The 57,671-nt window shown below is 44.3% G+C and carries 57 protein-coding genes and 1 pseudogene (1 of these 58 running past the window's edge); 17 read left to right on the top strand and 41 right to left on the bottom strand.

All coding sequences use genetic code 11. The features are described from left to right. From AB6C75_RS05355 to AB6C75_RS05325, 7 genes are all read left to right on the top strand, one after another. A protein-coding gene (locus tag AB6C75_RS05355) for a phage tail protein (RefSeq protein ID WP_132982795.1) crosses the window boundary here: on the top strand, positions 1-299 show its 3' portion. Its footprint begins 100 nt before the window's first position; the window shows 299 of its 399 coding nt (coding positions 101-399); the start codon falls outside the window, past its left edge; it ends in the stop codon at positions 297-299. Beyond that, the gene (locus AB6C75_RS05350; RefSeq protein ID WP_048666292.1) at positions 296-514 is read left to right on the top strand and encodes a tail protein X; all 219 of its coding nucleotides are present in this window, start codon (positions 296-298) and stop codon (positions 512-514) included. The genes AB6C75_RS05355 and AB6C75_RS05350 overlap by 4 nt, the downstream gene beginning before the upstream one ends. A gap of 86 nt (positions 515-600) precedes the next feature. Beyond that, positions 601-1,536, top strand: a complete 936-nt coding sequence (locus AB6C75_RS05345; RefSeq protein WP_372107188.1) for a phage late control D family protein — start codon at positions 601-603, stop codon at positions 1,534-1,536. 1 nt (position 1,537) lies between these two features. Further along, positions 1,538-2,719 (top strand): baseplate J/gp47 family protein, encoded by a 1,182-nt coding sequence (locus tag AB6C75_RS05340; RefSeq protein WP_372107186.1) that lies wholly within the window; start codon positions 1,538-1,540, stop codon positions 2,717-2,719. Beyond that, positions 2,703-3,242 (top strand): lysozyme, encoded by a 540-nt coding sequence (locus tag AB6C75_RS05335; protein ID WP_048666288.1) that lies wholly within the window; start codon positions 2,703-2,705, stop codon positions 3,240-3,242. The genes AB6C75_RS05340 and AB6C75_RS05335 overlap by 17 nt, the downstream gene beginning before the upstream one ends. A gap of 73 nt (positions 3,243-3,315) precedes the next feature. Then, entirely contained in the window at positions 3,316-3,606 is a 291-nt protein-coding gene (locus AB6C75_RS05330) for a hypothetical protein (protein ID WP_372107184.1), read from the top strand. Further along, positions 3,548-3,880: a hypothetical protein gene (locus AB6C75_RS05325; protein WP_372107183.1), complete on the top strand. Its 333-nt coding sequence runs from the start codon at positions 3,548-3,550 to the stop codon at positions 3,878-3,880. Before AB6C75_RS05330 ends, AB6C75_RS05325 begins: the two co-directional genes overlap by 59 nt. A 134-nt stretch (positions 3,881-4,014) precedes the next feature. On the opposite strand, the gene AB6C75_RS05320 is transcribed toward AB6C75_RS05325, so the two are convergent. From AB6C75_RS05320 to AB6C75_RS05310, 3 genes are read right to left on the bottom strand one after another with little or no spacing between them, the layout of a single operon-like run. Then, positions 4,015-4,290, bottom strand: coding sequence for a hypothetical protein (locus AB6C75_RS05320; RefSeq protein WP_057620491.1), 276 nt, complete (start codon positions 4,288-4,290; stop codon positions 4,015-4,017). Then, a complete protein-coding gene (locus tag AB6C75_RS05315; protein ID WP_237299271.1) occupies positions 4,275-4,736 on the bottom strand; it encodes a regulatory protein GemA in 462 nt (153 codons plus the stop codon). Before AB6C75_RS05315 ends, AB6C75_RS05320 begins: the two co-directional genes overlap by 16 nt. Beyond that, on the bottom strand, positions 4,733-5,008 hold the full coding sequence (locus tag AB6C75_RS05310; protein WP_372107181.1) for a hypothetical protein: 276 nt from the start codon (positions 5,006-5,008) through the stop codon (positions 4,733-4,735). Before AB6C75_RS05310 ends, AB6C75_RS05315 begins: the two co-directional genes overlap by 4 nt. A gap of 401 nt (positions 5,009-5,409) precedes the next feature. Here AB6C75_RS05310 and def point away from each other — a divergent pair, with 401 nt between their 5' ends. Continuing rightward, on the top strand, positions 5,410-5,913 hold the full coding sequence (gene def / locus AB6C75_RS05305; RefSeq protein ID WP_016785410.1) for a peptide deformylase: 504 nt from the start codon (positions 5,410-5,412) through the stop codon (positions 5,911-5,913). Positions 5,914-6,365: 452 nt separating this feature from the next. Here the strand turns inward: def and AB6C75_RS05300 are convergent, their stop codons facing one another. From AB6C75_RS05300 to AB6C75_RS05250, 11 genes are all read right to left on the bottom strand, one after another. Further along, positions 6,366-6,986 (bottom strand): hypothetical protein, encoded by a 621-nt coding sequence (locus AB6C75_RS05300; protein ID WP_372107179.1) that lies wholly within the window; start codon positions 6,984-6,986, stop codon positions 6,366-6,368. Continuing rightward, complete coding sequence (locus AB6C75_RS05295; RefSeq protein ID WP_372107177.1) at positions 6,949-7,878, bottom strand: FAD/NAD(P)-binding protein; 930 nt, start codon at positions 7,876-7,878, stop codon at positions 6,949-6,951. Before AB6C75_RS05295 ends, AB6C75_RS05300 begins: the two co-directional genes overlap by 38 nt. Continuing rightward, the gene (locus AB6C75_RS05290) at positions 7,871-8,704 is read right to left on the bottom strand and encodes an aspartyl/asparaginyl beta-hydroxylase domain-containing protein (RefSeq protein ID WP_094501463.1); all 834 of its coding nucleotides are present in this window, start codon (positions 8,702-8,704) and stop codon (positions 7,871-7,873) included. Before AB6C75_RS05290 ends, AB6C75_RS05295 begins: the two co-directional genes overlap by 8 nt. A gap of 505 nt (positions 8,705-9,209) precedes the next feature. Continuing rightward, positions 9,210-9,377 carry a hypothetical protein gene (locus tag AB6C75_RS05285; RefSeq protein WP_372107175.1) on the bottom strand — a complete coding sequence of 56 codons (168 nt, stop codon included), beginning with the start codon at positions 9,375-9,377 and terminating at the stop codon, positions 9,210-9,212. Positions 9,378-9,448: 71 nt separating this feature from the next. Further along, positions 9,449-10,090 (bottom strand): DUF3164 family protein, encoded by a 642-nt coding sequence (locus AB6C75_RS05280; RefSeq protein ID WP_372107173.1) that lies wholly within the window; start codon positions 10,088-10,090, stop codon positions 9,449-9,451. Continuing rightward, a complete protein-coding gene (locus tag AB6C75_RS05275; RefSeq protein ID WP_372107171.1) occupies positions 10,087-10,338 on the bottom strand; it encodes a hypothetical protein in 252 nt (83 codons plus the stop codon). The genes AB6C75_RS05280 and AB6C75_RS05275 overlap by 4 nt, the downstream gene beginning before the upstream one ends. After that, the gene (locus AB6C75_RS05270) at positions 10,338-10,556 is read right to left on the bottom strand and encodes a hypothetical protein (protein WP_048666278.1); all 219 of its coding nucleotides are present in this window, start codon (positions 10,554-10,556) and stop codon (positions 10,338-10,340) included. The genes AB6C75_RS05275 and AB6C75_RS05270 overlap by 1 nt, the downstream gene beginning before the upstream one ends. Then, entirely contained in the window at positions 10,553-10,957 is a 405-nt protein-coding gene (locus AB6C75_RS05265) for a BlaI/MecI/CopY family transcriptional regulator (protein ID WP_372107169.1), read from the bottom strand. Before AB6C75_RS05265 ends, AB6C75_RS05270 begins: the two co-directional genes overlap by 4 nt. 2 nt (positions 10,958-10,959) lie before the next feature. Next, complete coding sequence (locus tag AB6C75_RS05260) at positions 10,960-11,892, bottom strand: AAA family ATPase (protein WP_372107167.1); 933 nt, start codon at positions 11,890-11,892, stop codon at positions 10,960-10,962. Continuing rightward, positions 11,889-13,895, bottom strand: a complete 2,007-nt coding sequence (locus AB6C75_RS05255; RefSeq protein ID WP_372107165.1) for a transposase domain-containing protein — start codon at positions 13,893-13,895, stop codon at positions 11,889-11,891. The genes AB6C75_RS05260 and AB6C75_RS05255 overlap by 4 nt, the downstream gene beginning before the upstream one ends. Positions 13,896-13,935: 40 nt before the next feature. Continuing rightward, positions 13,936-14,163 carry a helix-turn-helix transcriptional regulator gene (locus tag AB6C75_RS05250; RefSeq protein WP_048615410.1) on the bottom strand — a complete coding sequence of 76 codons (228 nt, stop codon included), beginning with the start codon at positions 14,161-14,163 and terminating at the stop codon, positions 13,936-13,938. 212 nt (positions 14,164-14,375) lie between these two features. Between AB6C75_RS05250 and AB6C75_RS05245 the strand changes: the two genes are divergently transcribed. Next, positions 14,376-15,080, top strand: a complete 705-nt coding sequence (locus AB6C75_RS05245; protein ID WP_136985805.1) for a S24 family peptidase — start codon at positions 14,376-14,378, stop codon at positions 15,078-15,080. A 368-nt stretch (positions 15,081-15,448) separates the two neighbouring features. Here AB6C75_RS05245 and AB6C75_RS05240 read toward each other — a convergent pair whose 3' ends face one another. The 9 genes and pseudogenes from AB6C75_RS05240 to AB6C75_RS05200 all read right to left on the bottom strand — a co-directional run bounded on the left by AB6C75_RS05240 (position 15,449) and on the right by AB6C75_RS05200 (position 27,732). Continuing rightward, positions 15,449-17,332 carry a methyl-accepting chemotaxis protein gene (locus AB6C75_RS05240; protein ID WP_012604296.1) on the bottom strand — a complete coding sequence of 628 codons (1,884 nt, stop codon included), beginning with the start codon at positions 17,330-17,332 and terminating at the stop codon, positions 15,449-15,451. A gap of 297 nt (positions 17,333-17,629) precedes the next feature. Next, the gene (locus AB6C75_RS05235; RefSeq protein WP_009847132.1) at positions 17,630-19,201 is read right to left on the bottom strand and encodes a BCCT family transporter; all 1,572 of its coding nucleotides are present in this window, start codon (positions 19,199-19,201) and stop codon (positions 17,630-17,632) included. Between the two features lie 272 nt (positions 19,202-19,473). Continuing rightward, positions 19,474-21,072 (bottom strand): annotated as a pseudogene (locus tag AB6C75_RS05230) (BCCT family transporter). Between the two features lie 169 nt (positions 21,073-21,241). Continuing rightward, positions 21,242-21,880 (bottom strand): response regulator, encoded by a 639-nt coding sequence (locus AB6C75_RS05225; RefSeq protein WP_372107162.1) that lies wholly within the window; start codon positions 21,878-21,880, stop codon positions 21,242-21,244. Next, the gene (locus tag AB6C75_RS05220; RefSeq protein ID WP_372107160.1) at positions 21,873-23,228 is read right to left on the bottom strand and encodes a cache domain-containing protein; all 1,356 of its coding nucleotides are present in this window, start codon (positions 23,226-23,228) and stop codon (positions 21,873-21,875) included. The genes AB6C75_RS05225 and AB6C75_RS05220 overlap by 8 nt, the downstream gene beginning before the upstream one ends. A gap of 104 nt (positions 23,229-23,332) precedes the next feature. Beyond that, positions 23,333-24,616 (bottom strand): TRAP transporter large permease subunit, encoded by a 1,284-nt coding sequence (locus tag AB6C75_RS05215; protein ID WP_009847136.1) that lies wholly within the window; start codon positions 24,614-24,616, stop codon positions 23,333-23,335. 9 nt (positions 24,617-24,625) lie between these two features. Continuing rightward, the gene (locus tag AB6C75_RS05210) at positions 24,626-25,198 is read right to left on the bottom strand and encodes a TRAP transporter small permease subunit (RefSeq protein ID WP_049779139.1); all 573 of its coding nucleotides are present in this window, start codon (positions 25,196-25,198) and stop codon (positions 24,626-24,628) included. A 482-nt stretch (positions 25,199-25,680) separates the two neighbouring features. Then, on the bottom strand, positions 25,681-26,775 hold the full coding sequence (locus AB6C75_RS05205; protein WP_009847138.1) for a TRAP transporter substrate-binding protein: 1,095 nt from the start codon (positions 26,773-26,775) through the stop codon (positions 25,681-25,683). A gap of 564 nt (positions 26,776-27,339) precedes the next feature. Beyond that, complete coding sequence (locus AB6C75_RS05200) at positions 27,340-27,732, bottom strand: hypothetical protein (protein ID WP_012604302.1); 393 nt, start codon at positions 27,730-27,732, stop codon at positions 27,340-27,342. Between the two features lie 220 nt (positions 27,733-27,952). Here AB6C75_RS05200 and AB6C75_RS05195 point away from each other — a divergent pair, with 220 nt between their 5' ends. After that, positions 27,953-28,753: a DUF2982 domain-containing protein gene (locus tag AB6C75_RS05195; protein ID WP_372107157.1), complete on the top strand. Its 801-nt coding sequence runs from the start codon at positions 27,953-27,955 to the stop codon at positions 28,751-28,753. Between the two features lie 107 nt (positions 28,754-28,860). Here AB6C75_RS05195 and AB6C75_RS05190 read toward each other — a convergent pair whose 3' ends face one another. The 15 genes from AB6C75_RS05190 to nrfB all read right to left on the bottom strand — a co-directional run bounded on the left by AB6C75_RS05190 (position 28,861) and on the right by nrfB (position 43,621). Further along, positions 28,861-29,514, bottom strand: coding sequence for an MBL fold metallo-hydrolase (locus AB6C75_RS05190; RefSeq protein WP_029223976.1), 654 nt, complete (start codon positions 29,512-29,514; stop codon positions 28,861-28,863). A gap of 99 nt (positions 29,515-29,613) precedes the next feature. Beyond that, positions 29,614-30,162 (bottom strand): YcbK family protein, encoded by a 549-nt coding sequence (locus tag AB6C75_RS05185; RefSeq protein ID WP_009848830.1) that lies wholly within the window; start codon positions 30,160-30,162, stop codon positions 29,614-29,616. 199 nt (positions 30,163-30,361) lie between these two features. Further along, entirely contained in the window at positions 30,362-31,900 is a 1,539-nt protein-coding gene (locus AB6C75_RS05180) for a murein L,D-transpeptidase (protein ID WP_372107154.1), read from the bottom strand. An 81-nt stretch (positions 31,901-31,981) separates the two neighbouring features. Continuing rightward, on the bottom strand, positions 31,982-33,070 hold the full coding sequence (locus tag AB6C75_RS05175) for a DUF1513 domain-containing protein (RefSeq protein WP_009848832.1): 1,089 nt from the start codon (positions 33,068-33,070) through the stop codon (positions 31,982-31,984). Continuing rightward, positions 33,060-34,121: an imelysin family protein gene (locus AB6C75_RS05170; RefSeq protein ID WP_135384493.1), complete on the bottom strand. Its 1,062-nt coding sequence runs from the start codon at positions 34,119-34,121 to the stop codon at positions 33,060-33,062. Before AB6C75_RS05170 ends, AB6C75_RS05175 begins: the two co-directional genes overlap by 11 nt. Positions 34,122-34,263: 142 nt before the next feature. Then, positions 34,264-35,652, bottom strand: coding sequence for a di-heme oxidoredictase family protein (locus tag AB6C75_RS05165; RefSeq protein WP_372107152.1), 1,389 nt, complete (start codon positions 35,650-35,652; stop codon positions 34,264-34,266). Between the two features lie 112 nt (positions 35,653-35,764). After that, positions 35,765-37,024 (bottom strand): imelysin family protein, encoded by a 1,260-nt coding sequence (locus tag AB6C75_RS05160; RefSeq protein WP_372107150.1) that lies wholly within the window; start codon positions 37,022-37,024, stop codon positions 35,765-35,767. Positions 37,025-37,201: 177 nt separating this feature from the next. Next, positions 37,202-37,798 carry a GTP cyclohydrolase II gene (gene ribA / locus AB6C75_RS05155; protein WP_009848836.1) on the bottom strand — a complete coding sequence of 199 codons (597 nt, stop codon included), beginning with the start codon at positions 37,796-37,798 and terminating at the stop codon, positions 37,202-37,204. A gap of 249 nt (positions 37,799-38,047) precedes the next feature. Then, positions 38,048-38,224, bottom strand: a complete 177-nt coding sequence (locus tag AB6C75_RS05150) for a hypothetical protein (protein WP_009848837.1) — start codon at positions 38,222-38,224, stop codon at positions 38,048-38,050. Between the two features lie 89 nt (positions 38,225-38,313). Beyond that, entirely contained in the window at positions 38,314-38,754 is a 441-nt protein-coding gene (locus AB6C75_RS05145) for a cytochrome c-type biogenesis protein CcmH (RefSeq protein ID WP_372107148.1), read from the bottom strand. Next, positions 38,751-39,338, bottom strand: a complete 588-nt coding sequence (locus tag AB6C75_RS05140) for a DsbE family thiol:disulfide interchange protein (protein ID WP_372107146.1) — start codon at positions 39,336-39,338, stop codon at positions 38,751-38,753. The genes AB6C75_RS05145 and AB6C75_RS05140 overlap by 4 nt, the downstream gene beginning before the upstream one ends. Continuing rightward, positions 39,319-41,241 carry a heme lyase CcmF/NrfE family subunit gene (locus AB6C75_RS05135; protein ID WP_372107144.1) on the bottom strand — a complete coding sequence of 641 codons (1,923 nt, stop codon included), beginning with the start codon at positions 41,239-41,241 and terminating at the stop codon, positions 39,319-39,321. Before AB6C75_RS05135 ends, AB6C75_RS05140 begins: the two co-directional genes overlap by 20 nt. Before the next feature lie 128 nt (positions 41,242-41,369). Then, complete coding sequence (gene nrfD, locus AB6C75_RS05130; RefSeq protein WP_029222996.1) at positions 41,370-42,344, bottom strand: cytochrome c nitrite reductase subunit NrfD; 975 nt, start codon at positions 42,342-42,344, stop codon at positions 41,370-41,372. A gap of 2 nt (positions 42,345-42,346) precedes the next feature. Further along, a complete protein-coding gene (nrfC, locus tag AB6C75_RS05125) occupies positions 42,347-43,033 on the bottom strand; it encodes a cytochrome c nitrite reductase Fe-S protein (protein WP_372107141.1) in 687 nt (228 codons plus the stop codon). Positions 43,034-43,036: 3 nt separating this feature from the next. Next, complete coding sequence (nrfB, locus tag AB6C75_RS05120) at positions 43,037-43,621, bottom strand: cytochrome c nitrite reductase pentaheme subunit (RefSeq protein WP_372107139.1); 585 nt, start codon at positions 43,619-43,621, stop codon at positions 43,037-43,039. Positions 43,622-44,102: 481 nt separating this feature from the next. Here nrfB and nrfA point away from each other — a divergent pair, with 481 nt between their 5' ends. Both nrfA and AB6C75_RS05110 read left to right on the top strand, forming a co-directional pair. Beyond that, positions 44,103-45,533, top strand: a complete 1,431-nt coding sequence (gene nrfA, locus AB6C75_RS05115) for an ammonia-forming nitrite reductase cytochrome c552 subunit (protein WP_017101428.1) — start codon at positions 44,103-44,105, stop codon at positions 45,531-45,533. Between the two features lie 127 nt (positions 45,534-45,660). Further along, entirely contained in the window at positions 45,661-46,005 is a 345-nt protein-coding gene (locus AB6C75_RS05110; RefSeq protein ID WP_009848845.1) for a rhodanese-like domain-containing protein, read from the top strand. 51 nt (positions 46,006-46,056) lie between these two features. On the opposite strand, the gene AB6C75_RS05105 is transcribed toward AB6C75_RS05110, so the two are convergent. Continuing rightward, the gene (locus tag AB6C75_RS05105) at positions 46,057-46,686 is read right to left on the bottom strand and encodes a tetratricopeptide repeat protein (RefSeq protein ID WP_012604320.1); all 630 of its coding nucleotides are present in this window, start codon (positions 46,684-46,686) and stop codon (positions 46,057-46,059) included. A 249-nt stretch (positions 46,687-46,935) separates the two neighbouring features. Beyond that, complete coding sequence (gene gyrA / locus AB6C75_RS05100; protein ID WP_135384498.1) at positions 46,936-49,608, bottom strand: DNA topoisomerase (ATP-hydrolyzing) subunit A; 2,673 nt, start codon at positions 49,606-49,608, stop codon at positions 46,936-46,938. A 258-nt stretch (positions 49,609-49,866) separates the two neighbouring features. Here gyrA and ubiG point away from each other — a divergent pair, with 258 nt between their 5' ends. The 4 genes from ubiG to yfaE all read left to right on the top strand — a co-directional run bounded on the left by ubiG (position 49,867) and on the right by yfaE (position 54,915). After that, positions 49,867-50,613: a bifunctional 2-polyprenyl-6-hydroxyphenol methylase/3-demethylubiquinol 3-O-methyltransferase UbiG gene (gene ubiG / locus AB6C75_RS05095; RefSeq protein WP_065680458.1), complete on the top strand. Its 747-nt coding sequence runs from the start codon at positions 49,867-49,869 to the stop codon at positions 50,611-50,613. Between the two features lie 504 nt (positions 50,614-51,117). Continuing rightward, positions 51,118-53,400: a class 1a ribonucleoside-diphosphate reductase subunit alpha gene (gene nrdA, locus AB6C75_RS05090; RefSeq protein WP_009848849.1), complete on the top strand. Its 2,283-nt coding sequence runs from the start codon at positions 51,118-51,120 to the stop codon at positions 53,398-53,400. 103 nt (positions 53,401-53,503) lie between these two features. After that, the gene (gene nrdB, locus AB6C75_RS05085) at positions 53,504-54,637 is read left to right on the top strand and encodes a class Ia ribonucleoside-diphosphate reductase subunit beta (RefSeq protein ID WP_004733365.1); all 1,134 of its coding nucleotides are present in this window, start codon (positions 53,504-53,506) and stop codon (positions 54,635-54,637) included. Next, positions 54,637-54,915 carry a class I ribonucleotide reductase maintenance protein YfaE gene (gene yfaE / locus AB6C75_RS05080; RefSeq protein WP_009848850.1) on the top strand — a complete coding sequence of 93 codons (279 nt, stop codon included), beginning with the start codon at positions 54,637-54,639 and terminating at the stop codon, positions 54,913-54,915. Before nrdB ends, yfaE begins: the two co-directional genes overlap by 1 nt. Positions 54,916-55,182: 267 nt before the next feature. On the opposite strand, the gene AB6C75_RS05075 is transcribed toward yfaE, so the two are convergent. Beyond that, positions 55,183-56,418 carry a CinA family nicotinamide mononucleotide deamidase-related protein gene (locus tag AB6C75_RS05075; RefSeq protein ID WP_029223972.1) on the bottom strand — a complete coding sequence of 412 codons (1,236 nt, stop codon included), beginning with the start codon at positions 56,416-56,418 and terminating at the stop codon, positions 55,183-55,185. A 208-nt stretch (positions 56,419-56,626) separates the two neighbouring features. Here AB6C75_RS05075 and AB6C75_RS05070 point away from each other — a divergent pair, with 208 nt between their 5' ends. Beyond that, positions 56,627-57,538: a DUF3943 domain-containing protein gene (locus AB6C75_RS05070; RefSeq protein ID WP_135442602.1), complete on the top strand. Its 912-nt coding sequence runs from the start codon at positions 56,627-56,629 to the stop codon at positions 57,536-57,538. Positions 57,539-57,671 lie beyond the last annotated feature (133 nt).

The raw sequence follows: 57,671 nt of genomic DNA, 5'->3' as shown, positions 1-57,671 counted from the left end.
TTAAGATCAACAAACAAGACCTCATTAACGGTTATCCCGCGCACCAGAATATGGGTGAAGATGAGCACACCGCCTTATTGGATCTGACCTTTAATAATCACTTTGTCGACATCACAAAGATGACCAAGCGGCTCGAATTAATGGGCGAAAATGGCGTGCCTCGCGCTTTGGTCGTGGGCTCAGTGGTGCATGGGCAGTTTTGTATTCGTAAAATCACCCGCACCAATATTCAAACGCTGCCTAGTGGCGTGGTGACCAGTGTGGACTATCAACTGGACATCGTGGAAGTGCGTTCATGAATACCTTAATTGCACGCCAGAGCGAGCGCTGGGAGCAGATTTGTTATCGCGCCTATAGCGTCACCAATCAAACCTTAGTCGATGCGCTATTTGATGCCAACCGTGAGCTGACCCGAGCCATGACCAGCTTTACCTTTAGCGGAGGGGAAACCGTCAACATCCCTGCGGTGAAAGTGGTGAACACAGTCACTGTGGAGACGCCACCATGGGCATAACCGCAACAGGGCTTATCCGTCCATTCGCCATTTTGCACTGGGCGGGAAAGGATGTGACCGCTGAGCTCAGTCGCTATGTCAAGTCCATGACCTATACCGATGTGATGGAAAGCAAACAAACCGGTACAGATACCTTGTCTCTCACTTTGTTTAACAAAGACCGCCGTTTTTGTCAGGCCTGGTATCCCACCAAAGGGGACACCTTAACGCCAGGCATTGGCTGGTTAGATGAAAGCGGTCAGCGTCACGAGTGGTTGTGGGGAGAGTTCAGTATTGAGGAAGTGTCCTTCAAGATTGGGCCTGATGATGTGATGGTCGGTGCAAACGCCAAACCGCCCACCATCAAGCGAGGTTTTATCGACAATCAGCAGTGCTTGGTACAAGAGAATGTCACGTTTGAGCGCGTTGCACAGTCTTGGGCAAAAGAGAGCGGCCTATCGTTTATCAAAGCGCCTGATACGCCTGACTTTCAATTTGCTCGCATTGAGCAGCGAGATGAAACCACCCCCGCATTCTTAACTCGATTGTCAGAGCAAACCAGTGTGCCGATGGCCATCAAAGGCAAGAACCTTGTGATGGGCAACTTTAAAGACGACGTGATTCAAATTGACACCTTAAACCGAGACATTCTCACCGCTCTCAATTTACCCGATAGCGCTCGTTCAAAGTACGTAGCGGTCGAAGTCAATGGTTATGACCAGCAAGCCCAGCAGCTTTTTAGCTATCGCGCAGGGGATGCCACCGCGACGGGCGATCGAGTGAAGATGCTGCACAACATCGACAACGTGAAATCCATGGCAGACGCCAGAGCTTACGCCGAGTCCTATTTACAAAACGGCGCAGACGGGAAACAAGGCGCGAAAGGACGCATGTCAGTGACCAATATCATGTTAACCACCGCGCATTTGATTGAATTTTTAAACTTTGGCAACGTGCCAAACCGCTGGAAACCCACCACCGTGACGACCTCCATTAGTGGACGTTCGTGGACCGCCAGCGCGCAACTAGCAAGAGCGAACTGATATGACCAATCGATTCCCTAATATCCCAGAGCCGCAACTGGTCGAGGTGAATTATAACGCCGACCTTGTCACCCTCAAGCAGCGTTACCAACTAGGCACAGGGCACTATCCTGGCATCAACGACCCAGAAACGTTTCATCTTGAGCAAATCGCGTATGAGAAGAACGAGCTCAAAGCGCTCATTAACTATGAAAGCAAACAGAACTTGCTGCCGTTTGCAGAAAAAGAGCGTTTAGACAACCTTGGACTGCTCACTGAAACCGAACGGTTGCCCGCCTCAAAGGCCCGTACGGTAATGGCTTTTACCTTTACCCCTCATACTGGCTTTGTCATTGCTAAGGGCTATCAAGTGATTGCCGTGGATAACCAAACTCTGTTTGAAACATTGGAAGAGGTGGTGGTCAGTGCGGGCACACAGAGCATTCAGACGAGCGTAGAGTGCATCGAAACTGGCCTTCAGGGAAATGGCTTTTTAGCCGGACAAATCCATCAAGCTGTTACGCCATTGGATGCCCTTGAACGTGTGGCCAATACCGAGACCACACAAGGTGGCTCTGAGATTGAGGGTGATGATGATTTTGCCTATCGAATCTATATTTCGCCGTCAAAGTTCAGTGTGGCTGGGCCGTACGAGGCGTATGAGTACTTTGCTCGCTCAAGCAGTTCATCAATTAAGAACGTGTCGGTTTGGACTCCGGCCCCGAATGAAATTGAAATCAGTGCCATTTTGCAAGATGGCTCGCTTCCTAACCAAGCCATCAAAGACTTGATTAAGTCAGAGTGCTCAGGGGATAAGCGAGTGCCTATGGGGGATTTGGTGCGCGTGGTGGATGCAACGGATGTCAGGGCAACGGCCAGCTTTCACCTGCAGATCTTCAGTGACTACGCCTCATTGGCTGAGTCCATTCAAATGACGGCAAAAACCAACATTGAAGCCGTCATTAATACGTGGAAGACGCAGCACGGACGCGACATAGTGCCTGCAGCCTTAACGTCGCTGGCCCAACGTATTGAAGGGGTGTACCTAGCTAAAGGGGCGGTGACTGGCAGCGATGGTCAAGTCATTACAGAGACGAAACCGGTGACCCAAAAACAAAGGCCGCTTATCACCCTAACGGCCGTCACCTTTGAGATCATGGCACCCAAATGGAGTCGGAGGAAAGCTCATGAGTTTGAAAACTAAAGCAACGAAAGCCTTGGTGTGCTCCATCATGGCCGTATTGGCCATCGTGTTTAATATCGACGACGCATTGAGTGTCAGTGAACGTGGTCTGCGTCATATTGCGAATGAAGAAGGTTGCCGCGCTCAAGCCTACCAATGCAGTGCCAATACTTGGACTCTCGGTCTTGGGCATACCCAAGGGGTGAAGCAAGGTGACACGGCAACGAATGAGCAAATCGCCCATGACTTTGTTAAGGATGTGGCCAGTGCTGAGAGCGTGGTGAAGCAGCATATCACACGAACGCCGAGCCAAGCGGAATACGACATGATGGTGAGTTTTGTGTTCAACCTCGGCGCGGGCAACTTTGCTCGTTCGACCTTACTCAAGACATTTAATCAAGGAGACCATCGCGCGGCCTGCTTGCAATATCCGCGTTGGGTCTATGTTAATAAGAAAGACTGCCGTATTAAAGGCAGTGGTTGCGAAGGTATCCCCAAACGGCGAGATAAAGAGATGGCGATTTGTTTGAACGGATGGCAATAACATGGGTGTTCTAAGCCATCTCAAACGCACGGCTTTCTGGTTAGGCTGCGCGATACTCATCGTAAGTTTATTGGTGAACTACAAGCTCTTCCACTACACCAGTGAGCTAAAGGCCAGTAACCAAGTGCTAGGCGAGACCATTACCAGCCAGGAAACCACCAACCACTTACTGGCTGATCGCATTACCACATTAACCACCCAAAGGCGTGAAGCGCAGAAAATCGCGGACGAGGCGTCGAGTCGAGAGCGCAAGGCTCGACATCAGCTAAAAACACGAGTCGAAGAATTGGAAAAGGAGCTTGAACATGAAATATGCGCCGCTGAGCCTATCGCTTATCCTGTTGGCTGGGTGTCAGGATACTAAGATTGTCACTCAGTATGAATACCAAGATATTATCCAATCACCACCTGTGGGTGACTTGGTGGAGTGTGAGCGGCCGTTTGACCAAAAGCCGCTAACTTATGGCGAAGCGGCCAGCCGTGATGCTGTCTGGCTTACGTACTTTCGATTGTGCGCCTGTAAGATAGAGCGCAATCGAACGTTCTACGGTTACACCAATAAAAATGACGCTTGCTCCAAACTGGATGCAAGCGCCATTCAAACTCTTTCATTACCGTCCACTACCCAAACAGACTGAGCTGCTCCTTAGGTTTGCCATTAGCGGTTTCGCCTTTATCTTTGACAAACACAAACCAAGTTTGCAGTTTGGAGGCAAAGAAATAGCCATCTCGCACGTGGTTGCGCTGGGTGCGAGTGCAGCTATTAAACACCTCATAGGCTGGAAGCATACGGATCGGTTTCGATGGCATGATAATTACTCCTTCTCCATAGGTACTCAGCCAGCTCTTTAGGGGTGTACCAATTACGAATACCCAAATCACTTTTGATGATCGCTTTATCAATCTGATTGAGGGTAGCCTGAAACTCGATAGCTGCGATGCGGTTATCCGGATACATTTCAAGTAATAGTGCCTCGAGCTCTTCTTGAGTTCGAGGGTTAAGCACCTCATAGCGAGGCTCGGCCCGAAACTTTACTCGCCTCGACATGACCCCTCCTTTTGAGCAAGCCAACGCTCAAGCCCTACGATAACAGAGCGAATATTGTCACGAGTTAGCCAGCGAGCACGTTCGACTTTCACTGTGCGCTTTACAAAGCTATCCAATGCTGGGTCATCCAATCCTTGCCAGCCCATTGACTTTGCCAAAGCCGCAAGTTTAGCCCACTGTTTACTGGATGGGTGGCGGGCTGAGCTGCCACCCAAGCGTTTTTTAAACTTGAGCGAGTCCTCTAAATAGCCTTGCTGCTTTAATTCTTCTACCAACTGGCGTAATGCACCATCACTCAAGTTCTTACAGCTTGTTTGGCCCGTTTGAATACCTAAATAGTTGCGATACTCATCGTCATCATAAAACCCCAGACGGTCATTCAGCAGCGCTTTCACGCCCTTGTGCACCAAACCATAGTAAGCATGACGATTTATCTTCATTTTCATAGCGCCTCCTCAATAGGTAAGGTGAAAGATTTGCCGAGCCAATTCTTGTTGGCGACACGAAGCAGCAAAGCCGCAAAAAACTCGGATTTTTCTTTGGCGGAGAAGCCAGCGTCTCGACGCAGCGTATCAAACAAATCCACACTGTAGGCATCGAGGATGAATTTACGCTCGACTCGACCTAGCGCCTTGTTGCGCATGCGACTATCGCGGGTTCTATCGGCCTGAGATTTGGGGTTATCGACTTTAGGTCGCCCGATACGAGCGGAAGACATGACCATAAACGTTACTCACTCACAATAAGTTATTGTTCATAGTTTATGCATCTGGAAGCGTTTGTAAGAAAAAGTTGGCGTTAGTTAACGAAATATAGCTGAAGGAGAGTAAGGAATGGTACAAACATGGCTGGATTTAGTTCATGCAGTGTGATTTTTAACTCAAAAATGCCCCATTGTAATCTAGACCTTTTACTCATTCACAATCTGTTCATGAGCTTTTCCCCTACGAAAGGTTATCTGAAGCAATGTGTTGTCAAAGTTATATGCAAAGGCTATTTACCCCGTCATATCTGTTGGTATTGTTGAAGGTTAAAAAGAAAGAAGGCATTATTGGCCCATAAAATACGGACAGTCGACATATAGAAAGCGTTATGAGCTTCCAAGAATAGAAGGAAAATATGGCAGTTTTAGAAATTCTGACTGCACCAGATCCAAGGCTTAAGGTCAAAGCGGAAAAGGTGCAAGATCTCTCCACGGTACAAACATTAATAGACGACATGTTGGAAACGTTATATGCGACTGACAATGGTATTGGTTTGGCTTCAACTCAAGTTGGTCGTAAAGAGGCCGTTGTTATTATTGACCTTTCCGAAAGTCGAGATGAACCATTAGTTTTGGTTAACCCTGAAGTGGTTAGCGGCTCGGATAAAACATTGGGTCAAGAGGGTTGTTTATCAGTTCCTGACTATTATGCCGACGTAGAGCGTTTTACTTCAGTTGTTGTGTCTGCTTTAGATCGCGAAGGTAAACCAATGACCATCGAAAGTGATGAGTTTCTAGCTATCGTAATGCAGCACGAAATAGATCATTTGTCGGGTAACTTGTTTATTGACTATCTTTCACCACTTAAGCGTCAAATGGCTATGAAAAAGGTTAAAAAGTACGTTAAAGCGCACTCTTAACTTCCGCCTATCAATATAGGTAATTACATCCTGTTGGCTGCGTGAGTAGCCAATGCTTTTCGAACAACAAAGTTATCTGCTTCGCTTTGTCATTTCGGTCATTAAACATTGCTTACGACAAACACATATAGAAGATCTCTTATTGTGGTCTCTCCGCAGCCAACCACTATTGGCTAGGCCATTAGACATTTATCGGTTGATAATTACGGTACGACAGAATCGCTTGGTGATCACACGAGCTAGCCATCGTGACTAACTCAGAGCTGCCCCTTTCTGCCTTAGACCTGTTACTCTCAAGATTCTTCACTATCGAAATTTGACCTGATTTTTCTAATGTAACACGATATGTTTAGTTGATTAATGTTCTGACTGACCTTGGATAATCAACTTGGGTTCAGACCACTCTATAAAGAGAAAAAAGAGACATCATATTGATGTCTCTATAGTTTTGACTAAGCTCTCACCGATACCGATTTGGTTCGAGTTTTTATAATGTCTGATATTGAAAACCAGACTATCAAGGCCACCGAACTGCTTATCAACATTACCTCTAGGATCGAAGGCTCCGAATATAGCGCCGACTCGAACAAGTAAGAGATCGCAGGAATCACAGATAGCATACAGACCGTAAGTACAGGCTTGGTAACCTCCATTCCTTTCTGAAGCAAAAAGAACGGTAGCACAAAACCAAAAACAGAAAGCCCGAACACCTCTGCCAGACCTACTTCCCCACCAAGGCTTGCACCCGTTGAGAAGGCCACGCCCGTGGCGACAACACCTGACAATAGAAAACGAAATGCCAAGATCTCATCAATAGACAAATCACCCATAAACTTTGCGTTCGACTTTAATGAAATTAGTGCAGCACCGATTCCGGCCAATGCAGCCAAAACCAAGCCCAGCAGCAACGCTGCATCCATCACGTTTGCCTTAACTGCAAACAATAGAGTTAGCAAAGCGATGGTGAAAGCCTGCGCCAACCTGCCTAAAGTTTCACGAGTAATCACAGACACTACAACCACGGCTACTGCCGACTCAAATAGAGCCGCGCTGGATGCTGGGATATAAGTCAAAGCCAAATGAAACGAGAAGAATGTATCTTTTAACGACTTGAGGAGCCAGAGCAAGCAAGCGCTCTAAATAAGGCGAACCGTTATTCATGATCTCCTGCAACCCGCAACCAATAAGATCTTGCCACTGATTGCTTTCTGAATCCGAGATGTCTTTGTTTAGCTTCTCAGCAACACTCAGGTTAGCGTAACTCTTATCTTTAGATTCTTTCGACACCTGCCTTACCAGCTCCTCTATCGATGAGCCGCTAGGGGCACTTTCATGCAGCCGAGACCTAACATTAGGTAACTCACCAGATGGCGAAACCATCTCAACCTTGATCCCCTTTGAGCAAAGGAAGATTGCCAAATCGATAGCCGACAATTTGCTGCCAAAGATGGTTGCGCTTTTAATCTCCGGTAAAGAGTCTGACTCTATACCGTAGCCGGATGGTCGAGTTGGCCCAAGACAAATAATGCAGTTCCCAAAGATATGATGCCCACTTTCTTTTGTAAGCACCTCTTTATCTACATAATCAATCGCCACAGCCTTGTCTTTAACAAACTCAATACAGCCACCACGACTTTCGAACAACCCTAAGTATTCTTCGAACTTAGATACCACGTACTCAAGAAAGAGGCTTCTTGGAGCGAAATCTTCCTTTTTGTGAGGGTGCCCCATCCGGATGCAATATTGGTAAAAGTCCAACAAGTTGTTGCCATCAACAGAGTTTAGGTTAACCGGAGTATTGCAAAGCATTTTGTCCGAGAATGTCGAAAAGCCACTACCCTTGCAGACCCCCAGAGGGTCTATGATGGTGATATGGTCGAAATCTTCACTTTGTACCGCAGAAATGAAGGCGCTAACCCCTGAAACGCCAGCCCCTACTACAATTAGGTGCTTTTGTTTATTCATGATGCCCACTCTTTATCATCACGTCTTTTATGGCAAGGTATTCTTGACGGTTATCCTCATTGACCTCATGGACAAACACAGAATCTAATACGTCATAGAAGGCAGTGTGCGGGAGCTTTCCTTTAAAGCACATGTGATTGAGCATCGCCATGATCTCTTTAACCTGATGACTCCCTGAATGCTTATTTAATGTAAGGAAAGCATTGATTATCGAATCCTCTAAAGCCAAATCTCTAACAACAGGCTCTTGATGCAAAGGTATATCTAATACACCACCTCTGGTAAATAAATCACCTAACGGAATATTAGGCTCAAAATCGATCATCAAGTTTAACTTACCTTTCTGACTAACAGATGTGGCACTATGAAGCATATTTCCATCTAAAAACCAGACTTCTCCAGCTTTCATCTGATAAACAATGCCGTTCTCTGAGTTTAAGCATGTCTCGTCTATATCAAGCACCACATGAATACGAGTAAATCCTTTCTCGAACTCCAAATAGTCTTTGTGCGGTAATATCATCCCACCTTTGCATGATCTTAACAGGCGAACAGATTTGATTAGAGAACAATCAAAATTATCTTCAATGAGCTTATTTATATTCGTTAGTTTTTCACCAATCGTATTTTTCTTTGCCGCTCCGTGGTATTCCTTCGAAATAGCATTCCCATCAGTACCTTCTTTATTCCATATAGAAAGCGTTTCCCAAACCCCAAAAGCGTACTCTTGGTAAGCAATATCGAATGATAATGACTGAATGAATTCTAAGTCCCTTTGGCTAAGGTACTGATCTAAATGGATGTTATACAACTTTCTTGATGACATGGATTTCCCTCTCAATTATAAATCTTGGTGCAGTAAAACATATTTCAGTGCATCTATTTAAAGGGAAGCTGTAACTAAATATTGCCTTACGTCAATAGTATTTAACAACCCTTACCTTTTATCAACATGTTGCGTATTTCTACAGGACTAGATAAAGAACTGGTGTTTGGGTCTGCAATATCCGTTAGTTATCGACTCTCATACCAAACTCAAGTGACAAAAACGTTGGGACTAGTACATAAAATCCTCAATTAGTTATGGAAATATCACTTTATTGTTGTAATAGATGAATAAATTTGGCCACTAGATTAGAGATTTTTCGATACCCAAGATAATCCGTTAAATACTAATTTAGTGAAGGATGTAACTCAGAATTGTCCAGAACATTCGTAGTTAGAATTTTTACCCGTTGCAAGCTAGCTAATGGCGGATTCACCAAATTCAGGCAAAGAGATGCCAAAGCGGGGTCGCCTAGAGCGCCGCTTGCCTGTATTTAATTAGTTGGTTATTGGGTTGATTTACTCGTTGCGAGTAACTGTTTATCGGCTTTACGAGCGATGGTTCTTAGCATAGAGATACGAGTCATGTTTCCGCATCCAACACTAGGGCGACCAAGGCCATCTAATACTTTCCGAGCTAACTCTTTTGCTTCTTGAGGATTACGTGTAAGCATGCATTCTAGTGAGTTTAGTATCAGCGACACTAGTCCCAATTTAAGTGGTCATTTTATCCATGATGGCTCCCTCACAATTTGCTGAAGTTTAAGTGAACCTGTTGGTATTCGCCTTCATCATCGCGTTCGTAGAAGTTGAAGTACGACTTACTGCCAATAACTAACAGTGAATCTTTTGCAGCTTCTTGAGCCTTGCGTAAGCTTGGGTCTTGAAAGTCTTTACCAATAAAGCTAATAGTGTTCGCAATAGAGGCATCATTCACAAAAAAGTCTTGAACCGCGATTAATACATCATGTGGTAGTTTGTCTTTTTGGCTGTTGTAATAGTCACGAGCGAGCTGACGAGCCGCATCATGCTCTGGGCCAAGGGTTTTGAGTTTGGCAGTTTTGTAAGTGATTTTGTACTTACCATCAAAACTGAACATTCCCACGTTCAAGCCATTCCCACGGGTATGCAGTTTCGTACCGTAGCTCTCCAACATTTCAATTCGAAATTCTTCAAAAGCTTTCACTAGGTTTTCTTTGAAGGCTCGAAGATGTTTTTGATGCGTTTTTACTTGCTTAACCAAACTGGTGACGAACGCATCTTTACGCAGCTCATGAGCGGGAATGTTGCATTGGGCAATCAGATTACCTTCAGCGTTATAGACAAAACCTTCCGGTGCGGTTGGGCGAGTCGGCTTTACTTCTGGTTGTTGAGTCGTTTTATTCATTGTGGTGCTCCTGTTTTAACAAAATGGTCAGCTTGAATAAGCTCGTTCTGTTGTTTTAAAAATTGGCTGACGGCTTGGTAAGCCGTGTCTTTTGCGCCGTAAGCAGCGATGGCTGTGTTTGATTCCAATTGGGTCAATGCTTCTGCTCGATAGTCTACGATAGAGAACTCTCCGATACCGTTTTGGTTATTTGGGTCAAAGCGAACAATCACTTCGAGCTTAATGTCTTGATTGGATTGCTGTCCCATTACGCCTCCCAATAAATAATGCTGTGGTTAAGCTTAACGGCTTGCATGTGTCGTTCGATGCCTTGACAGTTCATGTTGATATCGAATTTTGCCATGTCGGCATCAGCAATTAATAAAGGTCTATCACTCATCACCAATTCACCTTTGCCTTTTGGTTTACGGCTGGCGACTCGACCGCCACGCAACCAAACAAATTCATCCGTTTCTCTGCGACTCATATTGCCTCCCAAGGACGTAGAACTTGGTTTAATAACTGGTAAGCAGGAGAGAGTAAAAATTGAAACTCAGCATCCAGCTGGGGGTTGTTGCCTTTGCCTCTTTTGGGCCTGCAATGCTTACAATGACCATTGTGTAAGTGCCATTTCAGAGTCTTCCCTCGGCAAGTAAGACATGGGGAGTAAGGTGAGGCCCCTGTCAGTTGATAGAGGTATGCATTCCCTTCTTGCCCACCAACCGTAACTGCGCCATGTGCTTTTAAACGCATCAACAGGTTCTTAATGGTGGTGAGCGCAAGGCGGTCACGTCCAACTTGTTGTTGCCAAAGAACCTTACACGTGCAGGGCTGGTGCTTAGTCAACAAGGCCATTACGGTCTCGGTGGTGTTGGGGAGCAGTGTCATGGTTACACTCCTATGCTTTCTTTTAAGTAGTGGTGAGCAGCGGCCAAGTGCTTCGGTGTCAGCGGCTCATGGTTTCGGGATGCTGACGAACTGGCTAACATAATCATGTCTGCGAGTGTTCTGAGTTGCCCTGTGGTTTTCGGCACAATGGCGTAGGCCGCTTTAAACAACTCTTGGTCTTGAATACCCCAAGCCTGCATGTAGCTTTTGATGTCACCATTTGACGTTACCTTTATGCAGGTTGGACGTATCATTCGGCTCCAAATCGGGTTCATGTTGACTTGAGAGCGAGCCGCGCTCATACGAGTACGCACGACATCATTGCCAAGAAGGAACACGCCGCACTTGCGCTCAGCTAAGATGCGTAAGCCATTCAATACATCATCTGAAAGGTATTGCGCTTCATCGATAATAATGAGTCCGTTTGAGCCATCTAGTTCTTGCGCTATTGCTTTTTGCATGAGGTAGACTGTCATGTTGGATGCCTTAATATTCATGCGCTCACAAAGCTCAGAGAGGATGGCCCGCGCCGATTTACACAAGTTTGAAGCAGTGACAATCCAGACGTTGTTGTGTTTGCGTTGATATTCTTCGGCGGTGACGGTTTTACCAATGCCTGAGCCTTCGTAAACCATCGACCAGCGGCGCATCGTGCGAGCCAAGTCCATCAGTTTCCAAATCGTTTCCGAGGTTGGCAGCATCAAAAAGTCAGGCTCTTGAAATGACGTCTCTGCTAACTCTTCAACTTGGGTACACCGTGTATTCAACCAGGTTTCAAGTTTATGGAGCTGAGTTTCGGTGTCGCCCGTATAAGGTTTGTTATTAAGCAACTTACTTAGAATGCCTTCACCAATATCAGACTCTTTGGCAATCTTACGATTACTGAGATTTTCACTGACTTTCACGGCAAGGACTTGTTGAATAATGTTGTTCATTTTGCTTTCCCGTACTGCTGCATTAATGCGTCTAAATCCATAGTGGGTTCAAAATCCGCACCCACCGCTTTCTTCTCAAGTAAGCCTTCAAACTCACTCGGGTTCATTTGATGCTGCTCTGGCGCTCTTGCTAACTCGGGTGTCATTTCAGTAAGGCTCGGCACCATACCGCCCAATGGCTCGGGCTTCTCATTGCTGCGCGTTAACTGGGCAAGGTCGTCGTTAGTTAATCCGACCATTTGCTCCTTTAACCACGCGGCTCGATTAATATATTCACTTTGGTGTAGGCTCTGACGGCGTGCCGCGCCTAAATCGTCATAAGCCGCATCAGCAAACAATGGAACCTCGCCGATGAACTCTCCACGCTCACTGTAGGCATACACACAGCCTGTTAAGTCATAAGGGTTGAAGCGAAGATGAACACTTTGACCGATGTATTCGAACAACAGTGGGCTGCGGTAACGATTCGATAAATGCTTGCTGTAACGCCCTGCGTTTAATTCAACGAGGCCGCCACCATGAACCTTCACACTTTTTCGTGTCCGGTGCAGACACAGGCGCAACTGTGTTGCGGTGGGTTTACGTACTTGTATTTGGGTGTAACTTTGCTCAAACACTTGCTTATAGCTGTGAATGCCGCGTGCCATTTCACTGCGACGGCCTTCCAGGCTATTCCAATCGGTCACCCACTCGGCAAATAGCTCAACCACTAACTCAACAGGTACTGTGGCTTCACCGTAGTTCGCGGGTTTGCTGGTGGCTGATTCACCTGCGTAGGCTCCTGCAAAAGCTGGATGGCGCTCAAACTGACCGATACCACCTTTAGAATGGAACAAACGCTCAACAGGTTTGGCTCGCGCGTTACCTTGACGGCCTACGTTGTCATCTTCAACGCGAGTCCAGTTTACTTTTGAGCCTAGAGCCGTAATCGCGCCTTCAATCTCAGCGTTATCAAACTTTTTATGCTCTAACTTGCCTTTGCCCGTTGCTTTAGGGCGTGAGGTTCGCCCTGTCATTGCTTCACTTAACGCCACGGAGCCTCGGTCAAGGTCGAACATTTCAGGGATACCAAAGTTTAAAACCATGTTGAAAAGAGCAATGCCTAACATTTCAGTGTTCTCTGTAATATCAATGGCGTAGCCCACAATCATGGAGCTATAGACATCTTGGAACACCCAAACGGTAGGACGAAGCACCGTGCCATCTTCCAGGTGACAGCGAAGACGAAACTCATGACCATCACCCGATACGCGCTGCATAGCATGCATACCGACTCGTGTGCGACGCTGCGCAGGGACTAAGGTTTGCTTGGCTGCAAACAAACCACCTCGGCAGTACACTTGAAGTTCATAGGGGATGTCACTCGTTACTCGGCTACGAATGGTATGCAGACAAGGGACATTCCAACCTTTACGCTCTGCTGCTTTAAGCATCCGGTTATAACACTCGGTCACGGTTGGTTTTTCAGGGCGTAAATAATCAGCCTGAAACATAGACCACGCTTCTGGTGATAAGACTGCGGTACGCTTACCGTGAGAGCCAATTCTATCGAGAAGGGCTGGTAACCAGTCTTCCACAGGGATCTTATTAGTTTGCAACCCTGGGATGTTGTAAAACCAGCTCACAATTTTGGAATAGGTTCTTCCAGACTCTTCCGCCACGCGCTTCATTGATTTACGCATGCTAATACCTGATTCAACATACGCCTTAACTCGCATACACAATTCATAGCGCTGCTTGGTTGAAGCTTTCTTGCTTTCGGTAGCTTCTTCGTACTCAAGCCATAGTTCATCGGAATCAGGAGTTACAACTTGACGAACATGGCGGCTGTCTTCAGCTTGTAGAGTTTGCTGCTTAGCTACGTCACGCAAGAGGTGCAAACGAGTTTCTTCTGGTAAGCAATCGAGATGGTACTCAAAGGCTTTAGAGCCTTGGCGTTTACGCTTTCGAACAACACCTAGTTGGTTTAGCTTGTATCTCACACCTTGAGGTGTGCCTGCCATGCCTGGTCTATTCAATAATTGCGATACATCAACCCACATCTCACACCGCCTTGTTTTGTCTGTATCGACTAGGCCAAATCTCTTTAGGGTGTTTGTTTAAGGCGTCAGCAATAATTCGTTCACCTTTAGGCCATGGACGAGATAAGGTGTTAGACAACGTTGTAGCAGCAAGACCTGCCTTTATAGACAAGCCTTTTAGCGTTAGTCCTTTCTTATGTAATGCTGCAACTATATCGATTCTGTGCATGTCTTTTCTTTCAATAGACATAATGATCCCCTAACTAAAAACTGATATGCTAATTAGTCGCTAAACTAACTATCGCTAATTAGTTTGCAAACTTAATCAAGTTAGTTAAGTTTTGATCACATTATTGAACAAATCAAGCGCAAAGTTGAACTTTCTTTTCGTATTTTGTTCGCATTTTGGTTTTCCTAGTTATTATTCCATATAAATCAATAAGTTGAGTTAAAAGAAAGACTATGCGTAATAATGAAAAATTACTTTCTTTAGATGAAAGTACATTAGAAAGTGTACATAACCGTATTGAAAGCCTGATGAATGGTAGGGTTGGTCGAGAATGCGCACAGGATTGGGATGTGCCGCATAGCACTTTAGTGACGCTATTACATCGAAGAAGCGATCCGAAACTATCTATGCTATTAAAAATAGCTAACGCAGAAGACGTGACCATTGATTGGCTTGCTACTGGTAAAGACTCATCAGCACAATTTGTAGAAGTTCCCGTTAGAAAAGACAACGTTGTTGAGGTAGTTCAATATAACTTTCAAGCTAGTGCTGGGGCTGGCTGTCTAGTTGTTTCAGAAAACCCTGTAGCCAGATTTGAGTTTTCAAAGGAATGGCTTATCCGCCAAGGACTGAACGGGAAGGAATTAACTATTGTTCCTGTACGTGGGGACTCTATGGAGCCAACATTGATGGATGAAGATCTAATGCTGGTGGAAGTGGTAAAAGATCCTAAACAGGCCCGTGATGGCGTGTGTGTGTTTAGAATCGATGATGAAGTGTTGGTAAAGCGTGTTCAGTATGATTTTGCTAGCGGTGGCTACCATGTAACAAGTGACAATACTGCATATAAGCCATTTTTTATTGGAGAAGAGTTTGAAGGCCGATTCCAATTACTTGGTCGCATGGTAAGAGTGTTACAGAGAGCAAAGAAAGCATAACTAAAAGATCATTTTACGCACAATATCATCTGTTTTAACTCTTAACCATGAGCTCTTCATTAAAGTCCTAAAATCTTCAATAATTCACTTTAGAGCTAAAACTCATCTTTTATTTCTTATTTTCAATGCGTTACCAGCGTATAACTCACTTTCTCTTTTGTATTAACTTTTAATTCTCTCTATCATCACGCTCGGGCTGTTTAACCTTCAATAAACAATAGCCCAGCATGATTAGATCACGACATTTTGCTTCTTCTAAAAAGCGAACATAAAAAAGCCCCAACCTAAGTTGGGGCTTCGTTCTATCTATCTATCTATCTATCTATCTATCTAACTATCTAACTATCTAACTATCTAACTATCTATAATTACAGCTTAAAACGGCTGATTTCATTTTCTAGTTCATTAGACAGTTCAGAAAGCTGAGCAGCTTGTTCTGCAGCTTGGTGCGCTTCACCTGCTAGCTCGTTAGATACGTCACGGATTCCTTCAGTGTTACGAGTAATCTCAGACGTTACTGACGCTTGCTCTTCTGCAGCAGAAGCGATTTGAGTCGCCATATCACTGATACGTTCAACAGCAGCATGAATTTGCGTTAAGCTAGCGGCCGCTGAGTTTGAGTCATCAACACTGGTTTCAGCAAGCGTTCGGCTATCGTTCATGATACTTACCGCTTTGCCCGTTGTACCTTGCAGTAATTCAATCGTTTGTTGAATTTCTTGAGTTGAACCGTGTGTACGTTGGCTCAAAACTCTCACTTCATCAGCAACAACCGCAAAACCGCGACCTTGTTCGCCAGCACGGGCAGCTTCAATCGCCGCGTTAAGTGCAAGTAAGTTAGTTTGTTCAGCAATGCCTTGAATGTTAGACAAGATAGCGTTGATGCTATTGCCGTGCTCTTCTAGCTCAAGAATCACGTTCGTTGCAACTTGAACTTCTTGTGCAAGGTTTTGGATTGAGCTTTGAGTCTGTGTAACTTGACCCGTACCGTGCTCACACGCGCCAACGGCCTCAGATGAATTCTGTGCAGTTTGATCAGCGTTACCCGCAATCTCTTGTGTTGCTGCAGCCATTTCGTTCACGGCTGTTGCTACCATATTGATTTCGTCTTGTTGCATCTGAATGCGAGCACTACGCTCTTCAGCTTGAGAAGCTGTTTGACGTGCTTGGTTACCCAATGCAGCAGACACTTCACTTAGCTTGAGTACCATGGTGTGCATGTTGCCCACAAAATGATTGAAATTTGCCGCAAGTTTACCAATTTCGTCATCACTTTTAAGCTCAAGACGTTGGGTCAAGTCGCCCTCGCCTGAAGCAATTTCTTCAAGTGCCGCTGAAACGCGGTTTAAGTCGCGGAATAGGAAACTAACCAACATAGAAACCAACACGATAACGATCAGAGTAATTACAACCGCTGTAGTAATGAGTTGCGTAAGAAGTATTGAGTGATTCGCTTCTTCTGTTGCTTTGTCCATCTGAACTGCGAAAATCCAGTTCGTGTTAGGCACATTAGTGAAGTAAAGCAGCTTCTCAGCACCGCGCTCTTTGATGATCTCGATGCTACCCGTACGCACTGCGTTTTCGATGATAGGCATAGAAATGTCGTTTGAAAGCTGGCTTACAGGCTTAAGGCTCAGTGCTGAGTCTGGGTGTGCTAGGAATGTGCCGTCAGAGGCATCAATGAGCATTGCGTAAGCGTTGTCACCAACATCTAAGCTGATAACATCGTTGACTAGTTGATCAATAAGTACATCCGCACCAACAACACCAACAAGCTTACCGTTATGACGAACAGGTTCAGCAATCGTAACTAGAAGCGCTTGGGTAATCGCATCTTGATAAGCGGTTGTAATAATTTGCTTACCGGCTGCGTTTGCTTCCTGGTACCAAGGGCGTTGACGAGGGTCGTAATCTGCACGATTACGTTCAGGGTGTGAACGGTACATTCCGCCTTCTGGAGTACCTAAAAAGATATCGTCAAAGCCACCCGCTACACGAGCTTGCTTAAGGAAAGGAACAACATCATCCTCTCGTGAAAAGTCATTAAATGCTGATGCGATATCCGTGCGAATATCAATCCAGTTTTTAATACCTTCAGATGCTGCTTCAGATACGCTTTCAGCTCGTTGGTATACACCATTACGAGTCTCTTCAAATAATTGGTTTGCTGATAACCAAGTCAAGGCTGTTGCCATGACGATAACAGCAGATAGGCTAGCACCTATCAACTTCTGCTTAAGTGTTAATTTCATTAGTAAGTTTCACGAGTGGTGGATAATCTAGCGAATACTACCCAATTTAAGCAAACGATTCGAGCTATTTCACAGTTTTACATCACATTATATTTGCAATAAAACCAAAAACTTAGCTTTCGCCAATTACTTGGCTTTTCGCCAAATTCAAGGCGCCATTTCAACGACGATTTCTACGATATATACAGTTTTACAGGCTGTAAAATGGATAAAAAAAGGCAGGAGAGTTTCCTCTTCTGCCTTTTGTTTTACTTTGTATTCGACATCAAAAAGATGAAAAATCGAATAGTACGTAGTCTATCTTTTCTCTGTTCGCATACCCATTAGTAGGCTCACACACATCAACAATAGAATGATGGTGAATGGCAATGCTGTTGAGATTGCACCCGCTTGCAGAGCTTGAACGGCTTCAGTACCGCCAACCCACAATAGAGCTACTGCAATCGCACCTTCAAGGAACGCCCAGAATACGCGTTGAGGCACTGGCGTATCAACTTTACCACCAGCGGTAATACTGTCGATGACTAAAGAGCCCGAGTCAGACGATGTAATAAAGAATACGAGAACCAATACAACCGCAATGATTGAAAGCAGAGTACCAAACGGCAATACATCAAACATTTGGAACATTGCCAGTGATACATCAGTTAAGCCATTTTGACCTAGGGTACCAACCTTATTCACGATTTGATCAATTGCCATACCACCGAACACTGACATCCAAATGATAGTCACTGTCGTTGGAACAATCAGTACCGCTGTAATGAACTCACGAACAGTACGACCTTTAGAAACACGCGCGATAAACATACCGACAAATGGAGACCATGAGATCCACCAGGCCCAGTAGAATACAGTCCAACCATGTAACCAAGCTTCATCTTCACGACCGTGAGGGTTGCTCAACGGAATGATGTTCTCGATGTATGCCATCAATGTTGTAGGGATTGAACCTAGAGTCACTGCGTAGCCGATTAGAGCTACTAGGATAAGCAGTAGGAAAGCAACCAACATGTTGATGTTACTGATAACTTTAACGCCACCATCAATACCACGAAGTACGGATACGACCGCTAGCAAAGTTACTACGGTAATAACAATGACTTGTAACCCTAAGCCTGCCTCAATGCCGAATACATGCTGAATACCACTTGCCGCTTGTTGCGCACCAAGGCCAAGCGATGTCGCCAAACCAAACAGGGTTGCAAGTACAGCAAGAATATCAACGATGTGACCAGCCCAGCCCCACGCTCTATCACCTAAAATTGGGTAGAAGATAGAACGAATTGAAAGCGGTAATCCCTTGTTGTAAGAGAAGAAAGCCAGTGAAAGCGCCACAACACCATAAATAGCCCAAGGGTGAAGCCCCCAGTGATACATGGTTGCACCGAGTGCTAGTTTTGCAGCTTCTGGTGTATTTGCCTCTACGCCAAGTGGCGTTTCATACCAACCTGTGTAGTAAGCCGCAGGTTCTGCAACACTCCAGAACATCAAGCCAATACCCATACCTGCAGCAAACAGCATCGATAACCAAGACATGAATGAGTAATCTGCCGTTGCATCAACACCACCAAGGCGGATTTTACCAAACGGAGAAACAATCAAGCCTAAGCAAAAAATAACGAAAATATTACCGGACCAAATGAACAACCAATCAAATGAATTGATAATTTGCCATTTAACACCATCCAATGCTGACTTTGCTGAAGCGGTATCTGTAAGCAGCACACCGATCAAGAACAAAGTGATGAGTCCCGCACTGATACCAAACACTGGGTTATGAACGTCAAAACCCCATTTTTGGACGTTATCTTGACCAACAGTGTAATCCGTACTGTCGATACTGTATTTATCTATACCTTTAGTCATTATTCCTCTCTACGGAATACTTATAAGGTCTGTTGACCTCATATCCCTTACTTTCCTGTGACTGAATCACAAACTCGAACATACGATCCAAGTAGTACAAGCTGTTGTCACAATAATTCAAATACTTGGATGTCTGAAGTTTAGCAGGTTAACTTATTGTTTTCAGTAAACCAGAATCAGTTCGATGGATTTTCAAACAAAATATAGGTAATCACTTATGTTTGCGGCGAAAAAAAGGCCGACTAAGTCGGCCTCTATTTGAAAAAATACTTTTAGCTCAAAGCACTTTGCTGCTTAACCAATTGATTCTCTGTACGTAAACCAAGAAACAAACTTAGGCACATAAGCAATAATATGAAGGCAAATGGTAATGCCATTGAGACTGTTCCAGCTTGTAATGCCTGAATAGATTCAGTACCACCAACCCACAGTAGGACCGCCGCAATCGCGCCGCCCATCAATGCCCAAAATACACGCTGTGGAACAGGTGCATCGACTTTTCCGCCAGAAGTAATGCTATCAATAACCAATGAACCTGAATCTGATGAAGTGATGAAAAACACCATAATCAAACCAATCGATACCACGGAAAGCACTGAGCTCATTGGCAGCGCATCATAAGTGTGGAATAGAGAAAGTGTAATATCTTGCAGACCATTTATACCAATCTCACCCACTTTATTCGCCACCTGGTCAATCGCAATACCACCGAAAATAGCCATCCAAATGATAATGACAGACGTCGGGATAAATAAGACTGCAACGATGAATTCACGAATTGTACGACCTTTAGAGATACGAGCGATGAACATGCCTACGAATGGTGACCATGAAATCCACCAAGCCCAGTAAAATACCGTCCAACCTTGCATCCATGTTTCATCATCACGACCATGAGGGTTACTAAGAGGAATAAAGTTCTCAATGTAGCCCATTAGCGCGGTTGGTATCGCCTTAATACCCGCCATGCCACCCGCGATAGTTACGAAGATCAGCAAGCCTAATGCAACAACCATGTTGACGTTGCTGAGAACCTTAACACCACCGTTAATACCGCGAATCACCGACATTGTTGCCAACAGTGTTACCACTGCAATAACAATAAGCTGCATACCAATACCGCCATCGGTACCAAATACATGGTTAATACCGCTTGCGGCTTGCTGTGCACCTAGGCCAAGTGATGTTGCAAGGCCAAACAATGTTGCAAGTACTGCGACAATATCAACGATATGACCAAACCACCCCCAAGTTCTGTCACCGAGTAGCGGGTAAAAGATTGAGCGAATAGAAAGCGGTAAGCCTTTATTGAAAGTAAAGAAGGCAAGAGACAAAGCAACAACGGCGTAGATTGCCCAACCGTGCAAGCCCCAGTTGTAGATGGTTGCACCTAGTGCCAACTTAGCCGCTTCAGGAGAATACGCTTCAACACCGAGCGGTGTTTCATACCAACCGGTAAAGTAAGCTACTGGCTCTGCCACACCTCAGAACATGAGGCCAATACCCATTCCCGCGGCGAATAACATCGACATCCAAGATAGGTTAGAGTGCTCTGCTTTAGCATCATCGCCACCTATACGTATCTTTCCGTACGGGGAGATAATGAGGACAAAACAGAAAAATACGAAAAGGTTCGCAGCCCACATAAAGAAACCATCGAAGTTACCGATGACTTTCCACTTAACGCCATCAAGTGCCGCTTTAGCTGTTTCAGGTTCTGCAACCAAAAGCGCAATCAGGAAAGCAATTATCGCCCCAGCACTGATTCCAAATACAGGGTTATGAACATCAAAACCCCATTTCTGAACATTATCTTGTCCTACGGTATAATCAGTATTATCAATACTAAACCTATCCTTTACAGGCTCCATGCATCCTCTCTAATTAGTAGCGCACAATTTGCAACATTGCATTTGGCACTTAAATTTCGAAGGGAAGAATAACAACTCGTCGCAAAAATACTAAAAAAACCATCAAAAAACGGGTGTAAACGGCACGTTTGGTAATTAAATTACACATTCACTGTAATTTAGCGTAACATCACTCAACAAGCCCAGAGCTAACAGCATACTTGGCAAGCTCTGCCGTAGAGTGAATGTCGAGCTTATGCTTGATATTTTGTCTATGGGTTTCAACCGTTCGGTAACTGATATTTAATCCCTTCGCGATCTCTTTACTGCTCTCCCCTTTAGCCACTAATTTCAACACAGCTTCCTCACGCCTACTCAATGGGTTCTTCACAGATTGTGTGGGAGTAATAGGCTGAGTAAACAAGTTCTGAGTCACTTTTTCACAGAAATAGGTTGAGCCTTGATTGACCGTCTTGATTGCCTGCACCATTTTTTCAGCCGAAATTTCTTTCAACATATAGCCGACAGCACCCGATTGCATCATCTTCATGATGTATTCACGGTTGTTATGCATGGTCAGCATCAGCACCTTAGCTTGAGGATCTTCCTCTTTAATCAGGTGAGTGGCATCAATACCATTCATGATAGGCATGCTGATATCCATCAACACCACATCAGGGCGCAGGTCTTTAACCACTTCAACGGCTTCTAATCCATTGCTGGCTGTACCTATCACGCTAATATCAGGCTCGAGTTCTAATCTCGCCATAAAGCCATCCAGTACCACTTGGTGATCATCTGCAATCACAACTCGAATAACTTCACTCATTCACTAATCCCTCTAGTGTCAGTAACACTGTAATTTCCGTTCCAAAGCCTACCTCACTCATCAATTCAAAGTCACCACCGATGAACTCCACCCGTTCTCTCATGTTACGTAACCCAATACCTCGCTTTTCCATTGCTTTATAGGTATTGAAACCGACTCCATCGTCTTGGATGAGCAACTGCAACACATTTCCAATTTGCTGTGCGATAACCGTTACTTTGGTCGCTTGTGCGTGTTTCTCTATATTATTCAGTGACTCTTGCACCACTCGATATAAAGTCGTCGCAGCTTCTGATTTCAACTTTCCCGGCTGCGTATTAAACAAGGTTTCCACTTCAATGCTCGAGTGCGCCTGAAAGTCTAATAACAGCGAAGACAACGCCGCTTCTAAGCCGATATCATCCAATGAACTTGGTCGAAGTTGATGCGAAATATGCCTCACCTCTTCGATTGCCCGCATCAGTGAATGCTGAGACTTATTCAAATGCGCTTTAAGGTCTTCGCTTTGTAGCTTCTTACCGAGCAGTTCTAAGTGACAGCGACTCGACACTAATAATTGGTTAATACCATCATGCAACTCACGCGCGAGATGCTTCTTTTCGTCCTCTTGAAACATCACCGTCTTATGAGCTAGTTCCTTCAAGTTGTTATCCGCTATCCGATGTTCATGCATGTTAATGGCCAAGGTCAGTACAATGATGACCGCGACCGTCACACTCAGAATCACCACAATCGAAAAGAACGTGGTTTCAATATTCTTGTTAATTGCGGCCTGCATCGAGGCCACTTCTTGATGCACATCCTCAATATACAAGCCGGTGCCAATCATCCAGTCCCAGCGCTCTAACCAAGCGGCGTAACTCAGCTTCGAGACCACCTCACCCGTCGAAGGCTTTTGCCACAAATATTGGTGAAATCCTCCGCCTGTTTGTGCTTCTTTCAACAACGCTTCGATTAGGAAATCGCCATCTTCATCTTGCAGTTGAAGTAAGTTTTGCCCTATCAACTCTGGCTGGATTGGATGAACCAAATTGGTTCCGTGGCGATCATACGCAAAGAAGTAACCGTCAGAGCCATACCTTAGTTTAGACAATATGGTTCGAACTTCTCTTTTGGCTTGTGCTTCTTGGATATCGGGATCATTGTAGATATGTTCGATGGCATCAAATGCGAGATCAACAGTGTCTTTGAGGGCGTTTTCACGCGACTTAATTAAGCTGTCTCGGAAGATTTCGACCTCTTTCTCACCCAACGTCTTAGTTTGGTGTAACGAGATCCAACTAATGCTCGCCGTTACAATCAGCAACGGGAGTAGCGTCAGCAAAATCAGCTTAACTTTTAGAGGCATTCCTTTTCCTCACAAAAAACGGCTTATTGAACATCAATAAGCCGTTTTACTTTATCAATTTATGGATAGCCGTTGAAACATATCATTCACATTCTAGGCTTCACTCACATTCCATAGAAAGACGGGAAAGCGAGAAGTGATCCAAGTACGAGGATTTGAATCAAAATGAAAGGCATCACGCCTCGGTAGATATCCTTGGTAGTCACACCTTTTGGTGCCACCCCTTTTAGATAGAACAAACTGAAGCCAAACGGTGGCGTCAAGAATGAGGTTTGAAGGTTCATCGCGATAAGGATTGCGAACCAAGTCATGTTGATTCCCATCAGCTCAGCAACAGGCGCAATAATCGGCACAATGATGAAACAGATTTCTACGAAGTCGATGAAGAAACCCAGAATCAAAATCACCAACATGGTAATGATCAAGAAACCCCATTTCTCACCCGGTAACTGCAACATCCACTCTTCAACCAGATAGTCACCGCCAGTATAAGTAAACGCCATTGAGAATGCCGTTGCACCCAACAAGATAGCAAATACCATTGCCGTTACTTTCACCGTCTCTTTAGAGGCATCATACACCATCGACCAACTAAACTGACCGTAGAGCAAAGCGAGTACCATCGCACCCGCACCACCCAGAGCAGCAGACTCTGTCGGCGTAGCAACACCCGCAAAGATAGAGCCCAATACGACAATAATCAGCGCGAGTGGCGGTATGATTGCTTTCAAAGCGTTGATGACTTCTTGTTTACGGCTGATGGAATCATCACGCTCAATTGGTTGAGCGGCTTCAGGGTTAAGCTTCGCGTATATTAAGATATAAACGATATAAGCCCCCACTAACATCACGCCCGGCCAAATCGCGGCTTGGAACAAGTCACCTACCGGAACACCCAATACGTCCCCCAATAGAATCAAGACGATGGATGGCGGAATGATTTGCCCTAACGTACCAGACGCACAGATGGTGCCGCAGGCTAAGCCTTTGTCGTAGTTGTACTTGAGCATGACGGGCAACGAGATAAGCCCCATTGCAACCACAGAAGCGCCTACCACACCGGTTGAAGCGGCAAGCAGTGAACCTACGAGAACTGTCGAGATTGCGATACCACCTCGTACACCACCAAACAGTCGTCCCATAGACTCAAGTAACTGCTCAGCAAGCTTAGTCTTTTGTAGAACAAGTCCCATGAAAACAAACAATGGAACGGCCATCAGCACCGTATTTTCCATGATTGATTGAATTCGATATGGCATGAAGGCAAACATTTCGATGCCTTCCGCCCAAACACCAAAGATTAGCGCGATACCACCAAAGGTAAACGCCACCGGGAAGCCTAGTAAAAGTGCAAACAAGGCTACGAAAAACATTACTATTCCAATCATGTTCAGCCTCTACTTATTCTTTGTATGAATATTGTTTGCATGCGTGTTATTTGCATGGATGAGATGGGGATTAAAAATTTTGTTCAACGAGTGCAGGATCAAACCGACTCCGCTGAGTGCCATCAAGAAAAATGACAGTGGAATCATGGCTTTGATGATCCATCGATATGGCAGGCCACCCGGGTCACCTGAGGTTTCGCCGAGGTTATAACTCTCTTTGGCAACATCAATACCAAACCAAGCAACCAGCAAACAGAAAGGCATCAGAAAGATCAGTGTGCCTAGCAGGTCAATAATGGCTTGCGCTTTAAAGCTCAATTGTTCGTAGAACACGTCTACTCGAACATGACCACCTGCCTTGATGGCATAAGGAACACCTAATAGAAAAACGGCTGAGAAAAGGTGCCATTCCATCTCTTGGAAAGCGATTGAGACATCATTGAAGGCATATCTCATGACAACGTCATACACAACGTTAGCGATAAGTAGAATAAACAACATACTGGAAAGCCATCCCAGTGCATCACCGATACGATTAAACAGGCGTTCAATATAAATTAGACTTCGCATTCCCGACTCCATGGAATTTGAAAAGACATCGCGCAGCACAACTAACCCAAACTAAAAACGATTCAGTTTATAGCTAGCAATAGGCACGACGTAGAAAGGGTTCTTGGGCGTATTACAGGATTTATCCTGCTTAGGGAGTGTTAACCTTTCGTGGTTAAATTTTGTTCGAGATAAAAGCGTTTTAATCGCGGCGAGGGGGAAGTAGCCTAGTCATTCTAAGCCCCCCCCCTCAACAAAGAGTAAAACGCTTTTAGCCGAACCCTTCGGGCAGCGTTTGCTGGTCATTTCTACTACGTTATCGGCTTCTCATGGAGGCTAGCTACACATCAAAGCCTCTGCCTTGTATAAATACCCTGCAACTCGCTGCAAAAATCAGCTCGAAAGGTCAACACGCCCTAGTTATTATGGTTAAAATGAACCCGCCGCTTAGTCACTCTTAGTTACCTAACAAGAATAGCTTTGGGTTCATTTAGCTTCAGTTCAAAAACTGTCGATTATTTCGCTTGGCTATTTAAATAAGCTCTATGTGAAATATCTGTCCATGAACGTACTTGCTCTAGGTAGCTTGCTTGTGAAGCTTGAATCTCTTTTGCCAATGCATCTTTCTCAGCGTGCTTAGCAAGTAGGCGATCGTTCGCTTCTTTCAGTGCAGACATAACCTCTGGTGGGAAATCTTTAACTTGTACGTCTGGGTATTCTGTTTTCATTGAAACCCAGTTCTTTCCACTTTCGTGCGTTGCTTGTGTGTACATGTCGTAAGCCGCTGTACGCATTGCAACACGCAAGATTTCTTGTAGGTCTTCAGGAAGCTTGTTCCATGTACGCTTGTTCACTAGGAATTGAAGCTCTGAACCCGGCTCATGCCAACCTGTGTAGTAGTAAGGCGCGATCTTGTGGAAGCCCATACGCAGATCAAGTGATGGGCCTACCCACTCTAGTGCATCGATTGTGCGACGCTCTAGAGACGTGTAAAGCTCACCTGGGGCAATATTGGTAGGTTTAGCGCCTAGCTCCGCTAGAATCTCACCAGCAAAGCCAGGGATACGCATTTTCAGACCTTGTAGGTCTTCCACACTGTTGATCTCTTTTTGAAACCAACCGCCCATCTGGATATCCGTATTACCACCTGGGAACGACATCAAATTATGTGGAGAGTAAACCTGCTCCATCAACTCCATACCACCACCGTGATAGAACCACGCATATTGTTCAGCTGGCGTCATACCGAAAGGCATAGAAGTGAAGTAAAGCGTGTTTGGAACTTTACCTTTCCAGTAGTAAGAGCCTGAGTGTCCCATGTCGTATTGACCAGACTTAACCATGTCAAAAACGCCAAGCGGTGCTTTGTGTTTGTTCGCAGAATCGATTCTGATTTGCAGTCGACCGTTCGACATTTTCTCAGCCATCGCAGCCATGTTCTTCGTCGCGTCACCGAATACAGGGAAGTTTGGTCCCCATGTTTCAGCAAGCTTCAAGCGATAAACCTTATCAGCAGCAGTAGCACCAGTAGCGACCAAAGCTAAACAAGCCGCTGCAGTAACTGCAACGTTTTTAAAAACTCGTGTGAGGGAGTTAGAAATGAGACTCATATTCACGTCCTTTGTTGGGTTAACACTCTTTCTATGAGCATTTTTTATGATTCAACATAAGAGTGCACCGTGATGTAGCAACAAGATATCAGGGAGAGCACGCACGACGGACTCACATAAACTGCGTATTAGACCAAAGGGTTACGTAGAACTACGTAGGAGATAATTTAGCGATGTCGATTTTAAAGGCTCTGGGAGATTCATTAGGGTAATTAGTATTGATAAATACCTAAGTAGTTATAGTGAAACTGCATTAACAATTGATTTCCATTTCGTGAGGAAGCTCTATTCTCGCCACACATCGAATACGCACTTAAATGCATTTATCCATATAAATCAAAGTTTCAGAGAATTAGACGTCCTACTTTGGTACCTACTGATTCGAAACATGGGACACGCGAAAGACTGGTGAATAACGGAAGGGGCCTGCCGATTGGGAAAAGGCTTCTGGGGCTAGGTTTGAATGTGTGTATGGGGTTAGGGTTAGCATGATCCTCCAGATACAAAAAAGCCTCGATAATCGAGGCTTAAAAACTTTAACGAAGCGAATGTAATCCCGCGGGATTACATAGCTTTGTAGATAACCTTGTTACCTGCAAGTTGCTCTTTCGCTACTAGGTTTTCTTCAAGAAGTTTTTTCAATGCGCCTGTTGCCCATGAAGCTGCTTTCGCGTCTTCTTGACCAGCTGCTAGGCCGATACCTTTAGGGTTAATGCCTTCAGCATTGCTAACAACGATGTCTAGAACTTGTTGTTGCTTAGGAGTCAGTGCTACTGCAACTTCTTTAGTTGCTGCTACTGCTTTCTCTACCGCTGGTTTTGCTGCTACAGTTTTTTCTGCTACAACTTTCTCTGCGACAGGCTTCGCTTTTTTCGGCGTTGCCACTGCTTTAACTACAGCCGCTTTAGTGCGTTTCTGCAGTTTAGCCTGCACCTTACGCTTATGAGCAAGTCTCATTGAATATTTCTCCAGTTCACTGCTCTTTTCGCAGTGGTGAAAATTTGAAGCGCGATTTATACCAAAAAACCGGAGCTATTTGTAGAGTGAAGCGTCGAAAGTCGACGAAAAATACCGATATTGTCTACTAGCGTCTATTATTTAATCATCGACTTATCAATTCAGGGTCATATACACTGGTTATCCATCCAGACAAAAATATGAAAACTTGGTGTTGCCTATGGACACTCGTCACCTTACAAATTTCTCTTTGCCTGCATTTACGCAATCATATCGAATTATCGCCATCATTTTAGGATTCGCTTGCCTAATCATGGCGTTATACATTGATAACTCAAAATTACTGATCGTGGGTGCATTTTGCATTAGCGCACTTTTGGGCACGGGCTATTATTTGATGCTTCGTAGCAGAGTGATGTTCACGCTCACCCCCACTCACTTTCAACAGCATTTTTATAAAGGTGGGTGGGTTTTAAAGTGGAGCAATATTGAAAAGATTGGCATGTGTACCTACGAACAAGAGGGTTGGCATCAACCTCTCCCTTGGGTCGGCATTAAAATGAAAGATTACTCGTCCTACCTTGACTCTATTTGCCCAAAAATAACCTGCGAATTATTGCTCAGCCAACGAGCACTTTTGTACTTGGGAGCGAAGCAAGCGGGTAAAGAATCGAACTTTGAAGATATGGTTTTAGACTCATCGCACTACCACACTCGTTGTACCGAAAACGGGTGTGTGGAATTAAGCCAATATAAAGAATCAAAGAATACCGACAAAGTGAGTTTCAGCGCTCAACAAACGCAAATGGATGCGGATTCATCCGATAAAGCAAATAATCACAACGCGGTGATTAAAGACTATTCTGGATTACAGGCGATGCTTGCGAACAGAATGAAATATCAAAGAGGCTTCCACGGGTATGACATTTTCATATCAACCCATGATCTGAATATCAGTGGGGAGGAGTTTGTTGGACTGGCTCGACGCTACTTGGCGGCAGCCGAACGTCTTTCTGATTAAAATTAAACTGGTTTAAAAGTAAAACCGCACGCAATAAAAAAGCTTAGCTTCCATAACAAAAGCTAAGCTTCATTTTCAATCGTTCTTATATTAAATCAAAGATTTAATTAATATATAGGCATCTCGTCGGCAACGAATGGATTTGATGCGCGCTCACGGCCAAATGTTGACTCAGGACCATGACCCGGTACGAATGTTACATCACTGCCTAGCGGCCAAAGCTTAGTCTTGATTGAAGCAATTAGCGTGTTGAAGTCGCCTTGCGGGAAATCCGTGCGACCAATAGCACCGTTAAATAAAACATCACCAACAAACGCCATACGCGCTTGCTCACTGAATAGCACGACGTGACCCGGAGTATGACCCGGCGTGTGAATCACATCGATAACTTGGTTACCAAAAGTCACTTTGTCGCCCTCTTCTAACCAAGTGTTTGGTTCAAAGGCTTTACACAGTGGGAAGCCGAACATCTGGCTTTGATTCTCTAGACCTTGAAGCCAAAAGTTATCGGCTTTATGTGGGCCAACAATGTTCACGTTCAAGATTTCAGCAAGCGGTACTGTTCCGCCCACATGGTCTAGGTGACCGTGAGTCAATACCAAATTCACCACTTTAACACCTAACTCTTCGATGATAGCAGCCAGTTGCTGAACATCACCGCCCGGATCGACAACGATGCCTTCCATTGTCTCATCACACCACACAATTGAGCAGTTTTGAGAGAACGAGGTAACAGGGACAACTTGATACTTAAGAGACATATACAAACCTTAGAGGGCAAACTGAAATTTGGGCAAACTATGACATTGGATGTCTACTTTGACAAGTACCTAGCATTCGCTCGTAAATTCAGCTTAACACTACCAACTGCGTGCTGGACCTGTATCAATATGGATAAAGTTGCTACGTGCATAATAACCGACACCACCCGCATTCAAGCTTTTAGCAACGTCTCTTAATTCTTTTAGGTTAACGCCATCAATACGGAAATCGATCGCTTTACCTAACATGTGGTAGCTCTTCTTGGCTACGCCACTCGACTTTGAGCGCAGTGCTTCATTGGTCGCTGGAGAACGGTAACCAGAGATGATTTGAACTTCTTTTTGAATACCCAGTACATTTTGAATCTGAGTGATCTGATCAAACAGGTTCTTATCCATTGGATGAATCTCATTACGACGGAAATCACGGCACAGTTTGCTTAGACGAGCCATTTCATCACCAACATAGTTAGTACCATCGAAATAACAGGTCTCTAATCGTTCACCTGTGTGAAGATTGTTCATGCTAATCGTTCTTGGTTGATCAGGGTATGAAGCAAAAGCGATAGAAGGAGTAATTGAGGCGACAACAGCAGTACCACCAGCGTAAGTCAGAAACTGACGGCGTGAAAATAAACTTTGAGACATACAGCAAAAAAACCAATTAGATCGAACGAAAAATGCACGATACATAATGGAAATTGCTGCGTCAACGTACAAAAACCGCCCAAAAGGTTAGTAATTGTAACCTTTGTACGGTTAGTTATTGATCCACATTATAATTTTATCAATAGAAGCTTGGTTGTCATTTTTTGGTCAAGATCACCCTTATTGGCTTCAATGATGGTTAACCACCCTCTTTATCATATTGGTAGATGTCACCACGATACTGTATACCCCCTTCTTCAAACAGCACAGTTTGATAGATGATATGCACGGGGATTCGCTTCTTGAGGCGAACCTTAGTATTAGGAGCAAGATCGTTACTTTGGTTAGGTACTTTCCTTACCTTGGTGGCAAACAACAATTCAGCCAATTCCTCTGCATGTTCGACACGTATACAACCTGAACTGTAAGCACGGAAGTCATCATTAAACAGGCCTTTACTTGGCGTATCGTGCAGATAGATAGCTCGCTTGTTGGGTGTGTTGAACTTGTACAAACCTAATGCATTACGTGAGCCCGCCTGTTGACGCATTCGATATGGGAACGAATTGAAATTGATGGTCTGCCAATCAATATCTGTGGTGTCGACGGTTTCCATGGTGCGCCAACCATCAATCACTTGAAAGTTGTGTGTCTCTAGGTAGCTTTCGTCCGCTTTTACTTTAGGCAAGATGTCTTTGACCATGATTTTCCATGGCACGTTCCAAGTAGGATTTAAGATAACCGAATCTAGGTTTATCTCTAAAAGCGGTGTTTTTCGCGACTTTCTGCCCACGACCACTTTGGACTCAAAGACCTCTTCACCATCTTCCCAATACTTCATATCAAAACTAGGGACATTGACGACGATGAGAGAGTCTCTGTCTCTTGGCCACAAACGAACACGTTCGGCATTGAGAGCCAGCGAAGTCAATCGTTCATCAAAGCTCATGTTGATCCATTTGATCGTATCCGGCCCGACGATCCCATCGTCTGTAAGGCCGTGCATTCGCTGAAAAGACTTAATTGCCGATTGCAGATCTTGGTCAAATACAGGGAAATCGACCGCGATCATCGAGGTATCAACACCAACCAAAGCAATGCGTTCAACAAGAATGGTTTTGTCTGAAAGCTCATCACCTAAGCGTTTCAACCCTTTCTGTCTGTATCGCTCTATATTGAGTTCAAACGCAGTTTCTAGCACGGAGTAGGTCGCCTTGAATTGGTCAAAATCCCCAACAGGCGGCGCATAGGACAATACCATTTCTAATAAGTAATCATTGGTGACACTGCTTTTCAATCTCATCAGGATATGTGGAGAAGGCGCAGGCAACTTGGAATGCAGCTTGCCCGAGAAATACCACTCTTTACCGGCAAGTGGCGCATTCTCAACGTAGCTTAGGTAATAAATAAAGGTATCGGTTAATAAGATGTCCAACTCTTGCCATTGCCCACGAGTTTGATAGTGGCGGATTTGCTTAAGTTGTCGTTCAAAAAGCGGGGCCATTTGCGCTTGTTCGAGAAGCGACAACTGGAATTCAAACGCCTTAACAAGTTCAGGCGAATCCCACAAAATTGGAAGAGATGAGTCTTGATAAATACTTTGGGTAAGCTCTGGATAAATCAGCATAAAAGAGAGCTCTGAATCAGCCGGAATAAATCGGCTCTCGTCAGAACTCGTATAGCTCCATGCATGCACAGAGACTAACACCAATAATCCACAGAAGTATTTTGCTAACATGCTTAACCCCATCACCAATCATCTCATAAGTATGGCAAAGAAATAGGAGTAAGCATGTTATTTTTTAAGGAGTTTTATGAACTAGATTGCACTCCAGTGGTTATCCCACTGGACCGATGATTGCTGAGTTGATTTCTCATAAGGCTTGTGTTGGCTCACCACACTGCCCGCTCCAGAGCTGAGTCGAAATTCACCATCAAGCAGCACTGCGCCAGAAGCATCAGACAACGCAGAGAGTTCCACTAACTCTTTAGTCTCTTTAGACCAAATACCATAACAGTTGCCTCTTGGCGAAGTCGCAATAATCCAATCATCTGACGCCGCAATACTGGCGATATAGTGATTGAACCTTGCCCATTGCTCTGGTTCTGCATTCAGTGATTCAAACTGCCCGCCTTTGGTATGCATCACCAAAAGTGAAGGATACTCATCTGGTTCACCACGATATTGCTGGCCACATAGTACGGTTTCAGCACCATCATGGGCTAAGTGTCGAATGCTCAGCTTCTTGTCTAGCAATTCAACCTGATCAAGCAGCGCACCTTCAGGTGAAACATAACTTAAACTCGGTTGCATTGAATTCAAGTTTTTCGGTGTTCTACCGTCAGTATGAACGCCGCCAACGCCGATCGCGAGATTTCCATCCGGCATGATGATCACTTCATGAGGGCCAATACCAAAGCCAGTGAACTCCTCGACCTTACGATAGCCTTGTGAGACATCGTAAACACCAATCACACCTTGGCTGCTGTCGGTTTTCCCTTCCGTGGCATACAGTAACTTGCCATCTAATGAGTAAACGCCATGACCATAGAAGTGGCGATTGTTACCTTTCACGACCATCTTGATCTGCTGACCATTTTTATAGTCAAACACCATAAAATAGTCACCAGGACGACGAGCAAAAACCACCGCATGTGATGATGTTGGGCAAATCGCGACGCCATGCCCACGATCTGGGATCGGCAGTTGACTCAGCGGCATACCATATTCGTCCGCCACAACCGCTGAATATTGGCCACGACCATTAAGCGCACAGCCGATCAGTTGAGGATCATTAGATGTGCTTGCGGCGCCAGAGCGACTAGCGCAGCCAAACGGAAGTACAGGTACAGCTGCACAACCCAGTGCAGCCTTGAGTAGCGTTCTTCGTGTAGTATCAGTCACCATCGGTAGCATTAAATCCTATTACCACGCCAAGCTCTATCGCCACTTCTTCATGAATCAAGTACTTCAAACGTTCTAGTTTGTTGTATTGAGTCAGCACATTTCGGTAGCCCTCTTTGCTCTGCAGCAACTCGAACAAACTTGAGTCTGTAGGCCAAGTATCTAGCGTTAGCGTGAACTGGTCAGCAACACGGTCAGCAAGATCATTTAAGCCCTTCTCTCTCAACAAGCCGTCTAGGCCATTGCCATCGGCTAGGTACAAATTCTGAAGTGCTGCTACATTCGCTTTTAGTTGAGTCATCGAAGTTTGTGCACGCCATGATTCTGAGAAGTAAGGACGCGGATGACCGATTTTAGCCATTGGACGACTCAGCTTTTTCATGCTGTAATCAAGTTGGTTGGTCAATAAAGCGATGTATTCAGACTCCCAACGAGTCTCGTCTAACGCTAGCCAAGGGTTAACCTGCCATGCCTGTGCAATCGAAGATGACTTAATCGCTAAGTTTTCAGTAATCGCTTGTGATGATTGGCAGCCTAGTGCTTTGTCTTGAAGCAGTGGCGATTGCTCGTCATAAAGCGACCATTCCAACGCGCCTAGCCCTTGAACGGTAACACTCTGCTGCGCGATTTCGTCTTGAGACCATGCTTTATCCTGCTGAGTCAATTGACGCATTTTAAGACCGGTGGTGTTCTTCTTATCTGGCCAAAATTGAATATTCCAGCTCTCTTCAAGTGCCGCTGTTGGGCCTCTTTCTTGTCCTTGCAGTGCCATCCAACTGTTCATGGTGAGCTGCCACTGATTTTTCAAAGCATCTAACTCAACATCATTAGTTTGGCAGTAACCCTGCATCAAGACTTCTAGCTCGTTGGCTTGCTTGGCGAATAGGACGGCTGAATCAAACTCTTGTTGATACACACTGCGACTGATGTGATCGGTCGTATCTGCTTGATAAGAAACACCATTAACCTCAGATGAAGCAGCTTGCTCACCCGATGATTGGCAGCCTGCCATGATTAATACCGACAAAGGCATTAACAAAAATTTATGCGTCATGCTGTTACCTTACTTCCTAATTTTTCTTTTAATTATATGAGTTCATTAAATACCAAACGACCGCTGAACTCGTATTCCTACACGTTCAGCGGTTGTGTTCTTTGGGTTAACTCGATCTTTGAATGTCTGAATCTCAGACCGACTATAGCGAATTCAAAAACGCCAGTAGTGCTTCACGCTCAGTGGCATTCAAAGACAGAACGTTTTGTTTCGCCATTTCTGCTTCACCACCGTGCCAAAGTACCGCTTCCATAACGTTTCTTGCGCGACCGTCATGAAGCAGGAACGTATGACCATTCACTTCTTTGGTATAGCCTAATCCCCATAATGGCGTCGTACGCCACTCTTGGCCATTGGCAAGATATTCAGGGCGATTGTCGGCTAAGCCTTCCCCCATATCGTGCAACAACATATCGGTATACGGACTGATTAATTGCTTAGACAACGCAGGTAACCCTTCACGCTCTGCTGTGCGAATTTCAGCTTGGTGGCAACTCTGACAACCAACGTCTTTGAATAATTTTTTACCTTGCACGACGGCTGGGTTGTCGACGTTGCGACGAATAGGGACCGCTAAATGCTGCGAATAGAACTCAACAAAATCTAGAATATTGTCGCTGACTTCTGGCTCGCCACCATTCGGAAAATCATCACAGGTTGATTGCGCTGATGTGCAGTTTTCATTCGGGAATAAGCGACTCGTTAAGCCCAAATCACCGTTAAACGCAGCTGCATTTTGCTGCATTAGGTTTGGCTGGCCAGCTTTCCAACCGAATCGACCCAACGCCATATCGTTAGTTTGAACATCAAGAACGTAGTTCGCTTTGCCTGAAACACCCTGCTTGTCGGCCAACTGCTGTTTAGCAAATCCGAGAATCGTTTCTTGCGGGATGCTTTCAAGTAAACCAAGGCCAATCATTGGCGGCGCAACACGAGCTGAAAACTCAGTTTTAGGATGCATCTCGCCAAAGGCAAGATCAGTAATCTTTAAAATTGGTTTACGCAAAGTAACGACTGTACCGTCTTTGAATTCAACAGGAACATCGGTGTAGCTGATGTTCACTTTGCCCTCGGGTTTTACACCTTGAAGCGCGAAATCTTGTAACTGGCCGCCGTAAGTTGGTTCAGGAATACCACCATCACGAATGAAGGCTTGTCTCTGCTCTGGCGTTTCAGCAGGGATACTTAAGCGGACCAACAATGAAACCGCGTTCTGGTCATCTTTTTCAGGCGCATGACCACGACCATCTTTGATGTGACAGTTTTGACAACCGTTAGTATTGAACAATGGACCTAATCCATCACGCGCATCGGTTGATGACGGCGCAGGAACCCAAGGGTTTCTAAAGAAGCTGTTACCTACGCTGAAATCCAAACGTTTGCTCATTGGAAGGTTAGCTGCAGGAAGAGAAAAAGCGTTCGCGCCCTCTTTCTTTACTGTGGTTTTGCCACCAGAGTAGGTTTCATGGGCGTGCAATGGAGATAAGAAAAACAGTGCGGTTAATAGTGAGGCTGAGAGATACGACTTCATACATTGCCTTGCTGTGTTTTTGATTTTAGTTTTTATTAGGGAGTAACTTTTTTGAATAACAAACAATTAAGGGCTCAATAAGAGCCCTTACAATAGTTTTGGACTCGGGTTCTTAAAACTCGTGATCCGCTGTGTCTGGGTTTAGGCTATCAATGCCAATAACACCAGCAGCACGCTCGATTGCAGCGGTTTGAGACACTAGCGCAACAATAGTTTTGTTTACGAGTGCGTTGCCCGCAGCATTGTCAGCAGCAATTAGCTGATCGAAGTGCTGGTTATTTTTCTCTGCTGACACAACAAGTTGACCAACTTGTGCACGTGCTAGGTCAAACTGCTTTTGAATCTCTTTCGCCGCTTGCTCGTCTTTTTGCTCAACGAGGTCAAACAGGCTAGCACCTGAAAGTAGAGAACCATCTTCACGCTTGTACAAGCCAGTGTATACGTTGTAGATACCTTGCTCGTTGTAGTAGTGAGAGTTATGCGTGTTATCAGAGAAACAATCATGCTCGTCTTCAGTAGAGTTTGCTTCTAGTGCAACTTTCATACGCTCACCCGCTAGTTCACCTAGAGATAGTGAGCCCATACCAAATAGCATTTTACGTAGACCGTTCTCGCTAGATTCAGAAAGAAGCTCTTGACGGTAGTTGCCTTTTTCGCCTTCAGCCCACTGCTTTTCCATCCACTCTAGGTCTTGGATAAGTAGTTCAGCTGATGCTTTTAGGTATGCGCCACGACGGTCACAGTTACCATTAGTACACTCAGCACCAACAACGAAATCAGTGTAAGCACGCTCACCTGCACCGCTGTTAGTACCGTTTAAATCTTGGCCCCAAAGTAGGAATTCAATCGCGTGGTAGCCAGACGCTACGTTCGCTTCAGAACCACCGATCTCGTTCAGGTCTGCAATTAGCTCTGGAGTAATGTTAGTTGCGTCTACTGTTGTCTGACCAATTTGGAAAGTCTTATTTGCAACGATGTTTGCGCTAGCGCCTTCGTTACCAAGTTCATATTGGTAATCAGTCGAAACGTAATCGATAAGGCCTTCATCTAGCGGCCATGCATTTAATTGGCCTTCCCAATCATCTACAACAACGTTACCAAAGCGAAATACTTCAGACTGTTGGTAAGGTACACGAGAGTCTAGCCAAGCTTGCTTTACTTGTTCGAAATTGCCAGCAGAAGGAGAAGCTAAGAAGGTATCAATAGAAGAGTTCAACGCTTTTGCTGTAATTACTGAATCTGCAAACACTGCATGAGCAATATCGGCGTAATGTTCTACAACTTGATCTTGAGTTACTGCTGCAAAAGAAGAAGCAGAGGCAAAAATGAGTGACGAAGTTACGGCTTTTGTCATTAAAGATTTAATGGTCATGAAGCATCCTTGTTGAGCTTTGAATTATTATTCGTAGTAATAGTGCAAACCATTATCATTTACACTACAGATTTGAATAATACAAACTTACAATTTTATTGCAAGATAAATACAAAAAAACCTCACATTTGTGAGGTCTTTAAATACTTTTGTGCTATAGCAATAAAAGGAAGCTTATCAAATATCCAGATTATGCTTACCGTGTGAGACTTTCGCCTTCAGGTAACTCTCATTTCCCGACTTGATATGTGCAGAAGTATTCACCACTTCTTCAATCTCAATACCGAAAGATTTCAGCTCATTGATCTTCTTAGGGTTGTTAGTAACCAAGCGGATTTTTGTGGTTCCTAAAGCGCGAAGCATTTCTGCCGCTTCGGTAAAGTCGCGTAAATCATCACCAAAACCTAGGTGGTTATTCGCTTCATAGGTGTTCATGCCTTCGCTTTGCAGACGGTACGCATCGATTTTGTTATACAAACCAATACCACGACCTTCTTGGCGTAAGTAAAGAATCACTCCCCCCGTCTCACCCATAATTCTGATGGTTTCATCTAACTGCTCACCACAGTCACAGCGAGAAGAATGAAAAACATCACCAGTCAGGCACTCAGAGTGCATACGAACAAGAGGTATGTCTTGTGTCTTATCCGCTGATTTAAATATCACAGCAACATGCTCTTTATCTGTTTTCAATCCATGAAAAGACAGAAGTTCAGCATCAATACTGCTTGTTACCCCTACTTTGAAATCTATTCTGGCACGCACTTCCGCCATAGCTATACTCACTTGAAAATTCGATGTATTTAACAACACTACACTATATGTCTAGGCAATATTTTGTAGCTAACTATCTAATGATAGACACTATGAGGCTGTTAACAATTTTTTTCAAGGTCGACCACGTACAAATTGTTATATTATAACAATTAATTTTCTGGGTAACAAAAAACCCCACGTTGGGATGACCAACATGGGGTTATAAATCAATCAATTGCGGCTAAGACTACACTTTTTGCGGAACGATCAGCTTAGTTGAGTTTGCTTCCAGATAACAAGCTGCACCCAAGCATTCTCTAATTCACTTAACTCTTCTTGTGTCAGTGTAGAGATGCTCGACTTTGCACTGTATTTTTCTGCCCATTTATCAGAACGGACATGAGTATAGAACTCTTTTTTTAAATTTGAGATTACGTTATCCACAAACACATCCTTATATAACAGTGCTTAGCCTTTATAATCCGTTAATATTACAAAATACAGCTCAATTGGTAAACAGTAATACACAATTTTTATGAGTCATTCCTAACACTCGCTACTGATAAATATACAAACAAAAGAAATAATAGGCTCGGTAACAACCAAAGTAATATGTTTGAAACACTCATTGCTGGCTTATAAAGCACAAATTCACCAAACCTTTCTGTCATGTACTGAGTGATTTCATTGTTGCTCTTCCCTGCTTTCACCATATTGAATACAACAAGGCGTAAATCTTTTGCTATGGGAGAGTTCGACTCAATCAGATTTTGATTCTGACATTGTGGGCAGCGCAGCGATTTTGCCAAACTAATAGCACGCTGTTGTTGATTAAAGCTTTCAAACTCAAATAACTCTACCTGAATGCTTGTATCTTTATCACTCGCCGTAAACAAATCCTCAGCTAATACAGGGAAGTTGACGACAATAGCAGCGCTAAGTATGAGCACTATGTTGAGTAGGAACTTCATCATCCATTTGTACCTTTAAAATAGTGAGCGAGTTCTTTACGCCAAACCGATTCATTAATCACACCTAGCAACTTCTTCACTATTTGGCCTTCAGCATCGACTAAATACGTCTCAGGAGTACCGATTACGCCCAGCTCTAAAGCCAACTTCCCTTGAGGATCACTGATCACAGTTGAGTATGGGTTGCCATCGTTGGACAATACATTGAGCGCTGCCCCAGGGTTATCTCGATAATTGAGACCCACAATTGGAATGCCTTTCTTCTGCAGTTCGAGTAAAAAAGCGTGCTCGGTTTTACATATTCCGCACCATGAAGCCCATACATTGACCAGTTGGTAAGGATGTTGAGTAATATCAGAAAGCATAAGCTTAGCCGTTTCAGAGCTTAATATTTCAGAACTTAATGCTTCAGAATCGAATGACTCATCAGTAACGAGCTTTGCTGCCGTAAATTCAGGGAAATTCCTTTTTTGCTCTGAAACGCTGGTCGTTTGTTGCTTACTGTCGAGCGCATATGAAAATGCAACGACCAAAGCAACAGCCACTGAAAATAGAGCAATGAGTTTATTACGAACGCTGGTATGCATACTGGGCAGCCTTAACGGTTTTCTTTTTACGATTGGTCAGTGAAAGCACAGCACCTAGAATTGAGAACAACCCACCAAACCATATCCAACGAGCATACGCTTTGTACTGAACTCGAAATGCATAAGCGGTAGCGTCAACTTTCTCACCCATGGTGATATACACATCGCCATGCCAGAACCATTTCATTGCGGGCTCGCTCATGTTCATCACTCGAACTTGGTAATGTCTTCTTTCCGGCGAAATAGAAAAACTTTGCTCGCCAGTATCTAGCTTAAGTATCGCCTTTTCAGCGGTAAAGTTTGAGGTGACATAAAGCTCTGTATCTTCATGAGCAAGCGTCCAGTCCATAAACTCCACCTGTTCATCTGGGCTTAATTTATAGCTGCGCTCAAACGAGTGGTAACTGTTCATTGCAGCACCTACCGCTAATACCGCGACACCAACATGGGCAAATGTCATCACCCAGACTTTTCGTTGGAACTTGGAACTGCGCGTTACCGCTAAGCCATAAACATGAGTGAGTAAAACCCAAAATGCGAGTGCCCATGTCATCAGAGCCATCACTTGTCGTTGGACTTGTTCCACTTGCCAAGAATAACAAACGTAACCCAATGCCAACGACATAAGAACTAACAATGAAATAACACCTTTGGTTGCTTGAGGTTTAACACTCAACAATGGGGCTAAGCCAACCACGCCAAGTGCAAGCAAAGCCAAAGGTGCAATCAACAGATTAAAGTATGGCGCACCGACCGATATGTTACCTAGCCCAAGCAGCTCAAAGACCATTGGATAAAATGTACCAAACACCACAACAGCGGTCGCTAATACAAAAATGAGCACCGCAACTAGGCTTAAAAAGCTCTTACTGGCGAAGCTAGTAATCGGGTTAGATTCAAAAGATTCCCCTCTGATGATAAGAAGAGAGAAAGAGCTCACTAGCACCAACATCAATATAAGTAGTAGTGCGATACCTTTGGTCGGGTCGACAGCGAAAGCGTGTACTGATGTGAGTACACCAGAACGAACAATAAATGTGCCTAATATACTCAAACAAAATGTAATGAAAGCAAGGCTTAGAGACCACTTCAGAAGCTGTTGTTTGCCTTTGGCAACACCTAAACAATGCAGCAAGGCTGTCGAAGTGAGCCACGGCAACAAGCTGGCATTTTCAACAGGATCCCAGAACCACCAGCCGCCCCAGCCTAATTCGTAATACGCCCACCAAGAGCCAAGAATGATCCCTGCGGTTAAAAAGATCCAAGCGACTAGACACCAACTTCGACAATGGGCAACCCAATCAAACTCTATAGGGTCAACCAGCAAAGCGGCAACTGCAAATGCCAGCACCACGGAAAAGCCGACATAGCCAAGGTAAAGTAGTGGCGGGTGAAAGATCAGGCCGACATCTTGCAACATTGGGTTAAGGTCACGCCCTTCTAGCGGCAAGATCGAATTCATTTCAAATGGGTTTGATACGAATAAGGTGAACCAAGCAAATATCGCGAGCAATAGATTCATTACCCACAACACACGGCTTTGGTATTCATTCGAATAGTGTTTTTGTAAGGCAATCACGCCAGACCAGACGCTGATCGTCAGTACCCAAAATAACAAGGAACCTTCATGGCCTGCCCATACAGCTGCTAGCTTAAAAAATGAGGGTAATTGAGTATTTGAATGTTCAGCGACATAGAGAATAGAGAAGTCATCCCTGACAAAAGCATAGCCAAGCAATGCGACAGAAGTGAGAGAAAACAATGCACTTGAAAGAGAGAAACTACGGATTAAACTTATATTTTGCGTCCGTTTGTTTAGCATTTGATAAAACGAATGCACACCAATAATGCTACTGAGTACAGCAACCAACACTAAACTAAACAGCCCCAAAGAACCGACCATATCACCTCAATAAGGCTCCGCTAGAGCAGAGCCGATCTGAACACGCATCTCATGTTTACTAAAAGCATGTTCATTAATAAGCAGATGTCTAGTATCCAACATCTGCTCACTAATAAACTTGCGCGAAATTAAGCTATCGTTAACTGCCCTGCATAAAGGACAAAAGTTCGCAGCATTAATACGCCCATTAGGCTTAACGAAGTCACGGAGAAAATATACACCGAGCTATGGCGGATTGAGGTTGGTGTAACGGCATTCAGCAACAACGGTAAAACCATGCCGACACCTATGACCCCATACCAGAACCAACTCGCCCAGAAACCACTGCCAATTGCATTCCATACTGCTTGTTCACTTTGACCACCAGCGAAGATTAGCCCAGTAAAGAAAGTAATAAGAACAAACAACTCAAACATCACTACCGGACGTTCAAATCCGTGGATCCATGAAATACTCGGGCTATGAGGTGATTCTTTAAAGACCAACACACCAAATAAAATACACGCCGCCGCTCCCGAAGATAAGCTCGAGAATAAGAACAAAATCGGCAGCACTGGGTTATTCAATAGTGGGAAAGTATTTAAAGCTGAAAGCAAGAATCCGGTATAAGCGGCAAGCATAAGAGCAAGAACAGCTAAGAATATTTCCAGAGCATTCTCAAACACTTCTAATTTGCCAATCCAATTACCGACAAAATCAAGTCGTCCTTTTAGCCATGCTTGATCATTCAAGAACACGACTATTTGATCTCTAAATATAATGCCGATCCAAAGGAATAAGATCACCATATATACTTGGAATAAGATCACACCCATCGACATCACAGACGTTGGATTATAGAAGATCATGATCTTCCAAAATGACAGTGGTTTTGTCAGATGGAAAACCAAGATCAGCAGGCCTGAAATGATCCCAAATGGCGCAAGAAAAGCTGTCGCCTTTAACACACCATTATGAGCAGGATCGCCTTCAATAACCTTGCGCTTAAGGTAAATGGAGATCATTACGGCACCCGCCGACATCCCCGCGAGAAATAGATAGATTGCTATAATCCAGTCCCATACCACGGTACCAGACTGAAAAGCTGCGTCCCATGCACTCATAATCAAATCTCCCCTTTTTGGTGTGGCACTTTATAGAGTTTTGGTTGAGTGCCTAGATAGGCTTTATCTCTGTAAACCACCTCGGATTGAAGTACTTGGTTTATCTCACTCTTAGGGTCATTCAAATCGCCGAATGTCAGCGCTTTGGTTGGGCAAGATTCGACACAAGCAGGCAACTTCCCTTGTGCTAGATTGGTATCACGACAGAAGTTACATTTATCGGCTGACTTGTTCTCTGGATGGAAAAAGCGCACTTGATATGGACACGCTAACAAACAGTAACCACAACCGACACACTTCTCTTTGTGGACATCAACAATGCCCGTTTTTTCATCTTTGTAGGCAGCCCCTGTTGGGCAAACCATGACACACGGCGCGTTATCACAATGTTGGCAAGAGTTACGAGTAAAACGGTAATCAACATTTGGATATTCGCCTTGGGGTTCGCTCTTAATAATTTCTAAGCGCGACACGCCTTCAGGTACTTTATTCACTTCACGACATGCTTCTGTACAAGCAGTACAACCAATACACGCGGTTTCGTCATGAATCATTCCATAACGTTTAGCACCATCTTCTTGAACATTGGCCAACGTTTTACGACTTGTCACCGCCGCAGTTCCCGCTACACCCGTGGTAAGAATAACGGCACCAGCGCCTGCTAAAAAGTTTCTTCTTGAGCAGCTCATAGATTACTCCTCTTCTTTCTTCTGGTTGAAGTCTGAATGGCAATCCACACACAGCTTGATGGTTTGCTTCTTATCTAAGCCCAACACCTTTGCTTCAGTCGCATGAACATCATGGCAGTTTGAACACGTCAAGTTTTGCGCGTGAACATCGTGAGTCCAACTCGCTTCACGCAGATCATCAGGCTTGTGACAATCGATACATTGGCTATTGGCATCTAAAATTAAGCTAGGGTCTAGGAAAACCTTTTCAGTTCCCGGTTGTGATTGAGCCTCGCGATACTTCACCACTTCAGGCGCACCTTCACGGTGATCGGGGCTAATTGAACTATGACAATCGGTACAATTTACTTCACGGCCAAGTAAAGCGTGTGCACTTTCACCATGTGAACCCAATACCGTTTCTTTTGAATCTTTATGGCATTGAACACACTTGTAGTCTTTGTCGCGGATTAATTCGACTTCATGTCTTGCTGATTCTCCTACTGGCGTAACAGCAGGCTCAGCAACAGCATGAATGGAATAACCATAGAGGCAGAATGCTAGAAGGGATTTAAGCATTATGACTATGGCCAATTTAATATTGCCCATTTTATCCTTTCCTTATACCGGCATTATTTAACTCTCAACTAAATAATATTCCGGTTAAACAAAAGTACCCTTAAACGATATTATTACCGCTTAAATGATATCAATTCTTATTTTGGATAAGCCACAACGCTTTCTATAGTTAGAATATACCTCTAATTAGGTAATACGAAATTTGGATGGGTTAATCTGTGAACGCAATCACCCTATTTATATCATGGTCAATCTAGGTAATTGATTGTTATATATGTTAATAATTCTCAATTGAATTTTAATACCACTAACCTCCAATACCCCTTTAGGGGTATATAAACTTCAACGTGATTGAAGTCACTACCGTTAATTGATCTAAAACAAGCTATATCCAACACGTAACAAAATGTGTTTGTTTATGAATTAATATAAACAGGAATTCTCCAGTTCTTAATTTGAATAGCAAACTCACAACGCTTGGTATAAGAATCAGTATATTGGAGATATCACTGTGAAAAAGCATTGGATACGTAATTCGGTCACAGCACTATTAATGGTTAGCGCATCACTAGCAAGCGCGACCAGTTTTGCTGCGTCTGAACAAAAAGAAATTGGCGACCCTCGTAACGACCAGTTCGAGCAAAACCACCCAGATCAATATCACTCATGGAGACAGACTTCAGAAAGCGAAGTTATTGAAGACGCACTAAAAGAAGATCCAAACATGGTCATCATGTGGGCTGGCTACGGCTTCGCAAAAGATTACAACAAAGCACGCGGCCACTTTTATGCCATTGACGATGTAAGACAAACACTTCGTACAGGCGGCCCAACAGACGAAAGCTCTGGCCCAATGCCAATGGCGTGTTGGAGCTGTAAGAGCCCAGACGTAGCTCGTGTTATCGAAGAGCGTGGTGAAGATGGTTATTTTGAAGGTAAATGGGCGCGTCTTGGCAACGAGATCATTAACCCTATTGGCTGTTCAGACTGTCACGACACCCAAAGCGAAGGCTTTAAGAATGGTGAGCCAGCACTGAAGGTGACTCGTCCTTACGTTGAGCGTGCATTTGAAACGATTGGTAAAAAGTTTGATGAACAAAGTCGTTTAGACCAACAAGCTTCTGTTTGTGCTCAGTGCCACGTGGAATACTACTTCACAGGGCCAACCAAAGGTGTGAAATTCCCTTGGGACCAAGGTACAACCGTTGGCGACATGGAACGTTACTATGATGCAATCAACTTTAAAGATTGGACGCATAAAGTATCGAAAGCACCCATGCTGAAAGCACAGCACCCTGGCTTCGAAACATGGCGCGAAGGCATCCACGGTAAGAACAAAGTCGTTTGTGCTGACTGTCATATGCCAAAAGTGACCAAAGAAGATGGCACCGTTTATACCGACCATAAAGTGGGTAACCCATTCGACCGCTTCGAAGATACGTGTGCAAACTGTCACACTCAATCGAAAGAAACCATGCGTAACATCGTTTCAAGCCGTAAAGCGCAAGTACTGAACATGAAGCTGACAGCTGAGAAACAAATCGTTGCTGCTCACTTTGAAGCAGGCGCAGCATGGGAAGCGGGTGCGACAGAGCAAGAGATGGAACCTATCTTACTGGATATCCGTCACGCTCAATGGCGTTGGGACTACGCTATCGCGTCTCACGGTATTCACATGCACGCACCTGAGATCGCTCTAGAAGTGCTTGGTACTGCCGTTGACCGCGCCGCGGATGCTCGTACTAAGATTGTTCGTCTACTGGCGAAGAAAGGCATCACCGATCCAATCGAGATTCCAGATATCTCGACAAAAGAAGCGGCTCAAAAAGCGCTTGGAATGGACATGGATAAGATGAACGCAGAGAAACAGCACTTCTTAGACACGGTTGTTCCTAAATGGGAAGAGCAAGCTGAAAAGCGTGAAGCCAACTACGAATACTAGTTTCTTCCATTAGACCATTAAGTAAAAACCAGTCACACTATTGTTGTGTGGCTGGTTTTTTTAGGTTTTAGGGGAATACAGATCAATATCGAATCCCCGATCCACTCGCCAATTCAAGGAATAAACAATGAAAATCTTACTTTCGCTTTCGGCATTATGTATTGCACTACTCAGTTCAAGCGTTCACGCATCTGAGCGTGCTGAGACAGGGTGGGAATTAATAGAGAAAGGTGCATTAGTGGTTGATGTCAGAACACCTGCAGAGTTCGAACAAGGGCATCTAGACAACGCCATCAACTACCCTCTTTCTGAAGTGGCTACTCACTTTGCTAAGATAGATAAAGACCAACCCATCGTGTTGTACTGCCGTAGTGGCAATCGTTCAGGGCAAGCTTATCAATTCTTGCGTGCTCAAGGGTTTACTCAAATCCACAATGCTGGTGGCTTAATCGAAATGCAGGAAAACCAATAGTCTTCGAAATGAGCTCTTAAGTAAGATCGCCTCTTTAGCAATTAGCCAAGCTTAACGGATCATCTGTTTAGCTTGGTTGATCGAATGGATAATAGAGACACGATCAATGCCCTTCTGATTGGAATCTAAGATTTGAGTCCACGCATCGATCGCTTGTTGATAGCGCATGCTGATGAAGTGATCGGTCGCAATCAACATCAATGCCGTACGATCATTGGGATCAAGCTGCATTGAGTGCTCCAACAGCGCATTAACATCATCACTCATCGCTTGAGAGCTCAGATAATAAAGTGCGGTTGCTTTGGCAGCATAGAGGCCAGAAGGCGCTTGAGGATCTAAGCGAATCGCATAATCGTAGCAAGTGAATGCCGCATCAAACTCCCCTCTCTGCATGTACACACCACCAAGCTTAAACCACAAGTCGGATTGATTCGGGTCTTGTTTGAGGCTTTGTTGAAGCTCATCTTCGAAATCTGTTGCCGTGTAGTTATTGCTATCATCCAAAGGAAGTTGAGGTAACTCTTGTTTCAGTTGAGACCAAACCAGCACGCTCAAAGCCACCGCAGTAAGAGAAATCACCACATTGCCTTTTAGATGGCTGCCATTATTGCTCGCGGCAATAACGACCACAATCAAAAACAGACTCATTAGTACCAACGCAACCAACAACCAGATATCCATTCCGCATCCCTTTTATTTAGATCTGCCCCTACTCTATCGTTTTCGCCCTGCCTCGTTATTGATCAAAGTTTAGCGTTCGAGATTTAGTGCTCAAACTTTCGCATAAAAGCGACGGGTTAAGGTTGGTGTTCAGACCTAAGCCATAAGCCAAATGAGAAGAGAAAAAGAGTGAAATGACAGGCAATAAAAAACCGAGCACTTAGGCTCGGTTTTTTCAATGGTAAGCTTAATTACTTAACGTAATCGAGATTACTCAGTGCCTTGCTCGCTATCACTTTCAGAGTCAGAAGCATCAGATGCTTGCTCTTCACTTGATTCAGAAACATCAGGCGTTTCAGCGTTTACTGCGTCAGCATTTGCTTCTTCAGTTTCTTCGCCTTCAACAATCTCCGCTTCTTCTACTTCGTCGATACGTTGTAGACCTACAACATTCTCGTCTTCAGCAGTACGAATCAGTGTTACACCTTGAGTGTTACGACCAACTTGGCTTACTTCCGCTACGCGAGTACGTACAAGTGTACCTGCGTCGGTGATCATCATCATTTCATCGCCTTCTTCAACCTGAACAGCACCAACTACTGGGCCATTACGATCAGAGACTTTGATAGATACTACACCTTGCGTTGCACGGCCTTTCGTTGGGTATTCAGCCAGCTCAGTACGCTTACCGTAACCGTTTTGAGTCACAGTTAGGATATCGCCTTCGTTTGAAGGAACAATCAGTGAAACCACTTGATCGTCTTCTGGAAGCTTCATACCACGAACACCAGAGGCAGTACGACCCATTGGACGTACTTTGTCCTCGTTAAAGCGAACAACTTTGCCCGACTTCGAGAACAGCATGATGTCGCTATTACCGTCAGTAATATCAACGCCAATCAGTGAATCATCGTCACGTAGGTTAACTGCGATTAGGCCGTTAGCACGTACGTTTGCGAATTGATCCAGTGATGTCTTCTTAACGGTACCGTCGCCTGTTGCCATGAAGATGAATTTCTCGTTTGAGAACTCAGAAACAGGCAGGATAGCCGTAATACGCTCACCCTCTTCTAGAGGAAGAATGTTAACGATAGGCTTACCACGAGCGGTGCGGCTTGCTTGAGGCAGTTGGTAAACTTTCAGGCGGTACGTTTTACCACGAGTAGAGAAACATAAGATGTTATCGTGAGTATTAGCAACAAGCAGACGCTCAATGTAATCCTCATCTTTCATCTTAGTTGCACTCTTACCTTTACCACCACGACGCTGAGCTTCGTAGTCGCTTAGGATTTGGTACTTAACGTAACCTGCGTTAGAAAGCGTTACTACAACGTCTTCTTGAGCGATTAGCTCTTCCATGTCGATGTCATGAACCGCTGCTGTGATTTCTGTACGACGTTCGTCGCCATAGATATCACGTACCGCTTCAAGTTCTTCACGGATAACTTCCATCAAACGCTCAGTGCTTGCAAGGATATGCATTAGCTCAGCGATCTCTTCTAGAAGTGCTTTGTATTCGTCTAGAATCTTCTCGTGCTCAAGGCCAGTTAGGCGGTGAAGACGAAGTTCTAGAATAGCTTGCGCTTGAGTTTCCGTTAGGAAGTATTGACCATCACGGATACCGTATTGGTCTTCAAGCCAATCTGGACGAGCTGCATCAGTACCAGCACGTTCAAGCATTGATGCAACGTTACCAAGATCCCAACCACGAGATACTAGACCAACTTTAGCTTCTGCTGGTGTTGGTGCGTTCTTGATCAGTTCAATGATTTCATCAATGTTTGCAAGCGCTAAAGATAGAGCTTCCAAGATATGTGCACGGTCGCGCGCTTTCTTCAATTCGAAGATAGTACGACGTGTCACAACTTCACGACGGTGATCAACAAAACACTTCAACATATCTTTAATGTTGAAAAGTTGTGGTTGGCCGTTGTTCAGAGCAACCATGTTGATGCCGAAAGTTGTTTGCAGTTGAGTTTGTGAGTAAAGGTTGTTTAGTACAACTTCACCGACAGCATCACGCTTACATTCAATAACAATACGCATACCATCTTTATCAGATTCGTCACGCAGTGCACTGATGCCTTCAACTTTCTTGTCTTTTACAAGTTCTGCAATCTTCTCGATCAGACGAGCTTTGTTCACTTGATACGGAATTTCAGTAACGATAATAGTTTCTTTACCGTTCTTTTCCGTTTCAATTTCAGCTCTCGAGCGCATGTAGACTTTGCCTCGGCCAGTCTTATATGCATCGACAATGCCCTTACGGCCACTGATTAATGCTGCTGTCGGGAAGTCTGGACCCGGGATGTAGTCCATTAGCTCATCAATAGTGATGTCTTCATTATTGATAAATGCTAAACAGCCATCAACAACTTCGCCAAGGTTATGCGGCGGGATGTTGGTAGCCATACCTACTGCGATACCAGAAGCACCGTTAACCAATAGGTTTGGTATTTTTGTTGGTAAAACTGCTGGTATTTGCTCGGTTCCATCATAGTTAGGAACGAAGTCAACCGTATCTTTATCAAGATCCGTTAATAGCTCACCAGCTATTTTTGACATACGAACTTCGGTATAACGCATTGCCGCAGCTGAATCGCCGTCAACCGAACCAAAGTTACCTTGGCCATCGACTAACATATAGCGTAGTGAAAACGGCTGAGCCATACGAACAATTGACTCGTATACCGCACTATCACCGTGTGGGTGATATTTACCGATTACATCGCCTACTACACGAGCAGACTTTTTATATGCTTTGTTCCAATCATTACCTAATACATTCATCGCGAACAAAACGCGGCGGTGTACTGGTTTTAGGCCATCACGCACATCTGGAAGGGCACGACCAACGATGACGGACATCGCGTAGTCTAGGTATGAACCTCTAAGCTCATCTTCAATATTTACGGGCGTGATCTCTTTCGCTAGATCGCTCATAGAGCCATTTTCCCTCTATAGTCAGATCGTATTTTTGAATACGTATAAGACCGAAAAATATAACACAAATTTACCTACGGAGGCATCACTTTCCCTCTCCTTTTACCATCTTGTGACCCTTGTAGCCAATCTATTGATGAGAAATTGCACCTCAGCGTCATATCTTGCTGAAACATGGTCACTTTACACTCAATAAACTAGCAAAATTGTAGATCTTCTGGTCAGCAGGAAAAGGCAAGTTATAATGCCTGCAATTTCATGGATGCATTATTTAACTTGGAAATGCCGATTATGACTAAATCACAAAACGTAGACCCAGCAGAAATCAAAAAATTCGAAGACATGGCGTCGCGCTGGTGGGATCTAGAAGGCGAGTTTAAGCCACTACATCAAATCAACCCACTGCGCCTAAATTACGTTCTAGAGAAAACCGAAGGCCTATTTGGCAAGAAAGTTCTCGATGTTGGCTGCGGTGGCGGTATTTTGGCTGAGAGCATGGCCGTTGAAGGTGCGCTAGTCACTGGTTTAGATATGGGTAAAGAACCGCTAGAAGTCGCTCGTCTGCATGCATTAGAAACCGGCACCAAGCTTGATTACATTCAAAGCACCATTGAAGATCATGCTGAGCAAAACCCACAAACTTACGATGTGGTGACCTGCATGGAAATGCTAGAGCACGTACCAGACCCACAGTCGGTTATCTCGGCTTGTTCAAAGTTGGTTAAACCGGGCGGCCATGTGTTCTTCTCGACATTGAACCGTAACTTTAAGTCTTACCTATTCGCTATAGTAGGTGCAGAAAAGCTACTTAAGATTGTCCCAGAAGGTACTCACGACCACGAAAAGTTCATTCGCCCAGCGGAACTTATCAAGATGATAGACAACACTCCGCTGCAAGAATTGGGGATTACAGGACTGCACTACAACCCGTTAACGGACACTTATCGTTTGGGCACAAATGTAGATGTTAACTACATAGTCCACACGCAAAATCTCACCCAATAACTATTAATATCCCCAGCTTAAAATCTTTTAGAAAAAGACGATTGAAAAGAGTTGTAATTAACATAACTTTACGACTTTTTTCAGTCTAAATTTCGTGCGCTCGCTTCCATTTTGACCACCTAGATTTAATTTTAATCATCCAAAATCCATTGCCCATTTTGCTCAAAGATCAAGGGATTTTTTTTTATGTGTGCGCAAAAATAAAGCAACCTTAAAAGGCTATTTTTATACAATCAAGTCACATCGAACCTCGTCAGTTAGTGGTCACTTACAGTTTTTTTTCAATCCACCACTTATCCACAAGCACTCCCATTTCTTTACCTTGAAAAATATAAGCTGTAGCACTATCTTGTAACCCAATAAACAAATGACCCCTATATGTTGTGTTTGAACTACAATGTATGGGTAGACCAAGATCACAAAGCCGGAACGTAATTTACAAAAATTACACAGAAATACACAAAAACACGGCTTTGTTCAGTTTTGTTAGGGAAATTAAGCAGAATGAACCAACAACTTACTGTTACCAAACGTAACGGGCGCAAAGAAACAATCGATTTAGAGAAAATCCATCGAGTGATCACATGGGCAGCTGAAGGCTTGCACAATGTTTCTGTATCACAAGTAGAATTGAAAGCTCACATTCAGTTTTACGATGGCATCACCACCACTGACATCCATGAGACAATCATCAAGTCAGCAGCGGATTTAATCTCTGAAGAGACTCCTGATTACCAATATCTAGCAGCACGTCTGTCAGTATTCCATCTACGTAAAAAAGCGTACGGCGAGTACGAGCCACCGGCTCTATATGACCACGTTGCAAAACTGGTTGATATGGGTAAATACGATAGCCACCTAATGGAAGACTACACGAAAGCTGAGTTTGACGAGCTTGACGCGTACATCGACCACAAGCGTGACTTAGACTTCTCTTATGCAGCGGTCAAGCAGCTTGAAGGTAAATACTTCGTGCAAAACCGTGTAACAAAAGAAATCTACGAGAGTGCTCAGTTCCTTTACATCCTAGTTGCTGCTTGTTTATTCGGTAAATACCCGAAATCAACTCGTCTGGATTACATCAAACGTTTTTACGACGCCTCGTCTACGTTTAAGATTTCTCTACCTACACCAATTATGTCTGGTGTACGTACGCCTACTCGTCAATTCAGTTCTTGTGTGCTGATCGAGTGTGGTGACAGCCTTGATTCTATCAACGCAACAGCAAGCTCTATTGTTCGTTACGTATCTCAACGTGCTGGTATTGGTATCAACGCAGGTCGTATCCGTGCGCTTGGTTCTGAAATTCGTGGTGGTGAAGCGTTCCACACTGGCTGTATCCCTTTCTACAAATACTTCCAAACAGCAGTAAAATGTTGTTCTCAAGGTGGTGTTCGTGGCGGTGCAGCAACCGTGTTCTACCCACTATGGCACGGTGAAGTTCAGTCTCTATTAGTACTGAAAAACAACCGTGGTGTTGAAGAGAACCGTGTTCGTCACATGGACTACGGCGTACAGCTTAATAAGCTTATGTACTCTCGTCTTGTTCAAGGTGGCAACATCAGCCTGTTCTCCCCTTCAGATGTACCTGGACTTTACGATGCGTTCTTCGAAAACCAAGAGCGTTTTGAAGAGCTGTACGTTAAGTACGAAAACGATCCTTCAGTGAAACGTGAAACTGTGAAAGCGGTTGAACTGTTCTCTCTACTAATGCAAGAGCGTGCTTCTACTGGTCGTATCTACATTCAGAACGTTGACCACTGTAATACACACAGCCCGTTTGATTCTGAAGTAGCACCTGTTCGTCAATCGAACCTATGTCTAGAAATCGCGCTACCAACTAAGCCACTTTCTAACGTGGAAGATGACGAAGGTGAGATTGCACTGTGTACGCTTTCAGCGTTCAACCTTGGCGCAATCAATGAACTCGACGACTTAGCAGAGCTTTCTGAGTTGGTTGTTCGTGCACTTGATGCACTGCTTGATTACCAAGATTACCCGCTTCCAGCAGCATACAAATCGACAATGAATCGTCGTACTTTAGGTGTTGGTGTCATCAACTATGCATACTACCTGGCGAAGAATGGTGTTAAGTACTCTGACGGCAGCGCAAATGGCCTGACTCACCGTACTTTTGAAGCAATTCAATACCACTTGCTAAAAGCGTCTGTTGAACTAGCGAAAGAACAAGGCCGTTGCCCATCTTTCCACGAGACCAACTACGCGAAAGGCCTACTGCCAATCGATACTTATAAAAAAGATATCGACTTAGTATGTGAAGAGCCTCTGCACTACGATTGGGACACGCTACGTGAAGAGATCATGGAGCACGGTCTGCGTAACTCTACGCTAACAGCGCTTATGCCTTCTGAGACTTCGTCTCAAATCTCGAACGCGACTAACGGTATCGAGCCACCACGTGGTTATGTATCAGTGAAAGCGTCGAAAGACGGTATCCTGAAGCAAGTTGTTCCTGATTTCTTAAATCTTAAAAACAACTACGAGCTACTTTGGAACATTGGCAATAACGACGGTTACCTACACTTAGTGGGTATCATGCAAAAATTCGTTGACCAAGCTATCTCTGCAAACACTAACTATGATCCAAGTGTTTACGACAGCGGTAAGGTTCCAATGAAGCAGCTGCTTAAAGACCTGCTAACTGCATACAAGTATGGTGTTAAAACGCTTTACTACCATAACACTCGTGATGGTGCTAAAGACGACCAAGGCGATGCAGTTCAAGTGCCGGAAGAAGATTGTGAAGGCGGCGGTTGTAAGATCTAAACCGCAATAAACATTAAGACCCCAGAGAAGAGTTATCTTCTCTGGGTTTAAAGCATTAACAGGGTCCGTTTTATTGCGGGTCTTTAAAGGATTTGAGGCATTTATGGCTTACAGTACTTTTTCTCAACAAAAAAATGACCAACTAAAAGAACCAATGTTCTTGGGTCAGTCGGTAAACGTTGCACGTTACGACCAACAAAAATTTGAAATCTTCGAAAAGCTTATCGAGAAGCAGCTTTCTTTCTTCTGGCGCCCAGAAGAGGTCGACGTGTCTAGTGATCGTATCGACTACAACAAGCTTCCTGAGCATGAAAAGCACATCTTCATCTCTAACTTGAAGTACCAAACGCTTCTAGATTCTATCCAAGGCCGCAGCCCTAACGTTGCCCTACTTCCATTGGTATCACTACCAGAAGTTGAAACTTGGATTGAGACATGGTCATTCTCTGAAACGATTCACTCTCGTTCTTACACGCACATCATCCGTAACATCGTAAATGATCCAGGCGTAGTATTCGACGACATCGTTGAAAACGAAGAGATCCTGAAGCGTGCTAAAGACATCGCCTTTTACTACGACGATTTGATCAAGCTGACGGCTGACTACCACCGCTACGGTGAAGGCAACCACAACATCAACGGCGAAGACGTTAAGATTTCACTTCACGACCTGAAGAAGAAGCTTTACGTATGTCTAATGTCTGTAAACGCACTGGAAGCGATTCGTTTCTACGTAAGTTTTGCATGTTCATTCGCATTCGCTGAACGTGAGCTAATGGAAGGTAATGCGAAGATCATCAAGCTAATCGCTCGTGATGAAGCTCTTCACCTTACTGGTACACAGCACATGATCAATTTGCTGCGTAACGGCCAAGATGACTTCGAATTCATGCAGATCGCTGAAGAGTGTAAGCAAGAGTGTTTCGACCTATTCAAAGAAGCAGCAGAGCAAGAGAAAGAGTGGGCAGAATACCTATTCAAAGATGGCTCTATGATTGGTCTAAACAAAGACATTCTTTGCCAATACGTTGAGTACATTACTAACATCCGTATGCAGGCTGTTGGTCTAGGTACCGCTTACCCAGAAGCAACGTCGAACCCAATTCCATGGATCAACGCTTGGTTGTCTTCAGATAACGTTCAAGTTGCTCCACAAGAAGCTGAAATCAGTTCTTACCTAGTTGGCCAAATCGACAACGAAGTAAAAGCTGACGACTTTGAAGGGTTTGAGCTGTAATGCCAACAATCAAAATCAACAAGCTGACTTCTATTGAATCTAACCCTTCAAATACTCTATTGGAAACAATGGAACAAGCAGGGTTAGAGCCAGAATACAACTGCCGAGATGGCCACTGTGGCGCTTGCCGCTGTACGTTGGATTCCGGTGAAGTTGAGTACGTTGGTTTTGCTATGGCTTACACGCAAGGTAATGAAATATTACCTTGTATCTGTAAAGCAAAAACAGAACTATCGCTGAGTAACGTTATTCACAGAAATAAGCAAAAAAGTGCTTAATACTTATACTTAGCTACTTAGCTACTTAGCTACTTAGCTACTTAGCTACTTAGCTACTTAGCACGATTAGTACAATGTTGAATCGTTAACAGAAAAGCTTAAAAATTTAAGGGCCCGATAATCTTCATTATCAGGCCCTTTTTGTATTTCATGTTGGCTCAATCAGACAACTCGCTTATTGCACCAACTCGGCTTTATTGATGTATATGATTTATTACATATATAGCTCTATAGCTTTAACTTGGACTTTATAGCGTTGACTTGGTTTTATAGTACCGCTTTAGGAATAAACATGTCTTTCAATCGCTTAACCGAAGAGTAAGTACCAAACATCGGTTTGTTGTCTAGATGCCTTCTCAGCATATCGGCGGCAACGGTCTTAATCACGTTGCGTTGGTCTTCGCGTGAGTACTGACGATAAAACTCAAGCACCTGTCCCCACTCTCCTGCTTCAGTAGACAATGCGACGCTAAATGTGTTGTCTTCTAACTTACCAGTAACCAAAGCCAGTTCTGTACCGCACTTCTCTCTTGTAGCGCCAGCCAGTGCAAAGGTTGCGGCTAATGGATCACTCTTTTCAAGTTGGCTCTCTTTTGGCTCAGCCATGACCCATGAATGACCAAAGCAGTCTTCAACCTGCTCATTCAATTGCAGCCACGCTGATAGGGCGCCTTTGGTCGACACTTCAGATACAGATAACGTCTTCTTTTTTTCCGCCATGATGTGTCCAATATGGTCAATCATTGGCTCATCAACGCTCACGACATTACTCTCTAGGAGCTTGTAAACCATTTGCAGAAGCTTAACGCGAGTTTCTAAGTCTGCCTTAGGACCAAACAGTTTGACCTCAATAAAAGGCAGATAAGAGCGGTAGCCAAGTTCATAGCCTGCAGGAAGCTTAAGCTGGTCTAACACATCCGAGATACCCGACTCAGACAAACCAAACGTAAACAATCGACTGCATTCAGAGGCAACCACTTGAGGGTAGGTACGCGACAAGTCAGGAAGAATCTCAAACGTAACCATACGTTTGAATTCACTCGGTACACCAGGAGTAAAATAGAAAGTAGCATCGTTGATTTTCAGCTTGAAGCCGCAAGCCGTACCCACAGGATTATCAACAATCTCTGAACTCGCGGGCAATAAAGCTTGCTTAAGGTTACTGTCAGGCATCGGCATGCCACGTCCAGAGAACATCTCTTCCATACGAGTCAGCCACTCAGGGAACATGACAAGCTTTTGATCTGAGGCCGCAGCCGCAGCGGCCGCACTCATATCATCAGTTGTCGGCCCCAAACCACCATTGACGATAACCACATCATAGTTGAAGCTCAGCATCAGCAGTTCTTCAATCAGAGCGTTCATTTGGTCGCCCACAGTTGAACGCTTTGCCAAAGCAAAGCCGTGCTGATAAAACTCAGCAGACATCCAAGCTGCGTTTGTGTCGACAATGTCCCCATGAAGAACTTCTTCACCAGTGCTTAACATTGCGATTTTCGTCATATTTATATCCCTTGTGGCCATTAAAAGACACGGCATTATTTACAAACTAGTCTAAGGTTGAGTTTGAGTCATTCACCTTTTCACAAATATTACTAATGCTTAATCTAAGGTTTTCTTAGGAAAAGCAATAAATTATTAGTTCCCTAAACTAAGCATTTAATAGATAATTGTGACTCGGATCAATTATTAACTTCTCATGGAGACCCTTGTGGCCAAATCACCGTTACTAACGAAGGTTACTGCTGCATTTACAATGCTAATGTCAGTTAACTCGGTTGCAAGCCAATACGACTTCGACCAACCAATCAACCTTTCTTATTCGGATGAATGCGCTCAAGATTACTGTGTTAATGAAAGCTTGTACACCTATAAGCCTAGTAACCATTATGCGCTAAGCGAAACAAGCGACCAATATGATTTAACGATCGAAAAACAACCACTCTACCTTACCGTTAGCGATGGCAAAGATTGGGATTACCTCATGGGCCAAACTTATACCATTCTTGGTTTAAGTGTCGCAACCGTTGGTCTCATGACGCTTTTACCTGAAAGTATCACTAAGTGGGATGATGACCAGCGTGATATCAGTGCACTAGGTAAAAAATGGAAAGATAACGTTTCTGAAGGCCCAGTATGGGACCGTGATGAACACTTCCTAAACTACGTAATGCATCCGTATTTCGGTGGTGTTTACTACACCGCAGCTCGACATGCTGGTTATGACGAGTTTGAGTCTTTCTTATACTCTTGGACAATGTCGACATTTTTCTGGGAATACGGCGTAGAAGCGTTTGCTGAAGTACCGTCATGGCAAGATATCTTTATTACACCATTCTTTGGGGCTGTTGTCGGTGAAATGATGCTAGAAGCAGAGCAAGACATTGTTGCTTCAGGTGGCGAAGTGATGGGCTCTCAAACCATGGGTGATGTTTCATTATTCTTCCTCAACCCTGTTGGCCATATCCACTACTGGGTAAGTGATGCATGGGGTGGTGACGCAGAAGTTAATCTGAATACTAACCCTTGGTGGGATAACAAAGACGCAGCACGATTCGCCTACGATGCAGGGGCAACATACGACTCTCAGTTTGTTGGTATGAACTTTAAAGTAACGTTTTAAATCGACTTCCAGTCTCTGAACTCTATGTTACTGCATTTCAAATAAATGCGACAACTCTTCTAAAAGCGGCTCTCTAGCCAACACCTATCATTTAAGGTGTTTAGATCGCACAGTGTAGCGAGTCTTACTAAAA

This window comes from Vibrio sp. 10N.237.312.B06 (assembly GCF_041464685.1).
Classification (GTDB): domain Bacteria; phylum Pseudomonadota; class Gammaproteobacteria; order Enterobacterales; family Vibrionaceae; genus Vibrio; species Vibrio tasmaniensis_A.
Note: the sequence above shows the minus strand (reverse complement) of the source record. Positions and strands in the feature narration are given on the sequence as shown.

What these genes read in the sequence shown, in the direction of transcription:
- AB6C75_RS05350 (WP_048666292.1), top strand. Translation starts at nt 296, where the DNA reads ATGAATACCTTAATTGCACGCCAGAGCGAGCGCTGGGAGCAGATTTGT.
- AB6C75_RS05325 (WP_372107183.1), top strand. Translation starts at nt 3,548, where the DNA reads ATGAAATATGCGCCGCTGAGCCTATCGCTTATCCTGTTGGCTGGGTGT.
- AB6C75_RS05225 (WP_372107162.1), bottom strand. Translation starts at nt 21,880, where the DNA reads ATGAGTGAAGTTATTCGAGTTGTGATTGCAGATGATCACCAAGTGGTA.
- AB6C75_RS05180 (WP_372107154.1), bottom strand. Translation starts at nt 31,900, where the DNA reads ATGTTAGCAAAATACTTCTGTGGATTATTGGTGTTAGTCTCTGTGCAT.
- AB6C75_RS05310 (WP_372107181.1), bottom strand. Translation starts at nt 5,008, where the DNA reads ATGTCTTCCGCTCGTATCGGGCGACCTAAAGTCGATAACCCCAAATCT.
- AB6C75_RS05190 (WP_029223976.1), bottom strand. Translation starts at nt 29,514, where the DNA reads ATGTCTCTTAAGTATCAAGTTGTCCCTGTTACCTCGTTCTCTCAAAAC.
- AB6C75_RS05195 (WP_372107157.1), top strand. Translation starts at nt 27,953, where the DNA reads ATGGACACTCGTCACCTTACAAATTTCTCTTTGCCTGCATTTACGCAA.
- nrfD (WP_029222996.1), bottom strand. Translation starts at nt 42,344, where the DNA reads ATGAGTGCATGGGACGCAGCTTTTCAGTCTGGTACCGTGGTATGGGAC.
- AB6C75_RS05320 (WP_057620491.1), bottom strand. Translation starts at nt 4,290, where the DNA reads ATGTCGAGGCGAGTAAAGTTTCGGGCCGAGCCTCGCTATGAGGTGCTT.
- AB6C75_RS05140 (WP_372107146.1), bottom strand. Translation starts at nt 39,338, where the DNA reads ATGCATACCAGCGTTCGTAATAAACTCATTGCTCTATTTTCAGTGGCT.
- AB6C75_RS05285 (WP_372107175.1), bottom strand. Translation starts at nt 9,377, where the DNA reads ATGCTTACACGTAATCCTCAAGAAGCAAAAGAGTTAGCTCGGAAAGTA.
- AB6C75_RS05290 (WP_094501463.1), bottom strand. Translation starts at nt 8,704, where the DNA reads ATGTCATCAAGAAAGTTGTATAACATCCATTTAGATCAGTACCTTAGC.
- AB6C75_RS05270 (WP_048666278.1), bottom strand. Translation starts at nt 10,556, where the DNA reads ATGAGTCGCAGAGAAACGGATGAATTTGTTTGGTTGCGTGGCGGTCGA.
- AB6C75_RS05145 (WP_372107148.1), bottom strand. Translation starts at nt 38,754, where the DNA reads ATGATGAAGTTCCTACTCAACATAGTGCTCATACTTAGCGCTGCTATT.
- yfaE (WP_009848850.1), top strand. Translation starts at nt 54,637, where the DNA reads ATGCCAACAATCAAAATCAACAAGCTGACTTCTATTGAATCTAACCCT.
- AB6C75_RS05210 (WP_049779139.1), bottom strand. Translation starts at nt 25,198, where the DNA reads ATGGAGTCGGGAATGCGAAGTCTAATTTATATTGAACGCCTGTTTAAT.
- AB6C75_RS05200 (WP_012604302.1), bottom strand. Translation starts at nt 27,732, where the DNA reads ATGAGACTTGCTCATAAGCGTAAGGTGCAGGCTAAACTGCAGAAACGC.
- AB6C75_RS05205 (WP_009847138.1), bottom strand. Translation starts at nt 26,775, where the DNA reads ATGAGTCTCATTTCTAACTCCCTCACACGAGTTTTTAAAAACGTTGCA.
- AB6C75_RS05170 (WP_135384493.1), bottom strand. Translation starts at nt 34,121, where the DNA reads ATGACGCATAAATTTTTGTTAATGCCTTTGTCGGTATTAATCATGGCA.
- AB6C75_RS05105 (WP_012604320.1), bottom strand. Translation starts at nt 46,686, where the DNA reads ATGGATATCTGGTTGTTGGTTGCGTTGGTACTAATGAGTCTGTTTTTG.
- AB6C75_RS05215 (WP_009847136.1), bottom strand. Translation starts at nt 24,616, where the DNA reads ATGATTGGAATAGTAATGTTTTTCGTAGCCTTGTTTGCACTTTTACTA.
- nrdB (WP_004733365.1), top strand. Translation starts at nt 53,504, where the DNA reads ATGGCTTACAGTACTTTTTCTCAACAAAAAAATGACCAACTAAAAGAA.
- AB6C75_RS05110 (WP_009848845.1), top strand. Translation starts at nt 45,661, where the DNA reads ATGAAAATCTTACTTTCGCTTTCGGCATTATGTATTGCACTACTCAGT.
- ribA (WP_009848836.1), bottom strand. Translation starts at nt 37,798, where the DNA reads ATGGCGGAAGTGCGTGCCAGAATAGATTTCAAAGTAGGGGTAACAAGC.
- AB6C75_RS05185 (WP_009848830.1), bottom strand. Translation starts at nt 30,162, where the DNA reads ATGTCTCAAAGTTTATTTTCACGCCGTCAGTTTCTGACTTACGCTGGT.
- AB6C75_RS05240 (WP_012604296.1), bottom strand. Translation starts at nt 17,332, where the DNA reads ATGAAATTAACACTTAAGCAGAAGTTGATAGGTGCTAGCCTATCTGCT.
- AB6C75_RS05280 (WP_372107173.1), bottom strand. Translation starts at nt 10,090, where the DNA reads ATGAATAAAACGACTCAACAACCAGAAGTAAAGCCGACTCGCCCAACC.
- AB6C75_RS05075 (WP_029223972.1), bottom strand. Translation starts at nt 56,418, where the DNA reads ATGACGAAAATCGCAATGTTAAGCACTGGTGAAGAAGTTCTTCATGGG.
- AB6C75_RS05160 (WP_372107150.1), bottom strand. Translation starts at nt 37,024, where the DNA reads ATGACCATTAAATCTTTAATGACAAAAGCCGTAACTTCGTCACTCATT.
- AB6C75_RS05335 (WP_048666288.1), top strand. Translation starts at nt 2,703, where the DNA reads ATGAGTTTGAAAACTAAAGCAACGAAAGCCTTGGTGTGCTCCATCATG.
- AB6C75_RS05245 (WP_136985805.1), top strand. Translation starts at nt 14,376, where the DNA reads ATGCGTAATAATGAAAAATTACTTTCTTTAGATGAAAGTACATTAGAA.
- ubiG (WP_065680458.1), top strand. Translation starts at nt 49,867, where the DNA reads ATGGATGCATTATTTAACTTGGAAATGCCGATTATGACTAAATCACAA.
- AB6C75_RS05265 (WP_372107169.1), bottom strand. Translation starts at nt 10,957, where the DNA reads ATGACACTGCTCCCCAACACCACCGAGACCGTAATGGCCTTGTTGACT.
- AB6C75_RS05345 (WP_372107188.1), top strand. Translation starts at nt 601, where the DNA reads ATGACCTATACCGATGTGATGGAAAGCAAACAAACCGGTACAGATACC.
- AB6C75_RS05315 (WP_237299271.1), bottom strand. Translation starts at nt 4,736, where the DNA reads ATGAAAATGAAGATAAATCGTCATGCTTACTATGGTTTGGTGCACAAG.
- AB6C75_RS05175 (WP_009848832.1), bottom strand. Translation starts at nt 33,070, where the DNA reads ATGGTGACTGATACTACACGAAGAACGCTACTCAAGGCTGCACTGGGT.
- AB6C75_RS05165 (WP_372107152.1), bottom strand. Translation starts at nt 35,652, where the DNA reads ATGAAGTCGTATCTCTCAGCCTCACTATTAACCGCACTGTTTTTCTTA.
- nrdA (WP_009848849.1), top strand. Translation starts at nt 51,118, where the DNA reads ATGAACCAACAACTTACTGTTACCAAACGTAACGGGCGCAAAGAAACA.
- AB6C75_RS05255 (WP_372107165.1), bottom strand. Translation starts at nt 13,895, where the DNA reads ATGGCAGGCACACCTCAAGGTGTGAGATACAAGCTAAACCAACTAGGT.
- nrfC (WP_372107141.1), bottom strand. Translation starts at nt 43,033, where the DNA reads ATGAGCTGCTCAAGAAGAAACTTTTTAGCAGGCGCTGGTGCCGTTATT.
- AB6C75_RS05250 (WP_048615410.1), bottom strand. Translation starts at nt 14,163, where the DNA reads ATGTCTATTGAAAGAAAAGACATGCACAGAATCGATATAGTTGCAGCA.
- nrfB (WP_372107139.1), bottom strand. Translation starts at nt 43,621, where the DNA reads ATGGGCAATATTAAATTGGCCATAGTCATAATGCTTAAATCCCTTCTA.
- AB6C75_RS05260 (WP_372107167.1), bottom strand. Translation starts at nt 11,892, where the DNA reads ATGAACAACATTATTCAACAAGTCCTTGCCGTGAAAGTCAGTGAAAAT.
- AB6C75_RS05235 (WP_009847132.1), bottom strand. Translation starts at nt 19,201, where the DNA reads ATGACTAAAGGTATAGATAAATACAGTATCGACAGTACGGATTACACT.
- gyrA (WP_135384498.1), bottom strand. Translation starts at nt 49,608, where the DNA reads ATGAGCGATCTAGCGAAAGAGATCACGCCCGTAAATATTGAAGATGAG.
- AB6C75_RS05220 (WP_372107160.1), bottom strand. Translation starts at nt 23,228, where the DNA reads ATGCCTCTAAAAGTTAAGCTGATTTTGCTGACGCTACTCCCGTTGCTG.
- AB6C75_RS05295 (WP_372107177.1), bottom strand. Translation starts at nt 7,878, where the DNA reads ATGAATAAACAAAAGCACCTAATTGTAGTAGGGGCTGGCGTTTCAGGG.
- def (WP_016785410.1), top strand. Translation starts at nt 5,410, where the DNA reads ATGGCAGTTTTAGAAATTCTGACTGCACCAGATCCAAGGCTTAAGGTC.
- AB6C75_RS05340 (WP_372107186.1), top strand. Translation starts at nt 1,538, where the DNA reads ATGACCAATCGATTCCCTAATATCCCAGAGCCGCAACTGGTCGAGGTG.
- AB6C75_RS05135 (WP_372107144.1), bottom strand. Translation starts at nt 41,241, where the DNA reads ATGGTCGGTTCTTTGGGGCTGTTTAGTTTAGTGTTGGTTGCTGTACTC.
- AB6C75_RS05275 (WP_372107171.1), bottom strand. Translation starts at nt 10,338, where the DNA reads ATGGGACAGCAATCCAATCAAGACATTAAGCTCGAAGTGATTGTTCGC.